Genomic DNA, 57,671 nt, shown 5'->3' with positions numbered 1-57,671 from the left:
AAATCGCTTTGCAAATCTTCTTAAAAACAAGTTTGGAATAAAAAAAGGCGATAGAGTCGTTATCTATATGCCTATGATCCCAGAAGCTGCTTTTGCGATGCTTGCATGCGCACGTATTGGTGCGATTCACTCAGTCGTTTTTGGCGGATTTAGTGCTGAAGCGCTTCGAGATAGAATTCAAGATGCCCAGGCAAAACTTGTCATCACCGCCGATGGAGCCTACAGACGAGGCAAGCCATATCTCCTTAAACCCGTTGTAGATGTGGCATTGGCAAAAAATTGCGAAAGCGTAGAAGCAGTTTTGGTTGTTCGAAGAAACAACGAAGAGATCACATGGCATGAAGGCAGAGACTACGACTACAATGAGCTTATCAAAGAGATGCCGGCACGCTGCGAACCTGAAATTATGGATAGTGAAGATCCGCTCTTTTTACTCTACACTTCAGGAAGTACCGGTAAACCAAAAGGAGTACAACACTCTCAAGCTGGCTATATCCTCTGGGCACAACTCACGATGGAGTGGGTATTTGATATAAAAGATACAGATACCTACTGGTGTACTGCTGACGTTGGCTGGATCACAGGTCACACCTACATCGTCTATGGACCTCTTGCAGCTGGGGCAACGACTATGATGTATGAGGGGGTTCCCGTCTATCCTGATGCTGGCAGATGGTGGAGAATGATCGAAGAGTATAAAGTCAATCAGTTCTACACCGCTCCAACTGCTATTCGGCTTTTACATAAACTTGGACCTGATGAACCAGATAAATATGACTTAAGCAGCCTCTACATTTTAGGAACCGTTGGTGAGCCGATCAATCCGGATGCTTGGATGTGGTATTTTGAAAAAGTGGGACGAGGGCAGTGTCCAATCGTCGATACCTGGTGGCAAACAGAAACCGGGGGTCACATGATTAGTCCACTTCCTGGAGCAACGCCGATCAAACCAGGATCTGCCACATTCCCGCTTCCTGGAATCTTTGCTGAAATCATCGATAAAGATGGCAACAAAATGCCTCCAAACGAAAAAGGGTACTTGTGTATCACGAAACCTTGGCCTAGTATGATCAGAACTATCTGGGGAGATAGCGAACGATTTGTTAAAAGCTACTTTGGCACATGTAAAAAGAACGGCAAACCAGTATACTTCAGCGGTGATGGGGCAATCTACGATGAAGAAGGGTATATCTGGATCACGGGACGTATGGATGATGTGATAAATGTGAGTGGTCACCGTTTGGGAACTGCTGAAATTGAAGCGGCTATCGGGCATCATCCAAGAGTTGCTGAGTGTGCGGTTGTCGGAAAACCGCATGAAGTCAAAGGTGAAAGTGTTTTTGCTTTTGTCGTCCTCAAAGATGATGAAGGCATTGCTGACGAAATGGAACTTATCAAAGAGATCAATGAAGTAATCACCAAGGATATCGGACCTTTGGCAAAATGTGACGAGATAGCGTTCGTTCCGGGACTTCCGAAAACAAGAAGCGGCAAGATCATGCGAAGAATCCTCAGAAGCATTGCCAAAGGCGAAGAGATCAAGCAAGATACCTCAACACTTGAAGATCCAAGCATAGTCGAAAAAATTATCCAAATAGTCAACGGATAAACGATGGGCAGTCCTTTGACTGCCTTTTCCTTTTCGTTATAATATCTTCTATAAAATCCATTTTTTCCCATAGGATTGTTATGCTTAAACGAATGCTGTTTGCATTTATCTTCCCATCTTTTTTGTTTTCATCAGACACACAAACAATTGAACAAGATTTTCTTGCAACTTTGAATGAAGCAAGCGAAATTGCATCTGCGACAAAACTCAATATCGACAAAACACCATCGACCGTTACCGTTTTGAGAAAAGATTTCATCAAAAATACTGGTGCGAAAACTCTGTTTGATTTGATGTGCTATATCCCCGGTATTGAAACTTCTATCACTTCCAGCGGGAAAAAGCAGATTATTGTCCGTGGAGTTAAAAACAGCTATCGTGATAAAATCAAATTTTTAATCAACGGTGTAGAAGTCACCAACAACATCTATACCAACCAGTTCTACTACTACAACTTTCCGGCAGATCTTATTAAACGTATCGAGTTTACCAAAACTCCCGATTCCGTGCGGTATGGGGATAATGCCTTTTTAGGAGTGATCAATATCATCACTCTTGATGAGAGTGATGAAGATTTGATTTCAACATATTACAGCAACAAAAACAGATACGCAATCAGTGCATTCAAATCTATAATCACCCAACACGGAACATTGCTACTCGATTTGCATAAACTCTATTCCAAACCGGATCTTCTTGCACCCGTAACACTCAAAATCGACACAAACGACAATTCTTCAACAATATTTCGCCAACCTGTACCGGCCCATACACTTGAAAAAAATGATGGCTTAGGACTCACCTACAAATATAACAACTGGACCCTGCAATACAGGCTGCAATACTACAAAAAAGGAAACTTTTTCGGAATTTCCCGTGTTCCCCCGTTCAAACGTGATCAATTCGTTCATTTGCAGCATCAATTCATCGATATAGGATATCAGCAGTATCTCACCAATGATTGGAAAATCGAAACGAATGCAGGATATAAATACTATATCTGGAATGGGGCTTTTCGAGTCTATCCCTTTGATCTCGATCCAACGAGCGAACCGGACAAAGATTTGATTGTTGGTGGAAACTTTGCAGAAAAAGAGTTCTATGCCAAAGCCAATATCAAATATCTTTCACAAAAACATAATATTCAATTTCATCTTGAAACCAGTTATGCCAAACCAAGCAGAGCATACTATTTGCAATATGTTCCTGCTTTGGGAAACTATGCACATCTCCCGGGACCGATCAAAACCGATATACACAGATCCATTTTTGCTTTGGGCATTGAAGATCTATACTTTGTCAACGACAATTTTACGTTGACGGGAGGAATACGGTTCGACCACTATAATGAATTTGACTGGAAACTCTCTGCAAAAGCGGGCCTTGTGTACAATTTTGACCCGAATAATACAATGAAATGTATTTACAATTCAGCCTTTCGAGCACCTTCTTGGGTTGAGCTGTATGCAAATACTGCTGCAGAATTCAACGGAAACGAATCGTTACGACCCGAATATATCAATCTGTTGGAGCTGCAATATATCAAAAAATTTGCATCCTCCGACGTTTTAAAAACAAACTTTTATTATGGAAAGACCAAAGATACCATTGATAGATTTCTCTCAGACTCCGGCCTTCGGATATACGAAAATCTCGGAGACTATTTAATACGGGGCGTAGAAGTAAGCTATACCAAGCTTTTTGAAAACGTAAAACTCATTCTTCGATATGCACGCAGTTTTAACAAACGAGAATATCAACGAAGTCCAAATGATCAACAAGAGTATCTCGGTATTCGAAAAGATATTTTCTCCACCTCATTGGATTATGACTGGAACCATTTGCATTCCCATACCATGTTCAAATTGAGCTCCACAATCGATACACCCAAGCCCTATCCGGATATTCCATCTTGCCTCTCGCTGAATCAGATTTTCACGTACTCTTTGGAAAATCTTGATATCCAGTTTGGAGTAAAAAATCTTACAAATCATAAAAACTATGCATATGTAACACCATCCGAACTTATTCAAAACAGATATCGGTTCAGCCCGCAGGAATTGGCAGTACCACTGAGTGGCAGAGAGTGGTTTTTTCGAATAAGGAAAAGCTTTTGATACGGATCTTTTTTCTAGCACTTATCAATTTTTATACTCTCTGTGCCAGTTCGATCAATCCGGCACTTCTTGAAATCGAAGCAAAATTGTTCCCAAAGATCATAATGCTCGATGAACAAATTGATCAAAAACTTGTCAATGGCAAACTTTACATCAATATCATTTTTCAAAACAGATATCGCAAAGAAGCACAATTGATGAAAAAACTTCTGGACAAAAAAGTTGTATACGGCAAACGTATAAAAGTTGTCCTGACAAAAGAGAGGGCACTCAAAAACCCTTCAGCCTATATCCTTTTTACCGATTCCCAAAAAGCAAAAAAACTCTTTACTGCTCTTGCTAAAAAGAATCGTCTCATATTAAGCGCACTTCCTAGCGCAATAGATGGAGCTATGGTTTCTATCGCAGTTAATTCAAAGGTACACCCACTTCTCAATCCATCAGCCATTAAACAATCAAAAATAAAACTCAATCCCATAATATTCAAGGTATCCAAGTATTATGAAAACAAGTAGATATTCGCTTACCTTCATTATACGCGTAACAATTCTTATAGCAATTATTGTTCTTCTTGCTTTTCAATCGCTTATGTATTTTCAAATACAAACAACACTCAAAAACATCGAAAAACAAAATATCCAATTCATCATCCAAGAAAATCTGCGCACCATTGCCCCACTTGCCTATTTTCAATTTGACGATGAACTTCAAAAAACACTTCAAAATATTCAAACCAATGTCAGTTCCATCAAAAAACTCAACATTGTCAAAAATCCAATACACCTACAAGAGAACCAATTGCTCTATCCTATACGTTACAAAAACAGAATAATAGGATATCTTTTTGTGCAATACGACTACGATATCATGAAACAGTTTTTTCAAAAATTCGATTTGTATTTTATTCTTTTTACTTTCCTTCTGATCGCCTTTGGTCTCATTTTCGCGCAATTTATCAATAAAAAGATAGATGCGTTGTACACATTCACTTCACAACTCTCAGACATCGACATCCGAACAACAAAACAGCTAAAACCAACAGACAACTATCTCGAACTCATTGCAATTACACAAGCCATTAATACAATGCTACATGCAATACATCTTTATATTCAAAAAATAAAACAAAGCGAAAAACATCTTATAGAAGCGCAAAAAATTGCCAACATGAGCAGCTGGGAATATATAAAAGATGCCAATATGTTTTTTTGTAGCGACCAGCTTTACAGAATTTTGGGACTCAATATGAAAGAGCGTTTAGATTGGGAACGATTTATTGCAATGATCGATCCTCAAGAAAAGATTCGTTTTCTTACAGAAATAGAAAAGGCTTATGAAAAGGGACTAAGATTTGAAACAGTCCTCAAATTTCATACTCCAAAAGGTGAAAAATATCTCAAAAACGTCATCAAGGTTCGAAAAAAACATAATAAAACCATCACATTCATCGGTATTGCTATAGACGTTACTGAAGAGTATCAAGCAAAGAAACAGGTTGAATATCTCGCTTTCCATGATCCCCTCACATCTTTACCTAATAGAGCCTCCTTTCAAGATATGCTGGAAAATCTGTCCAAAATTGCCAAAAGATCCAAAGAGCGGTTTGCCCTCATCTATCTTGATATCGACAATTTTAAATTCGTCAACGATACCTATGGCCATGAGATAGGAGACAGACTGCTCGTCGATATTGCCAACAACCTCAAAAATACACTTCGTGATTCCGATCTGATTTTTCGAATAGGCGGAGATGAATTCGTCGTTTTAATACCAAAAGTACAAACAAAAAAATCACTCGATATCGTTTTAGAAAAAATCAAGCATTCCATTGTAAAAGAGTATTATTACGGAAATATCAACTTTTCTGTCTCTTGTAGTTTAGGGGTCGCTTTCTTCCCCGATGACTCAGATGATATCGATACCTTGATACGATATGCAGATATTGCCATGTATGAAGCAAAAAAAAGTGGAAAAAATAGATACGTCTTCTTTGAAAAAGAGATGCAAAAATTTTTAGACTATCTTCAACAAACAACGCAGGACCTTCGAAAGGCACTGAAAAAAGATGATGAACTGCTTCTATACTTTCAACCGAAAATGAATATCCAAAACAACAAAATTTATGGTGCGGAGGCTTTGATACGGTGGAATCATCCCCAAAAAGGTCTGCTTGCTCCTAACATGTTCATCCCTGTCGCGGAACGAAGCGACCTCATCGAAAAGATCGATGAGTATGTAATCAAAAAGAGTTTTCAACATCTTCAGGAGTGGAGCAAAGATGAAGAGTTGAAGGATATTGTTCTTTCTTTAAATGTTTCGGCTCGACAATTTAGAAATCCGAAATTTCTCAATTTTCTTGAAAACAATCTCAAACGTTTCGACATCGATCCATCAAAACTTGAGCTTGAGATAACGGAAACGCTCTCAATGGAAAACATCTCTCATACAGTCAATATGCTCGAAGCTATAAAACAGATAGGCTTTCGAGTCGCTTTGGATGATTTTGGGACAGGATACTCTTCACTCAATTACCTCAAACGATTACCTTTTGATACGATAAAAATCGATAAAAGTTTTATACAAGATATTGATCAAGATCCAGAAGACTATCAAATCACGAAGATTATTATAGATCTTGCCTATACGTTTAAAAAAGAGATTGTCGCAGAAGGTGTAGAAACAAAACAGCAAGAGCGTATCTTAAAAGATCTCAAATGCTTCCTGGCGCAAGGCTTCTTATATGCAAAACCTCTGCCACTCAATGACTTCAAAAAATTAATCACATTCCACAACCGCTAGAAGGGATATGAAACTCCTCTTCATATCCGCACTTTTGACAGATAAAAATCACACTATTCGTCCCGCTGCAACCGCCACTTTTGTTTCTTTTTATCTCGATTGCAGATTCTCTGCACACAGGGCATATACCCCGATCTATCAATGTCAACCGTTTCGATTTTTGACGCAGGAAAAGATAATAGACAAATATCGCCGCAACGAGCGAAAAAACAGTCACAATAAACGTATACATCTACTCCCTTGCAAAAACACTTGAGGTAGCGCAGATAATTTGCAGCATATATTTGGCATCAAGACTTCCTCGTCTATTTGCCTTTTTCCACCACTCTACTGCCGCTTTCTCATCCTTTTCAACTCCCCATCCTTCATAATACATCATACCAAGATAGTACATCGCTTCAGCATTGCCATCTTTTGCCAGTTGTTTAAAAATCGGCAGTGCTTCTTCATATCTATCTTTTTCAAACATATCCACCGCTTTTTGTATCATCTTCCCTCCTTATTTTCGATCTCTGTAAAATGAAGCTTCAATCCTTCATCGCTCATCACAAATCCATTGATCAACAATTTTCCCTCATGGACCATTTTGTGATGCTTCGCGCAAAGCGGAATGAGATTGAATTTGTGATTTGCTTTGAAATGGTCGATAAAACCACCCTTTGCTTTCGCTTTCGGACTGATATGATGCACCTCTTCTACAACTTCGTTGCATATCGCACATTTTGTAAGATACACTCCTTTATTATATCTACTTCGCCTTTTTTGTTTGAGAAGTTCGACCTCACTGTATTCATTTGTCAATTTTTTTCTCAGGTTATAAGCGTACTCTAAAAATATTTTATCCATATGAAGAGCTTTTGCAAACTCAAGACCATACAGTGTACTTCCTGAGCCAATTTGAAGCTTTCTATCGTAGATCAACCGATCATTTACTTCATCATACGTGACACCAAGATGTAAAAAGACAAGACGCTCTAAAGATTGAATAGGTTCAATACTGCTCAATTGATGCAAATGGGTTGCAAAAATGAACTTACTGCCTATCTCATAGAGTCTTTGTATCGCTGCACCAACAATCGATAGCGCAGAATAGGTTTCCGTCCCATGACTGATCTCATCTCCAAGCACCAGTGAGCGATGTGTCGCACGGTTAAAAATATTTTTGAGCTCCAACATCTCAACTGCAAAAGTGGAAAGCCCTTTGTAAAGATTATCTTTTGAGACGATTCTTGTAAAAATCTTGTCAACTAGTCCAAATCGCATCGATGCAGCTGGTACAAACATTCCAGCTTGTGCCATGATCACTGCAATTCCGACACTTTTCATCAAAGAGCTTTTCCCGCTTGAATTGATACCATAAAGCAAGATACCTTGTACCGGTTTATTGTCACTTGCCTCTAATGTCACATGATCGCATTGTGGATCGATAGGCTCTCCAAGATAGATATCATTGGGAATGTAGATACCATTCTCTTCTCGTGATTCTATGATAGGATGGCGAAGAGCGACAAACTCCAAAATCGCTTCGTCCACAATTTCGGGTTTTGCGTAGTTAAACTCCTTGGCACACTTCGCACCGCTAATGGAAAAGTCAATTTCTCCAATGAATGTAATAAGCTTTTCCATTAAAGCACTATATCGAAGCTCAATATCCATCAATACGTCTGTATAACTCTTTTTAACTAAGGATACAAGTCTTGCTTGCAGTGCGGTGTACTCTTTTGAGAGATCTTCGATAATTTCATGAGTCAGTTTTACACTGTTTTTGAGCTTTTTAATCTGAAAATCTTTTAAAAAGTAGTGTTCATTGTCGATGGTGACAAAACTTTGCAAAAGCTCTTTTTCGATCTGCATAAATCTATTTTTCGTCAAAGCAATATGAAATCCCTCACTCTCCAACCATCCAAGTTGAACGCTTTCTTGCTTGTCGCAAAAAGAGGCGATATGCCTTTGAATAGTATGTAACTTTTCAAGTGTTTGCGCAATTTGTGTTTCGATTTGATCAATAAAAAGATTGACCCCTGGCTTGAAAATATTCGCATCAATCTGCTCTTTGCGATATTTCGCACTCTGTTCCAGATCAAAAACTGCTTCGATCGATTTTCTAAATGCATATACCTCTTCCATACTGAAACTTTCTACACCCATATCAAGGGTTTCTAAAACTTGTGCCAGTTTTTCGATATAGTACAAAGAGGTATGAAGATAGTTGATCTCAAAAGGGTGTGCTTTTTTTAGTTTGATACGCCGTAAAATTCGTTCAATGTCATACACCTGCTTGAGCAGAACCTCCACAACTTTGAAATGGGGCAGCAACTTCTCTATCATCGCATAACGACGTCTCAACTCCTTTTTATCTTGAATAGGATTAAGCAGCCGCTCTTTAAGAACCCTTTTCCCTATAGGTGTGGAAGTTTTATCCAAAAGTTTCAATAAAGTCATCTCATCTGGATCACGAGAAATGATATTGAGCTGCTCTAAAGCATTGTTTCCAAGATAGACAAAATGGCTGCTACCTATGAATGATGGTTTTTGGAGTTTTTCCACAATAGCCGGATCATGGTCAATGATAAAATCAAGCAGAATTCCAAGACTCTCACTTGCATAGGGATAGCGTTCAAGATCAAGATATTCGATAGGCGAAAGAATGGAATTGATAGCAAAAACTCTTGCAAAAAGTTCATTTTGATAAGCGATTTTTAAACGACTTTTATTTTCATGGTATGTGAAATGTGAAGGAATTTCAAGATAGTTGTAAACAAACTCTTTATCCACATTTCCTTCAAAACTCAAAATCAGCTCAGCCGTATTGTATGTTTGTAAAAGCGTAAATACCTCATCAAGGGCAAATGTCTTATCCTCTCTTGTTGAATACATCTCATTGACAAACGATTTTCCCGTCGTCACATCGACCGCTGCATAGCCGGCGTAATAGATTCCCCTGTTTTCTCCAATGATGATGGATGCTATGAAATTTTCTGTAGGATCTATCTGATAATCAAAATTTGTTCCAGGCGAGATAATATTGGCAAGATAGCGCTTCACATGGGGCGGCTCACCCTTTTGTTTGATCAAAACGACCGTATATTTTTTGCTCTGTATAAGCCTATTGAGGTAGCGTTCCAATGCAAAATTTGGCACCCCTGCCATCAAAGGATTGGAAACACTGATCTCAAGAATCGATTTATTTTTACGGGTCAGCTGAATATTGAGAAATTCTGCGATCTCTTTTGCTTTACCTATCTTTTCTTGAGGAGTATTGAGCTCGTATACTTCAAAAAAAGAGCCCACTTCCATGAGTACTACCGTATTTTCACCATACAGCTGTTCAAAGTATTTTTGAAGATCAAAATAGATTTGGGTAAGAAGCTTTTTCTTATCGTTCAAAAGATTGGAAAGATACTCTTTGTCGAACAAACCGGCCCTTAACTCTTTTTTTGATATTATATCACTAAAAAAGGGGTTTCATGCAGCTTTGCGTGGCACTAGATCTACCCAGTAAACAAGAAAATATCGCTCTTGCACAATCACTGAAAAATTATGATATTTGGCTCAAAGTGGGTCTTCGAAGCTATATACGAGATGGAAAAGAGTTTTTGGAAGAGATCAAACAGATCAATCCCAATTTTCATATTTTTCTTGATTTGAAACTCTATGATATTCCAAATACGATGGCAGATGCCGCTGAGGAGATCGCAAAACTTGGCGTTGAGATGTTCAACATCCACGCCAGTGCAGGCAAAGAAGCAATGCAAAGTGTTATGCAAAGAGTAAAGCAGTTTCCAAATCCTCCTCTGGTTTTGGCAGTCACCGTCCTTACCTCGTTCAATGAGGAACAGTTTCGATCTATTTATAATGATTCGATCGAAAACAAAGCAAAACAGTTTGCCAAAGAGGCCTATGAAGCAGGTTTGGATGGAGTTGTATGCAGTGTCTATGAGAGCGATCTTGTCAAAGATATCACAAGCAAGAATTTTATCACATTGACTCCGGGTATACGACCTTTTGGAGAAAATGCAGGTGACCAAAAACGTGTGGCAGATATTAATCTGGCAAAAGCAAAGCAAGTGGATTTCATCGTCATAGGAAGACCTATCTATCAGGCAAAAAATCCTGCCGAAGTTGTGGAAAGAATATTGACAAACCTCTGAAAATTCTTTATAATTTCATCCACTTCAAGGACAGGTGGGTGAGCTGGCTGAAACCACCTCCCTGCTAAGGAGGCGTACCCATTGCGGGTACCGAGGGTTCGAATCCCTCCCTGTCCGCCACGACTTCATAATTTTCTCATGTTTTTTATATGCTACTTGTTTCGCAATAAGCTTACAGCGTTATCAACAAGATATCGTTTCAAAAAACAACAACATTTTTTTAAAAAATCTTCTTCATCTATCCTTTCATGGTATAGTTTGTTGTATAGTTGTATATAGGAACGTACCAAAAAGCATATTTCATCTTGTGTTATATCTGCTATGCTCTGAGTGATATTGTGTGCCATGATACGTGCCAATTTGTTTGGATCTGCTGTCACTGTAGGACCTCATATATTTTTCTTATTGCCTCTTTGCCTCCCAATGCAAGACCGACGGTAGCCCCCTCTTCTTCTCTTGGATTGATACGAATTAAAGGGACATTATAATTTTGTGATATTCGTTCACCTAAAAGACGAATGGTAGGTACTGCAGTACCGGCTCCAATCTCCACAATCACCAATGATTTTTGAGCTTCTTGCATAAAATGTTCAAAACGTCGATTTTGCGCCTCTTCGCGCCTAGAAATCCAATTCCAATCCCCAAACATCAAGATATTAGGCCTGGCAATTGCACCACAATAGGGACATTTTGGCAGAGGATCTTTTGCCAAAAAAAGATCTTCATTTATATGAATTTCGATTCCTTCGGCACTCCATATACGTTCACAGCAAGGTTTTGTACATTGCAAATAGTGAATGCTTCCGTGAACTTCATCGATTTTCATTTCATCGAAACCGGCCTTTTGAAACTGTCCATCCACATTTGATGTCACCACAAAATAGTCCTTTTTTTGTTGAGCAATCTCCAAAAGCAATCGAAAACCTATATGTGGATCTGTTTTTCGGTAAAGATGCAAACGATGGCCATAAAATGCCCATGCAAGTTTTGGATTTTCCTCAAACCATCTAGGATTTGCCAACTCTTCAAACCGAAGGCCAAGTCTCTTCGCCGCCGGATAGGCTCTCCAAAATCCATGAACTCCTCTAAAGTCGGGAAGGCCACTGTCAACACCCATACCAGCCCCGACCGTAATGAGAAGATATTGGGAACATTTTATCAAATCTGCGGCTACTTCAATCATAATAAACCTTTTTGTATAATCATACAGCAAGAAAAATCAAAAATTATTTTAATGAAAATCTATTATAGAGCGACAGATTGAGATGAAAAATACTTGATTGGACTAAAAGGCAAGGAAGCTAAATTAAGAAGAGTTGGTAGCTGGGGGGAGACTTGAACTCCCGACCTCCGGCTTATGAGACCAGCGCTCTCACCAGCTGAGCTACCCAGCCAAAGCGAGTGAAATTATACTTCAAAATCTGTATCATGTCAACAATAAAAAGAAAGGTAAAAATGAAAAGAGTCTGTCTACTTTTTCTTTTTTTCCATACTCTCTTTGCACAAACAATTTTGCTTGATGAAAACCATATAAAAAATATCACTCCTTTCACCAAATACTATCTTGACAAAAACTCCTCTTTGCACCCAGATTATCTTTTGCATCACAAGCAGTTATGGAAGCCAACAAAATCCAAGGCATTACTGCTTGGCTACCAGTATGACGCCACACTTTGGCTTCTTTTTCGACTCAAAAACCCTTTTGATAAAACTATCACAAAAGTTTTGGAATATGATTATCCCATACAGGAAAAAATTTGGTTATATGACATCAACAACTCAAAGATGTACAAAAGTGGATACCGATTAAAACCGCTGCCCGCATTTCATATTACGCATCCGTTTTTCTTGCATTTCAAACCCCATGAAGAAAAGCTTTTTTTACTCAAAGCGCAAAATAACAATGTAGGTTTCATCGCCAAACTCAATATACTGGATCCATCCTATTATGAAATTAAAAATGAAAATGACAAACTCATCACCATTCTTTTTTTAGGTGCGATGTCAGCACTCATCGCATACAATATTTTCCTACTGTTTATGACAGAAGATGCAAGTTATCTCTACTATGTCCTTATGGTCAGTTCATTTCTTTTATTGGAGCTTTTTGAATCCGGTTTTTTCCCTCTCTTTTTTGAAAACTTTACTATGAGTACAACCGCTATCTATACACTCTTGCTTATTATGGCACTTTCGATTATTATGTTTACGGTAGAGTTTTTACAAACGAAAAAAAACTTTCCAAAAATTCATGCATTCCTACAAAGTCTGATTGTTTCCACACTCATTTTATATCTGCTTAACATTACAGAAATTGTCAGTACAACACCTCAACGCATTATCTATATGGTTATGTTTCTTATCATGATCGTCATCGGTCTATACGCCTATTTCAAAGGATATAAACATACCATTTATTATATCATCGGATGGATTTTGCTCTTTGTGGTAGCAGTCTTACTCGGTCTGAGACAAGCCGGATTTATCTCCTGGATAGACAATTTCCCGCATTTGGGTAAACTCTTTATTTTTTTAGAGGCAATTCTTTTTTCCATGGCTTTATCTGCAAGAATCAATGCATACAAAGCAGAAAAAGAGCGTGCCACGAAACTGCTTTTAGAAAAGAAAGAGATAGAAAAAGCAAAACTTGAAGCTTATGCCGAACAAAAGACACAGGAACTCACAAAAGCGCTCGAAGAGAAAAATGTTTTGCTTAAAGAGCTTCATCATCGAGTAAAAAACAATCTTCAAATCATTATCTCTCTTTTACGATTGCAATCTGACAAGCTGAGCGATCAAAAAATGCAATCAATCCTAACAGAAGCAGAAAGTCGTATCAGAGCATTGAGTAGTGTCCATGAAATGCTCTATAAAAGTGACAATATAGCCTATATCAATGCACAAGATTATATTCAGATGCTCGCGAATGAACTGCAGCATCTTTTTTCAACAAAAAATATTGATATTCATGTGCACAGTAATGTAAACTTTACCATGGATAAAGCGATATACACAGGTCTCATCATCAATGAACTCCTCACAAATGCATTTAAGCATGCTTTCCCCGACAACAAAGGAGCAATTTTTATTACGTTAGGACAAAAAGAAGATTTATATATTTTAACAATCCGAGATACGGGAAAGGGACTTAACAACTCAAACATATCTAAAGAGAGCCTTGGTTTGAAGCTTGTTGATATTTTGGTACATCATCAGCTCAAGGGAAAGATCGATATCGATACTTCCCTTGGCACAAAATATACAATCACGTTTTAAAAAAGATTTACGAGTCAAAGTGAATCTGTTCTCGAATCGTCAATCTTTGCAATTTTTTCTCATCTTTCTGTTTGGTTTCTTGGAACCAGTATGGATTTACCCACTCTTTTTGATCTTTAGAGATCACATTGGCATTGAGTCTTTCTTTGCTATCCTCTTGAAACCAGTATGGGTTGATCGTATCGGCAGACAAAAATGCAACTATAAACAAGATTCCGAATATCACTCTCATGATTCTCTCCTTCTTCGTTTGATGTCGAAGGAATTATAGATAAAAAACGTTCCAAAAACGTTCTAAAATGTCACTTTTTTGTCACATTATTGAAGCATGCATCCAATACCAGGAACGCTTTTGAGACAATCTTTTGAGAGTTTTGAGCGAAGTCTATGTATGAGCGTTCTACGTGTCGTTTCACTTACGGGTTTCTGGGGCCACAGTTCATATTCGATTCTTTCAAAGGAAACAAGTTTTCCTCTGTTTTGAAGAAGCAGATGAAGCAACTCTCTCTCTTTTTTTGTCAACGCTATTTCTTGATCCTCTTTTTTCAGCACCGATCTGTTTTTATCATACTGTACGCCTTTACACAACTCCAATATAGTATTATCAAAACGATTTTTACCTAAAGCAAGATTGATAGCTGCATAGAGTTCGGGTCTTCGAAAAGGTTTGATCAAATATCCGTCAGGTTGACAATCAAGTGCTTCGCGAAGCGTTGTTTGATCCGAATAGGCTGTTAGAAAAATTATAGGTATATCAAACTCTTTCTTTAACATCCTGCATGCATCGATACCATTCGTACCATTTGCAAGATAGATATCCATAATAATCACATCCGGCCTGCTTTTTCGCACAGCCTCAATAGCATCATTCGCATCGTCTGTTATCGCTGTACAATCAAAACCGACCTGTTCTAGCGCACTTTGGATTTCAAAAGCAACGAGGCTTTCATCTTCCACTATCAAAATTCGTTTTTTCATAAGCTGCTTTTACATGTATAATTTTTTTGTATTCAATAGTACATATAGATAGATTATAAAAAAATTAAATTAAAATAAATTTAGCAAACTTTTCGCACCTATAGGAATTTTATTTTTCAATCTCTTTTCCAATTTCTGTTTTACTTGTTCTTTCAATAGCGCTTTTGCATCAATGGAAACTTTAGGTGATTTGAGCTTGCCTTTGATTGTAACAAAAACAGGTTTTTTCTTGATTTCTACTCTCAATTTAGCATCAACAAACTCTTTTTCCAAATCCACAAGAGCGTTTTTTGAACTGATATGTGTCAATCGACTCTGCATATCAAGATTTGAAATAATTCTTTTTTTGTTGATGTCACTCTTTATCGTTGTCACTTTATACACTTCCCTTGTAATATCAAATTTTGCTATTTGCTGGAGCAAAAATGTCATTTGGTTTGGCAAAATTCTCCCATCATACGCTTGGGCTAAAAGTTTTCCTTTTTGTGCAGCAATGTCATAGTGCACATCTGCTTCCATTACAGAATCGAACACTTTCGGATAATAAAGCATATATGTTAAAGCCGTTACTTGGATATTTTTGAGTTTTACATCCAATTTCGTATTCTTCAAAACGGCATCCACCCTGCCTCCAAGTGTTTTTGAATGAGCTGTCACAATGAAATCTTTTGCTTTTTGTACTTTACCGGTTACTTTAATTTTCCCGCGCATTTTTTGATTTGTTACAAAATAGAGTTTAGAGAGATTTGGGATATTGACAATATATGGGATAGTAAGTGAATCTTCTTTTACGTTATATATAATTGAATCCATTTTTGCTGTTGCTATATTGGAATCAAATAGGATGTCCGAGACAATTGTCTGCCCTTGCAATACACTTTTTTGATCAATACTATAAACAATTTTTGCATTTTTGATACCAAACTCTTTTTCGATCGCTTGTTCATTGACTCTTCCTTGCGATATATGTGAAACTATGACACCCTTAAGATTATCTGATTCGAGGCTCTCAAGCTTTATATCGCTTGTCAGTTTCCCATAAGTACGTACAGGCTGATATACCATGTATTGCAACTTTGCCAAATCGGCATGTTGTATAACGGCTTGAAGAGCTTTAGGTTCTAACTCTTTTATGGTTATTTGATAATTCGTTGCACTTTTCGCTATATCGCTTTTTCCTTTGATCATAAAATTGTCTATATTTCCCTGAACTGTTCCAGAAGTATTCAATGCTCCCCGTATCTTTTGATGATGCAATGGCTGCAAAGCTGCCAAATCAACGATTTTTATCTTATATTTGATATCGAAGCTTCTTTGGAAAGGATTGACATTTCCTTTTGCTATGATTGAAGATTTTCCTATTTGTACTACTATATCCATCGGAGCAATTTGAAATTTCTGCAAAACAACTTGTACCGGAAGCTTTTGATTGAGGTAATTTTCTACTTTCGGTTGCAAAAACCGGTTTCCGCTTTTCGTAAAAAGCAACCAATAGATGCCCCCTCCAACTACAACTAAAAGAACTAATAAAACCAGTACTACCTTTTTCATCTCCGTCTCCTTCGTAATAGCTATACATTATATCGTAAATCAAAACCTGTTTTTTTATATTACAATTATAAAAAATTTTAGTCATATTGATATAGATTTAATGATATCAATAGCTTAGTTTAAGCTATATTTAAGTATTTTATATGTAAAATTTTGGCACTAAAAAATAGTAAGTGATAAAAACTTAATAAAGGAGGCCGCAATGAATTTCCAACCACTTGGAAACAGAGTTTTAGTAGAGAGAGTAGATGAGCCTGAAAAGACACCATCTGGAATCATTATTCCTGATAATGCAAAAGAAAAGCCACTTGAGGGAAATGTTTTGGCAATAGGTCCTGAAGTTGAAGAAGAGGGACACATCAAAGTTAGTGATAGAGTTGTTTTTGCGAAATACAGCGGAACAGAAATCACGCTTGAAGGCAAAGAGTATCTGATTTTACAAACAGATGATATTTTAGGAATTTTGAAATAAGAAGGGGGTGAAAAATGGCAGCAAAAGAGATTCATTTTAGTGATATTGCAAGAGGAGAACTTTTCGAAGGTGTTAAAAAACTGGCAGACGCTGTAAAAGTTACTATGGGCCCACGTGGTCGAAATGTTTTGATTCAAAAATCTTTTGGTAGCCCAAGCATCACTAAAGACGGTGTAAGTGTTGCAAAAGAGATAGAACTACCAAACACTGTTGAAAATATGGGTGCACAGCTTGTAAAAGAGGTTGCAAGCAAAACTGCCGATGAAGCGGGTGATGGAACAACTACCGCAACAGTACTTGCATACAATATTTTCAAAGAAGGTTTAAGAAACATTACAGCCGGTGCAAACCCAATCGAAGTAAAACGCGGTATGGACAAAGCTGCTGAAGCGATTGTTACTGAACTCAAAAAAATCGCAAAAGAAGTAAAAGATAAAAAAGAGATTGCACAGGTGGCAACAATCTCTGCAAACAACGATCCAAAAATCGGTGAGTTAATCGCAGAAGCGATGGAAAAAGTTGGAAAAGATGGTGTAATTACAGTTGAAGAAGGCAAATCGCTTCAAGATGAGCTTGAAGTCGTTGAGGGTATGCAATTTGATAGAGGATACCTCAGCCCATACTTTGTAACTGATACTGAAAAGATGGAAGCAGTACTTGAAAATGCATATATCTTGCTTTACGATAAAAAAATCAGCAATATGAAAGATTTGCTTCCAGTACTTGAAAAAGTTGTTCAAACTGGCAACAAACCACTTCTCATTATCGCTGAAGATATCGAAGGCGAAGCACTTGCGACACTTGTTGTAAACAAACTACGAGGTACACTCAATGTATGTGCTGTTAAAGCGCCAGGATTTGGTGACAGAAGAAAAGCGATGCTTCAAGATATTGCGATCTTGACTGGTGGTCAAGTGATCAGCGAAGAAGTTGGTAGAACTCTTGAGAGCGCAACACTAGAAGATCTTGGACAAGCTGATAGAATCGTAGTAGACAAAGAAAACACTACAATCGTTGGCGGAAAAGGCGACAAAGCAGCAGTTGAAGCAAGAATCAAAGAGATTAAAGCACAAATCGAGCAAACAACAAGCGAATATGACAAAGAAAAACTTCAAGAGCGACTTGCAAAACTTGCTGGCGGGGTAGCAGTTATCAAAGTTGGTGCTGCGACTGAGACTGAAATGAAAGAGAAAAAAGACCGAGTAGATGACGCATTGGCAGCTACTAAAGCAGCTGTTGAAGAAGGTATCGTTATCGGTGGTGGTACTGCACTTGTTCGAGCAGCGAACAAAGTAAATCTTGATCTATGCGGCGATGAGAAAATCGGTGCTGAAATTATTCTTAGAGCTATCAAAGCACCTCTCAAACAAATTGCTGAAAACGCTGGATTTGATCCAGGTGTTGTAGCAAACAATGTTGAAAATGCTGAAAATGAAAACACTGGATTCAACGCTGCAACTGGTGAATATGTAGATATGTTTGAAGCTGGAATTGTAGATCCAGCAAAAGTTGAGCGAGTAGCATTGCAAAATGCAGTATCAGTTGCTAGCCTGCTTCTAACCACAGAAGCGACTGTCAGCGAAATCAAAGAGGAAAAACCTGCAGCTCCTGCTCCTGATATGGGCGGAATGGGTGGAATGGGCGGAATGGGATTCTAATCCCTTCCCGCATCCATCTTTTCTCTTAACTCCAAAGCCATACTTGGAAAATCCGTGGCTACAACATCCACACCTTTTTCAATACACTCCATCATCAAAGACTCTTCATTGACCGTCCAAGCAACCACTTTCAATCCCAGTGCATGGGCAAATCGATTTGCTTTTTGTGTCGCTATCTTGTAGTGAGGCAAGACAAAATCGGCTCCAATCGCTTTTGCTTCTTTGATTTTTCCAGGTGGCTTACTGTAAACAAGACCAGCGGTAATCTGAGGATCCATCACTTTGGTTTTTTCAATCACCTCTTCATAAAAACTGATGATCGCAACCCACTCCTTTACTCCCTGTTGCAAAACCATCTTGATAACCTGTTCAGTAATTTCAGGTTCTTTGACCTCTAAAAAGAGCCCGCATCTACCGCCAACTGTGTGTAAAGCATCATTGAGTGTAGCAATTGGCTCTTTTCCAAAGACTTTATACTTTTGCAACTCATCAAAATCCACATCGTGCACTTCTTGCATGATGCCTGCAATACGAGTTAAATCCGGATCGTGTAGCAAAATGAGTCTGCCATCTTTAGTACTTCGAATATCCACTTCGATAATATCGGCTCCTATGGAAAGCGCATACTCAATTCCTGCAACTGTATTTTCGACACTCTCTCCTCCTCCGCCACGATGCGCCACGATACCAAAAGGCTTCATCGATAATTTTTCTTTAATGAGACTCATTGATAAGCTCCTCTAAAATATGTAAGGCCCTCTCTTGCTCTTGTTGTGACAATTTCCCATGCTCGATATATCGAACCCTTCCATTTTGATCAAAAATTATCACCACTTGATCGTTATCCGGCAGGTGCCATGCATGAACCAAAACTTTTTTGTTGTCCTTGACATATATGGTATATGGATACTTTTTCTGTTTTGTTTTCAATATGGCATTCAATAAAAAATTAGGAATCCAGGTCGCAGCCATATTTATGATAGCAATGGAGACATACCTGTTCCTATCGAAGTTTTTTGCTTTTACCTTTTCAAAAAAGGGTTCATTCAGATTCCTCTTATCAGGATCCGAATATATAATCAAGTAGACTTTCCCTTTTATCGAAGCCGTATCAAAAACACTTCCATCAATTTTACCGCCTTTATCTTTTTCCAGTATAACACGTTTAGGAATCGTTCCTATCTCCAATGCCATCAAAAAACATACAATTGTAGAAAGCATAAAAACCTTTTTCACCATAACCTCCTAAAACCAAAACCGAATGCCTACAACAAATCGATCTTTCACTTGGCCCTCTTCTCTTTTCAAACCACCAAAATTTCTGGTAATAGAATATCCAATATAGGGAGCAAACTCTCTTTGTATTTCATAACGCAATCGAAAACCAACGGTTATGTCATTGAGTCCTTGAAAAATGCCAGCTTTTTCAATGTCTTTGCTAAAGATTCTACTCTCAACTCTTGAATTTAAAATGAGCCTTTGTGTAAAGAGCGTTTCATATTCAAAATCAAAATCAATTCCCACACCTCCTTCGCCAAAAAGCAGTTTTGTTCTCGTCTCAATAAAGTAAGGAGCCAGCCCCATAAGGGTAATTTCACCAAAAGTGGCTCCTTTGTCTTTCGTATCGTGTTCCATTCCAATTTGTAGATCGAAAAATGGAGTAATAGTATGGGAAAAGACGATCTCGTTTTCCTGCTCTTGGCTATCTCCCTCGCTATACAGATAGATTTTATTCGCATCATACCCCATAAAAAAACTGGCATCCCAAGAAGGTTTGCCTTGTGATGAGGCTTCAAACTGATCGACTAACATCTGATACCGAAAGATATCTCCGCCTCCAGCAAACATGAATGTAACCACCAACAATAATACAACAAACTTTTTCATGACAGCACCTTTACTTCTCGAAACATCCCACCCATGTGATACAGAAGATGGCAGTGAAAAACCCATCGTCCTGTGGCATCCACATTGACTCGCATACTCAGTTTACTGCCCGGCTGCACATTGACGGTATGTTTTCGCAAAATTTTTCCATCTGCTATTTCGATATCACTCCACATACCATGAAGATGCATCGGATGATTCATCATAGTATCATTGATAAACGTTATTCGCAGTCTTTCGCCGTAACGAAACTGCAAAGGTTTTGATTCGTAGTAAGGAATCCCGTTTATTGCCCAAATATAGCGCTCCATATTGCCCGTTAAGTGCAATTCGATCTCACGATCAGGAAATCTGTTTTCGAGATTTGGCGTATGAAGATCAGCATACGTTAAAACTTTTCTTTGAACGCTTCTCAGTCCAACTCCCGGATCATCAAGTCTATACATAGCGCCCTTTGCTTCCATCGTCCAAGCAATTCCCTTTTTCATAGGCAAAGGGGTCTTTGGAATCTTTGTTTCATGAGCCATTTTTTTCTTCATACGATTCATTTTCATCCCATCCATAGCCATACCCATATCCACCATAGAGAGAGGTTCATAGGGATAGAACTTCGGTATAGGAGCTCTTTTTTGAGGTGAAGTGCTCAATATTCCATACACATACCCATACCGATCAATACTTTGAGCAAATATGGTATAGGCTTCTTGCGTTGGACAAACCAGTACATCATAACTTTCAGCCACCGCGATGCGAAGATCATCCACCTCAACCGGTTCAACAGGCACGCCATCTGCAGCAACGACCTTCATTTTCAATCCGGGAATTCTCACATCAAAATAGGTCATTGCCGATTGGTTGATCAGTCTCAAACGAACCTTTTCACCAGGTTTAAAGAAAAAATAGGCTGGATTTTTGTTTGTATGTTCGTTGATGCAGTAGGTATACGTATAGGCAGTCACATCAGCAAGATCTCTATCATCCATACGCATCTTATTCCACATTGCTCGTCTTTGCAAAGCTTTTGCAAATCCAAACTGCTGTACCTCTTTTGCAAAATCGAAAACGGTTCTTTTTTGAAAATTGTAGTATCCGCTTTGAAGTTTTAACTTTCTATATATGGAATCTGGATCTTCGTCACTCCAGTCGTGAAAACCGACCACATAGTCTCTATCGGCATCTATATCGTCATCAATCACGATTGCCCCGTGTAAACCAGTCTGTTCTTGAAAACCGCTGTGAGAGTGATACCAGTAGGTACCGTTTTGCTCTACCTTGAACCGATACGTAAAGCGCTCTCCTGGCATAATACCAGGGTAACTCACACCCGGTACTCCATCCATCGTATAGGGCAAGATGATACCGTGCCAATGCAAAGAGGTGGGCTCATCAAGATGGTTAGTCACGTGAATCGTAACGATATCACCCTTTTTCCATTTTAGCGTAGGAGCCGGCAACATGTCGTTCACAGTGGTTGCTATAACAGGCTTGTCGCCAAAATGTACCCATGTCTTTTTAATATGTAAATCAAATTCGTCTCCTTCAAGAACTTGTGTCGGCTGATGATCTGCGATATCCTTTTTGGCAAGAGCAGGAGTAACAGCGATAAGACTAAAGAGTGCGCTACTTCGCAAAAAATCTCTGCGTTGCATTGTTCATCCTTTTATGGTATCTTCAAACATTATAATAAAGAAAGTATGGAAAATGCGTGTAAAAACCATATTGCTGCTCTTTTTTTTCTCTTTGTCACTTTTCTCGGCACCCATACACAGAGAGCAGGTAGCCATGGGCACTTTTGCATTTATCACTCTTGATCAAAAATACTCTTTTGCAACATCTATCTTTTTCCAAACACTCAAACAAGTAGAAGCTTCCCTCTCCTCTTTCCCAAATGGACTTGTATACAGACTCAACCATCACCGCTGTATCCAAACAGATCCAATAGTGCAAGATGCCATAGAAAAAAGTTTGTACTACTACAAACGAAGCGATGGTTACTTTGATATTACAATCGGATCGCTAACAAAACAACTTTTTGGCTTTGGCACTTCTCAAGAGAAAATCCCAACAATTAAAGATCTCAAACAGGCAACTCTTGGCGTTGATGGCATTCATATGGATCAAAATAGCATTTGCCTGGATAAAGCCATCATGATAGATCTCGGTGGTATGGGAAAGGGATACGCTATCGATCTTGCAGCAGCGAGACTTAAGAAAATGGGTGTTCAACAAGCAGTTTTTGGTCTTAGTGGCGATATTCGCTGTCTCGGAGAGTGTCAAGTTAAAGTACAAAACCCTTTTGTATCTGAAACTGTAGCCATCATTCAATCAGACTCAAAAGATTTTGCAGTATCGACCAGCGGAACATATAGGCGCTATATCAAGGATACCCGTTACAATCACCTCATAGATCCTAAAAGTAGAAGATCACAAAAATTGATCGCCTCGGTTACATTGGCAGGGAGTCGACAAAACGCATTTTTAGATGCAATGGCCACAGCAATCGGTGTTATGCCTTTAAAGAAAGCATGGATGTTTGCACATTCTCTTAAAAACATCGATTATCTTATTATCTTGGAAAACGGTACGATGATAAAACATGGCAACAGAATTTCTATTACCAAACCAACCGGTTTTATCCTTTTTCCTTCAACCGTATCAGCATATATACGCTTACTGCAGCAAACTGCAGAGTGAATAGAAAAGAAAATAGAAGATGTATACTTGTTTGATTGAGTAGTAAAGCCATCTGATCAATAAAAGCAAACCCAAAAAGAAGCATACTCCATCGCAAAAATGTCTCGCTATTTTTCATGAAAAGAAAAAAATGGAGTATCACAAACACCATCACAGACATAGAAAAAAGATGGGGCGTAACAATCTGTAAGGAGTGTCCAAAAGTGTGTGATTGCCAAATTCCGTTCATAAAAAAAAGAGTTACTCCAGACAGTACTATGGCAATTGTAAATACTCCAATCCAAAAGATAATTGCCTTGTAACCAGATTCGATATATTTCATGAAAAATTGAGCCCCCATACCGTTTTAGCAGCCATATAAAAAGCCACTAAATGCCAAAATACTTCGCATATTGCCCACGCAAATACTCCACCAAGTCCCCATAAAGGAATCGCTAAAAAGAACATTTGAGAAAAGAGTGCCGTTATAAAAAGAAGATGTATATATTTATTTCTCTTTTCATAGAGGCGTATAAAACTTGCAGCAATAATACTAAGTACAATAACAATAAAAAAGAGATTGGTATGCACCTGTAAAAGAATCTCTTCAAAAGGCAAAGGCTCAATAAAAAGTTCCTCATTTCCCATAATCGTTGCTAATACACTTTCAGGATTCCACCCATACTTCCACCCATACAGTAACAGATGTGAAACGAGTGAAAGCATCATCAAACTCAGTAAAAATGTGAGCAAATATCGCATAGACGCGTGTTTTCGGATATCTTTTATCACAAAAAAACGCATTACTTCCCTTTTATGGCAATTTCATATATTGCCAATGCGATTCTTGCCCCATCTACAACGCTTCTAGCAGACATCGTCGCTCCTGTGATTTTTGGAATATCCCTTCCAACCCTCAAAGGATCTTGCAAACTCTTTCCTTCTACCAGTTGAATCCAGCTCTTTTTTGGTTCATATTCAGGGGGTTCGGCAAAGGCAAGAATCTCAATCTGTTTTAAAGTTCCATGTTCATCTATAATATATAAAATAGCCGCTTTTTTGGTTCGAACCTTCTGAGAAAGCACTATAGCTGTACAGACACGTTTCTTTCCATTCATAGCTTGATAGTATCGAACAACTTTGGATTTGATTCTTTTTTTTGCCAACTTTTGTACGGCAAGAAACTGCTGTTTATCCAGTAAAAGTGTCTTTTTCTCTACTTTTTTCGCATCTGGACAAGAGAGCAAAAGGATCGAAGCTATATCGATTCCTTTTGCATACATAGTATGAACAGATAAAACGAAAAATAGTAGCATTTTAGAAAATGAAACCAAGCCCGAGGGAAACCGTATCGACTTTGTCACTGCCATCATTATTGTCCTTTATCTGATAATCTGCTTTCAAAACCACTTGCTCATGTGGATAAAAATTGAAACCAAACGTCCAGTTTTCAATATCATTCATCTCGTTTTGCCCATTGGCTGTCTCTTTGACGGGATTGTAGTTTTCATATTGTATGAAAACAGGAAGACGAAAAGAAGAACCCACCAAGCTCAAAACATCATATTCCGCATTAAGATAGTACCCTTGCGCTTTTTTAGGTGCAGAAGGTGCTATATTTTTGGCATTATCCAAAAAGGCTTGCGTAAAAAGTCCTCGAAACATAAAAGCATCTTTTTGATACATCGCGTGTAGATCATAAATAAACAAAGAAGTATCAGGTACATTTGTTTTTGCGTTTGAACCGCTGCCATAGTAAAAGGACCCTCCTACCGTCAATCCTTCTACGCCACTATAGTCCAGTCGTCCGGTAAGAGCAAGTTTTTGCATCGTCGCTTTATTTGCTGAGCCCCATCGACCATTCCGTATCCATTTTTTTCCTGAAGCAGCGGCATCTGCATTGTTCGCATTTAAAGCATTGATGATACCGATATGGTAGTCAAAATCGCTCTTGCCAATTTTTCCATACGCTATGACACCGGTTTCACTCCAAGTACTTGGAATGATATATGTTTCTGTTTCTGGGCGCAAAACAGTAGGAAAGAGCGTTGGTTCATGCTTTTGGTTTACAAGTCCGACAGGAACAAGCTGGTTTCCTACTCGCACATTAAGATTTTCACTCAATAAAAAATCAAGATACAAAAACTCTATTGCAACTTCCTCGCCACCATGCTCAAACTCAAGCTCACTGTTCAAAACGATCCAATCATTAAATTTATAACCGATATAGGGAACAAAACGATACACATCTGTAATTGCCTTTTTCCCACTACTGTCGGCCCAGTACAACTCTCCATACCCACCAATTGACAGAGGATTTTGCGTATAGTAGACTTTTGATGCAGCAGAACCAAGTCCACTGTGACTTTTTGATATATCTACCGTCTGAAACCACCCTTCACTTTGAATCGTTCCAAGCTCTTCGAGCATCGTTTGGGAACGTTCTTCCTGCTTTTGCTGTTTCATCTCAAGTTCCAAAATTCGCTCTTGCATCTTTTTCATTTGAGCTTTGAGCTCCTCCAGTTCTGAAGAAAATGCAGGTAGACTCATGGCAGCTACCAATGATAAAGGAACAATTTTTTGTAAATATGACATCTCATTCTCCTTATTTGAAATTGATTATCATAATTGTACTTATTATTTCTTATATTTTTTTGAATTTTTATTAACACTCCATTAACCTCATATCCTTATAATTTTCGAAAATCGTGACAAAGGAGCAAATATGTTGATCGATGAGATCGTTTTTAACGACAAAGAAATGGGGTTTATTCCAAGTATCGGTGTATCGTTTCAAATTAATGAAACCGGAAAAAAAATTATTGAAAAATTCAAAGAGGGAAAAAGTAAAAAAGCTATAGCGCAAGAACTTTCTCAAGAATATGATGTACCTTGGCAGGAAATTTATATCGATGTGGAAGACTTTTTGCAAAAAACAAAAATTTATGGATTAATCCAATGAAGATAGCCATCAGTGGTTTGAATAATTCCGACAATCCAGCACCAGGAATTGGAGTTGCCAAGAGTCTTTTACAATATCCTCTCATAGGACTAAGCTATGATCCTACAGAACCGGGTATCTACCAAGATATCTTTGAACATGTCTACTTGATGCCCTATCCTTCGCTAGGTTTTGAAGCACTGAAAGAGAGACTTGAATATATCAAAGAAAAAAGTGAGATCGATATACTCCTTCCCACTCTCGATGCGGAACTTCCACAAATTATCAAATATCAAAATGTTTTACAAAACTTGGGTATTTCTACATGCGTTCCAACCACTGAACAGTTTGAATTGAGAGAAAAGAAAAACCTTCAAAAATTGTGTCAACAAATCGATATCAAACATCCTTTCACGATCGAAATCGCCTCTTTGGATGATCTGATCAATGCAACAAAAACTATCGGCTTTCCTATCTTTATTAAAGGAAACTACTACAAAGCCTACAGAGCTAACAGCTTGGATGAGGCGATCGAATACTTTTATAAAATATCAAATGAATGGGGTTTTCCTCTGCTTGTACAAAGCATCGTCAATGGTGAAGAGATCAATTACGTAGGCGTTGCCAAATATGGTCAACTCCTAGGGGGCGTAGGCATTAAAAAATTGACTACGACGGATCTTGGAAAAGTATGGAGTGCAGTAAGCATCAACAATAAAACACTTCTTGAGAGTGTACAAAAATTTGTTCAAGAGACAAACTGGCACGGTCCGTTTGAGTTCGAGGCTATTTATAGTACAAACGAGATCTATCTGATAGAGATCAATCCCCGTTTCCCAGCATGGACCTATTTCGCAACCCAGCTTGGCATCAATTTGCCTCAGATGGTTATCGATATTATTTCCAACCATCCAATAGAGCCAAAACTCACCTATCCCGAACAAAAAATGTATATGCGGTATGTAGAAGAGAAAGTGTGCGACTTCTCTCTTTTTAGCAAACTCATTCAAAACAGCGAACTGTAAGGAGTAAACAATGTATCAAAAACCGACCATAATCAAAATCGACTATACAAATACACAAAAATCGGGCGCTTTTGGAAATCCACTAAAAACACAAAAAGTGCGTAGCGAAATCGATGGTGTTTTGATAGAAGAGTTAATTGAACGATATGGCTCTCCTCTTTTTGTTTTTTCTCAAAACAGTATAGAAGAGAAATATCAAGAGTTCAAACAAGCCTTTACATCCAGATACCCGGAAGTGGAGTTTTGGTGGAGCTATAAAACCAATTATCTCGATGCTATTTGCCAGATTTATCATAATCTTGGATCAAAAGCAGAAGTTGTCAGTGCTTTTGAATACGATAAAGCAAGAAGATTGGGTATACCGGGTAAAGATATCATATTCAATGGTCCATATAAGCCAAAAGAGGCGCTGAAAAAGGCGGTACAGGAAGGAGCCAAAATTCATATCGATCACTGGTATGAGATAAACGATCTAGAAGCAATTGCTGATGAACTAGGCATTGAGATTCCCGTTGCAATTCGCTGTAATATGAATACAGGTATCTATCCACAATGGAGCCGGTTTGGTTTCAATATAGACAATGGGGAAGCATATGATGCAATAGAGCGTATATATGAAGGGAAAAAACTCTACATTACAGGGCTACATGCTCATATCGGTACATTTATGCTTTCTGCACATGCATATGCGGAAGAGACGAAAAAACTAATAGAGTTAAAAAATAGAATTTCTACAGATTTTGGATATGAAGTAGAATATATAGACATTGGCGGAGGATTCGCAAGCAAAAATAGGCTCAAAGGCATCTATCAACCACCTGAAGTTGTCGTTCCAACACCTGATGAATATGCAGAAGCTGTAACTGGAGCGATTTTTGAATATAACGAAGGTAATCTTCCGAAACTCTTTTTAGAAACAGGGAGAGCCTTGATAGATGAAGCTGGCTATCTTTTAACATCCGTTTTTGCTGCCAAAAGGTTACCTGATGGGAAAAAATCGTATATTGTCGATGCCGGTGTCAATCTCTTGTACACTGCATTTTGGTACAATTTCGACATCGTTTTGGATAAACGCTATGAAGGTTTAAATGAACCATCACAAATCAATGGACCTTTATGTATGAATATCGACACAATTGCTGAAAATATCATGCTTCCTCCATTGCCTCGTGGCTCTATTCTCTCTATTTGGCCCGTAGGTGCATACAATATCACCCAATCAATGCAATTTATACAATACCGTCCACGAGTTGTCTTGATCGATAAAGAGGGCTCAACACATCTCATCAGGGAAGCAGATGATTTAGAATATGTTCGAGAAAAAGAGATTCCTCTCAAGTAAAAGTATGAAACAGATTATTCGTCTTTTCCCAAAATCCTATATATCGATTCTGTTCTTACGGGAAGTAAAAGCAGGAGCTATTTTAATGCTCCTCTCTTTTTTACTTCCAAGTGTCGGTTTTTTGGGCTTGGTCGCTATCATTGCTACTATCTTGTTTGCGGAACTAACTGGATTGAGAGAACACTATCTCAAATATGGTTTTTATCTCTATAACTCTTTACTCGTCGGTATGGGGATAGGATTTTATTATGAAATATCTATACTATCAATATTTCTTACTTCTTTGCTAGCAATTTTGACATTCTTGCTATCCTTTGGCCTCAATCGTATATTCATCCATTACGCTTTACCGATCCTATCCTTACCGTTTGCCCTTGTAAGTCTTCTTTTCTATTTGGCTTCACTCAAATATACAACTTTGCTATCCAATGTGTTGCATCGCTCACCACTTTTCGATATCCAACTCCCATTTGCTCCTTTTTTTCAATCACTAGGCACGATTTTCTTTTTGCCATATACCATCGCTGGTGCTATCATCGCCTTCATCATACTTTACTATTCACGAATTCTATTCTTTTTAGCTGTTAGTGGATACCTTTTCGGTATAGCAGTCCACTCTCTTTTTGTTCCCATCTCAAGCGCTATACACTCTTTATACAATTTTAACTATATCCTTATAGCAATGGCCGTTGGAGGCATCTTTTTGGTTCCCCATATCAGAAGTTATCTTATAGCTTTTACAGCTGTCGCTGCATCAGTGGTTATGATTGATGCTATGGAAGTCTTTTTCAATCTCTACTCTTTACCTGTATATACACTCCCTTTTAATATTATCACTCTACTGATCATTCTTCTCACCTTTGGTGGTGGATATATCTATTTCAATCATGATATTAAGGGAACACCTGAACGATCACTGGAGCATTTTCTTTCTACACTGTACCGATTTGGAGGCAAGTCAAGAAAAATCTATCTTCCTTTTTCTGGAACATGGAGCGTATACCAAGCTTTCGATGATGAGTGGACCCATAAAGGAAAATGGAAATATGCATACGATTTTGTCATCAAAAAAAATGGAAAGACTTATCGAAATGATGGACATTTTCTAGAAGATTACTACGCTTATGGAGCATCCGTTCTTTCACCAGTAAATGGATATGTGGTCGATATACAAAATGATTTGCCAGATAATCCTATCGGCACTGTAGACAGACTAAACAATTGGGGAAACTATATTATTATTCGAAGTCTTGAAGGTTTTTATGTAGAAATATCCCATCTTATGCAACACTCCATTCAGGTACAAATAGGTGCATATGTAGAAGCAGGTGAAGTGATAGCAAAATGCGGTAATAGCGGCTATTCTCCTGAACCTCATATCCATATACAAGTTCAAGAATACCAAACTATAGGAAGTGGAACTGTTCCTTTTGTATTTCATGAGTATATCGTCAATAGCAAACTCGTCTTTTATAGTCTCCCGCGTAAAGGTGAAGAGATTCTTGCATTGCCAACTGATATAAGTATGAAACAACGTTTAACATTTATTCTAGATGAACAATATCGCTATACAGTGGAAAAAAATGGAGAAAAAATTGATTCATTTACAATTACTGTCAAAATGAATGATAAAGGGGAGTTTTATTTTGAAGATGAACAGTTGAACCGACTCTACTTCTATCAGACCCAAAGACTCTTTTATTTTTATAATTATGAAGGAAAAAAAAGTTATCTCCAGCTTTTTTTTCTGCTTGCTCCCAAAATTCCTCTCATAAGAGATGACATATGCTATAACGATACTTTGCCACTCTATTTACGATATTCTCCTATGAAAAAAATGTTTATAGAGTTTTTAATCCCTTTCTCTTATAAACTTTTTTTTAATAAAGTTGAATACTGCCACAAGCAACTCCACATTCATTCCACATTTGGTATGGTACAGTTTTCGTACTATGAAAAGGGATTTGCACTTCTGCAAAGCAGATCTATAACTATCAAAAAGGAATCAATTGAAGTGTAGAAAATGTATACTCTTACTTTTGCCGTTATTACTTTTTGCCCAAAGTTTTGATCAAATTAAAATTAAAAACCTCTATTATCAATCATACAATTATGAAAAAACGGGCAATTATAAAGATGCAATTCGTGTCCTTATCCCTTTATATAAAAAATTTCCCAAAGGATATACTATCAATCTTAGGCTTGGATGGCTCTTTTCCCTCAATAAAGAGTACTCCAATGCTATAAAACATTATGAACAAGCTTCTTTGATACTCCCTTCTGCACTAGAACCAAAACTCGGATTGATGCGTACCTATCTTTCTATAGGAAATTATAAAAAGTGTCTGGAAATGGGTGAAGGAATTGTACGAATAGATTATTACAACTATTATGCAAACTATTATGAAGCAGTAGCATTACGATATCTGAAAGATTTCAAAACGGCACTATCAATTACCCACAAAATGTTACGTCTATATCCAACAGATACAAGGTTTTTAACAGAATTAGCATTTATAGATGTCGCTTTAGGAAAAAAGAGTGATGCAAAAAAGATTTTTGAAGATATATTGATTTTAGATCCAAACAATATCACGGCAAAAGAGTTTTTAGAATGATAAATGTTGCAGTACTAGGTTTGCAACAGCCTCTTCAAAAAGAGTTTTATTATTATCATGATGAGGATCTTTTTTTAGAAGACTGGACAAAAAAAAGATTTGATATCGTCATTTTTCATCTAAGCTATTTGCAAACAATAGTAGATTTACAAAAAGTGTATGATTTTTACCGCATTGCAGTATATGAACATTTAGACTACTATATATATAAAAAAGTTTTGCAATATGCAGATTTTGTGTATGATTTTTATGAACTATGGAAAATACCTTTACGAGTACAGAAACTCAATACACAAATTACGAAATTAAAAAGCAACATCTTTCAATATAATGATCTTCTATTTAATGCAGAAACTGAGCAACTTTATAAAGATAAAAAACCGATTAAATTATCTCCCGGTGAAAAGGAACTTCTTAAACTCCTTATTAAAAATAGAGATAGAGTACTCTCCAAAGTAGAAATTGTGGAAGAATCTGAGACAATTTCTAGTCTGGAGAGCATTAAAGTGTTTGTATCACGCCTTCGCTCTCTTGGTTTTGAGATACAAAACCATAAAAATCAGGGTTATCAACTAAAGGAGACAACATGAAAAAGAGTATTTTAGCTCTATCGGCTGTATGCAGTTTTGCGCTCGCACAAGGAAGTTCTCTTGTACCGTACTTTTCATATATCGACTACGATAAAGCGACAAGGGACAATGCCAGTATTATGGGATTGTATGCAAGTCACGGTAATACCCAATACAAGATTGAAACAGATGTTGAATATTTCACTTTGGACTATAACGACAATACCCCTACGTATAGACAATGGGACTGGACAATAGTAGGTAACTACTATTATGGATCAAATGTTGCACTTCGTGCAGGTATTCACAATATTTTCATTGATCAAACCAATAATAACAACGATTATGACAAAGTGCTTTTTGCTGGTGTAACGTACTATGTACTCAACCAATATAGCATGGGAATTGATTACTATTTTAGTGATTATGACAATTTTGAAGTTCACCAATTTACACCAAAAGCTACCTATACGCTGAACTCTTTATCACAGGAGTATGGTGTCATCACATTGGAAGGAAAAGTGAATTTCATTAAAATTTCCAATTCCGGTTATACTACGAAAGACAATTACACAAATGCCGATTTTGATTTCTACGATACAAAAGGACCATGGACGACACATATCGGTTTCAATATAGGTAAAAATAGTTATAAAGTAGCCAAAGACGGCTATGTCGTTTATAACCTTGGAGCTGAATACAAATACGGTATGGGGATCGATTTAACTTACGCTTTTTCTCATAAGGACTATTTGAAAATTGGTTATAACAGAAGTAAATTTGATGAAGGAAGCGATAAAGGGGCCTATTCGAATATCTTTTTACTCTCATATAGTAAATCGTTTTAAGAGGCTCAAAGAGCCTCTTCGTCTGTTTCGCCTGTACGTATACGAACAGCTTTTTCGATATCACTGACAAAAATTTTACCATCACCTATTTTTCCGGTTCGTGCAGAATTCATGATCGCATCTATACAAGATTCTACGTTCTCGTCACTGACTAACAGTTCTATTTTAATCTTTGGAAGAAAATCGACTGCATACTCAGCCCCTCTATAAAGCTCGCTATGACCTTGTTGACGGCCATAGCCTTTCACTTCTGTTACGGTCATTCCTATTATTCCAATCTCTGTCAATGCCTCTTTTACATCTTCTAGTTTAAACGGCTTGATCACTGCTTCAATTTTTTTCATTTTCTACCCCTTATAGATTAAATCCGCGTTCACCATGGACAGCTTCATCAAGACCCATCGTCTGGGTATCTTCATCAACTTTTCCTCCACCTGTAATCAATGATGAAATAAAATAAACAATAGCTGTCATCACTGCGGTAAATACCATTGTTACGACAACCGATTCAACCTGAACCCACATCTGAGCCATTCTATCACCATGATCTTTCAAAGGACTTCCATCCCACGCAAGATTTTGTAATGCAAACAACCCTGTTGCCAAAGCACCCCAAAGTCCAGCTGTGAAATGCACGCCAAAGGCATCCAAACTATCATCGATTTTGAATTTTCTTTTGATGAGCATAATTCCAAAATAGCCTGCTATACTTCCGCCAGCACCGATAATCAGCGCTCCAAGCACTTCCGCAAATCCTGCTGCTGGAGTAATAGCTACAAGTCCAGCCACCGCACCGGTTGCCGCACCAAGGAGTGTTGGCTTCTTATAAACTATCCATTCGATTATCACCCAAGTTAGCGCCCCCACTGCCGCCGCAAAATTTGTCATAAGTAATGCACTTCCTGCTACGCCATCAGCCGCAAACTCACTTCCAGCATTAAATCCAAACCATCCAAACCATAGAAGTACCGCACCTAGGGCGGTTAGAATAATTGAAGATGGTTTCATAGGCTCTTTCGGAAATCCTTTTCTCTTTCCTAACATCAAGGCTAAAACAAGTCCAGCCAAACCGCCATTCATGTGAACTACTGTCCCACCTGCGAAATCAAGCGCACCTTCGTTATATAAAAATCCGCCACCCCATACCATATGAGTAATCGGAACATATACAAACGTTACCCAAAGAACTGAAAATATCGTCCATGTTGAAAACTTCATCCGCTCAATTACCGAGCCACTGGCAATCGCAACTGTAATAGCCGCAAAGGTCCCTTGAAAGGCAATAAAGACAAACTCAGGATAGGTTCCACTAAGACTATCACTTGTAACACCTTTTAAAAAGATTTTACTCAAATCTCCAATAACCGCTCCATCACCACTAAAGGCTAAAGAGTATCCCCAAAGTACCCAAACGATTGATCCGATTACATAGGCAATGAAAACCATCATATAGGTATTGAGTACATTTTTGGCCCGTGTCATACCACCATAAAAGAGTGCTAGCCCTGCTGGAGTCATAAGCATTACAAATGCAGTTGCAACAATCATCCATGCGGTATCCCCGCTGTTTAGTTTATCTTCTGCCAGTAAAAATGAGGGCAAAAGAAAAATGAACCACTTGAACCTATTCATATTTTCTCCTTTCAATTTTTGGTCGAAAAAATTATAACTTCTTCTTAGCCAAAAAATTGATCATTTTTTATACAATCATTTAAAAAGTCAAGCTCTCTTCCTAATATTTCTTCAAATCCACTTCTTTTATGTAGATAATTACATTAAAAATAGATTTACATGATTGTTTATTTTTTATACAAAATTAATGGTTATTTATTGATACAATTTTCTTGTTAGTTAAAAGGAGGCTTTATGAGACTGGATGAACTCAAAACTGCTGGTCATTTTCCGACACTGATTGCAGCTTTTTTATATTTCGATTTTAGCTTCATGGTGTGGACGATGCTAGGTCCACTTGCAACGGAGATCGCTTCTTCTTTAGCCAAACATGGTTATATAGTTGATGCCAACCAAAAGGCAACGATGCTTGCTATCCCGATACTTGGCGGAGCGATACTGAGAATTGTACTTGGATTTTTGGTTGATAACATTGGAGCCAAAAAGACAGCGATTATCGCTCAGCTCATCGTCATCGCTTCACTTTTTTATGCATTTTTCCGGGGCGAATCGATCACCTATACTGAGCTTTTGATGGTGGCTGTAGGACTTGGATTTGCAGGAGCCAGCTTTGCGGTGGCACTTCCTCAGGCCGGACAGTGGTATCCACCACGTCTGCAAGGCGTTGTTTTGGGACTAGCGGGGGCTGGAAATATAGGCGTGGTGATTGACTATATCTTTGCACCAAAGATCGCTGAGATTTGGGGATGGCCTGCGGTCTTTTTGGTTGGCGGCATTTTATCCACAATTATCCTTGTTACCTATATCATTATGGCAAAGGATGCACCGCCCGAGGTGTATACACCAAGAAAGAAAAAGCTTAGTGACTACATCAAACTTTTGCAAGACAAGGACACTTGGTGGTTTAGCCTCTTTTATGCAGTAAGCTTTGGTGGATTTGTAGGGTTTGCCAACTATATGAAAGTCTATTTGATGGATGTCTATAAAAATGAGATGGCACAAATTGGATTGCAGCTTTTGAATGAGCCAAATGTGCAGGTGATTGCAGGCTATTTCGGGGCTCTTTGTATCTTTTCCGGAGCAATGCTGAGACCTGTTGGTGGGGCAATTGCAGATAAGATGGGTGGCGTGAAATCACTCTATATTTTTTATGGAGCAGTCGCTCTTTTGGCACTTTTGAATGCAACCGTTGTGCACAATTTTTATATGGCTATTGTTGTTCTTTTTCTCATTATGGCAAGTCTTGGCATGGCAAACGGTGCCGTTTTTCAGCTTGTGCCACAAAGGTTCGGTAAAGATATGGGTATAATGACCGGAATTGTTGGGTGTGCCGGAGGACTTGGCGGAACGGCGCTTGTGAAAACGCTTGGATGGAGTAAAGCGGCTTTTAACAGTTACAGCACAGGCTTTTTTATCTTTGCTGGAATCGCCGCTATGGCTATAATTGGGCTTAGTATGGTAAAAACGAGATGGAGAACGACCTGGGGAGTCCATGCAGGAGGAAGAATATAGATGAGTTATAGACTCAGCGCCTTTGGTCTTGCCAAAGGCAAAGAGCTTCAAAGCGATGATGCTTACGGCGTAAAAAGATGTGATGATATTGTCATAGGGGTGCTTTGCGATGGAGTGGGTAGCGCCCTTGGAGGCAGGGATGCCGCACAAAGAGTGGTCAGCTACATGCTCAACAATTTCAAGCAGCGACCAAGAAGCTGGAGCATTGAAAAATCGCTGGAGATTTTTATCAAAAATATCAATACTATCTTATACCAAGAGTCTTTGGCCCAGTTTGAGCGTCCAGAGCTTTTAACCACGCTTAGTATTGTCATTATTCAGGGCAATCGTCTCTATGGAGCCAATGTAGGAGATAGCCCTATTTTTTTGCTTCGAGATGGCATGTTGCAAAAACTCTCTTTTGATCACGTTGAAGAGAACTCCAATATTCTTTTGCAGGCTCTTGGAATGGAAAAAGAGGTAGAACCATACTTTTTTGAAAATTTTATTCATCCAAAAGATAGGATATTGCTTTGCAGTGATGGAGTTACGGCAGTTTTAGATGAAAATGAATTGCAAACAAGAAGTAGATTTGATGCTGCGTCTATTATTAAGTATGCTAGCAAAAAGGTAGACGATAATCTCCCTGATGATACAAGTGTAGTTGTCATTGAGATCAATGAGCTGGATAAAAAAAGCACTCTAAAGCAATTGAATCTCCCTATTCCAAAAAGCCTTCAAAAAGATCAAATCATTGATGGATATAGACTTTTAAAGCCTTTGAATGGGATAACATGGCTTGTTGAAAACAAAGGAAAAAAATATGTAATGAAATTTGCTGCAGCAACTGATGATCAAGAACAGCTCGATCTATTCATACAAGAAGCATGGAATGCCACGAGACTCGAGGCCGGTTTTTTCCCAAAAGCCGTTATTCCAAAAAAAAGAAGCTATCGATACTATATTATGGAATATATAGAGGGTGAGACACTGACCAAACGGATCAAAAAACGCCCTTTACATGTAGATGAAGCGATCGATCTTGGCAAATTTTTGCTCAAAAGCGCCCAGTATCTTCTCAAATACAACCTCGTTCATGGAGATATCAAGCCTGAAAATATCATTATTGCGCTCAAAAACGAAAAACCGATCTTTAAACTGATCGATTTTGGCTCAATTGTTGAGATCTTTTCCATAGCTAACAAAGCCGGCACTCCAAGCTTTTTGGCTCCCGAACGTTTCAGGGGTGAAGCGATCAGTGAATCAAGTGAAATTTTTGCAATAGGAGTAACGCTTTATCTAGCTCTAACTAAGCACTATCCATACGGTGAGATAGAACCATTTCAAAAACCAACTTTCAAAAAGCCAAAACCAGTAACCCATTTTAATAAAAAAGTACCTCTTTGGTTGGAGTCCATTATTTTAAGAGCAATTGAGCGGGATAAAAAGAGACGCTACAAGCACTACAGCGAAATGATGTATGAGCTTGAAAATCCCCAAAAGGTCAAACCCTATTTTGATCCATCTGCGTCACTGATAGAGAGAGAACCAGTAAAAGTTTACAAAGCTGCATTCATTATCTCTTTTTTCATCAACTGCATTCTTCTATTTGCATTGCTCAAATAATATACAACTTTTTTGAATATTTTTTCATAAAATAGCTTAAAGCAAATGAAGGAGCACGGATGAGTGCAGTTGAGAGTTTTATCAACTATAAAGCCACTACCGGTATGCAGTGTGGGAGCTACTCCATCGATCTGCCGCCACTCAAAGAGAATGAGCAGTATCGTTTCCATTTTGATGCAACCAAATGTATCGGATGCCACTGCTGTGAAGTGGCGTGCAATGAGCAAAACAACAATCCAGCCGAAGTTAAATGGAGAAGAGTCGGAGAGGTTGAAGGTGGAGAATTTCCAAATGTTTTGCAGATGTTTTTATCGATGAGCTGCAACCACTGCATCGATCCGGCATGTCTCAAAGGCTGTCCTACAAACAGCTACATAAAAATAGACAACGGTATCGTTATACACGATGATGAAGCCTGCATCGGATGCCAATACTGCACCTGGAACTGTCCCTATGATGTCCCCGTTTTTGATACGAAGCGCCATATCGTCACAAAGTGCCATATGTGCTATGAGCGTATTGAAGTCAACCAGACACCGGCCTGCGTGCAAGCCTGCCCTGAAGGAGCCATCGAGATAGAGGTTGTCAATATCGATGAATGGTTGGACGGAAAAATCGATCAAGAAGCAAATGCACCGGGGCTTATTGATGCAAGAGTAACCGGATCTACCACAAGATTTACTCTTCCTGAAAATTTGCCTGAAAAGCTTGAGCCTATGGACAAAGATCTCATCAAACCAGCCCACAAAGAGTGGCCGCTTGTCTTTATGACGGTCTTTACCCAAATCAGTCTCATTGGATTCGGAGCCATTTTTTTAGGTGATCTTGCAAGTAAATTCACCACTTTGCCAAGCCCAAGTTTTACAATGGCTTTTGTTATTTTTATGCTTAGTGCCATAGGTCTACCTCTATCGGCTCTGCATCTTGGGCGCCCTTTCAAGGCATTAAGTGCAATGAAAAATATCAAAACCTCATGGCTTAGCAAAGAAGCCGCAGCCCTTGGCGTTTTTACAGGAGGTATGGGTATTGTTGCGCTGCTTTATTACTTTCATATCGATGGATTTTTTCGCCTTTTTCTTGAAGCACTCATCCTTGGTATAGGAATCTATGGGATATATGCCCAATCGATGATCTATAGGATTCCGGCCAAACCAACCTGGAATACTGTTTTGACAACCTATACCTTTTTTACAACAGGCTACATTGCAACAACTCTTTTAGCTCTTGTGGCAATTATTCAAGGATGGAGTGAAGTAGCCAATATTTTGCTTGTCTTTACAATTTTGCTTGGAGCCATGCACCTATATCTCTTCTTGGAATCACAAAAATTGTATGAAAAAAACAACTACCAGATCCAAAAAGCAAAAAAGCTTCTACAAAGCAGTTTTGCAAATCTGTACAGATTTAGAAAATCCTCTTTGCCAATAGCTGCGCTCCTTTTGCCACTTCTATCCATAATTGCACTCAATGCAGGTTCAATCGGTTTTGCCTTTTTGTTTGTATTATCGGCAGTGCTTTTGGGATTTGCAAGCGAAATAGTGGGGAGACTCCTTTTTTATACAACGGCCATCAAAACAGGAATGCCGGGCAACTTTTTTGCTGGTGCTCAGAGACCATAAGGAGAGGAAATGATACAAAAAATAAAAGACTTTTTAGGATTTGATGTAAAACAAGCTGAAAATGCAATGGCAGATGATCCCATATTTGGAAAAGTACCAAAAGCGAAAAAGCCCGATTTTTGGGTGAGATCGACCTGCGGATATTGTGGGGTTGGATGCGGACTTTATATTGGTGTGAAAGATAAAAAAGCCGTCTTTACCAAAGGAGATCCTACCCATCCAGTCAATATCGGCACTCTTTGTCCAAAGGGGCTGAGCGAGAATCAGATGCTCTATGCACAAAATAGAGTCCTTTATCCAAAGATAAAAAAAGGTGGACGCCTCGAAAATGTTGGCTGGAATGAAGCTTTCAGTGAAGCGGCAAAGCGTATCAAAACAATACAGTCAACCTATGGTAAAAACAGTTTTGCAGTCATTTCAACCGGACAGCTTTTAACTGAAGAGTTTTACGCTCTTGGAAAATTTGTGCAATTGGGATTAGATACCAGAAACTATGATGGCAATACGACACTTTGCATGGCAAGTGCGGTAAGCGGATACAAGCAAAGCTTTGGAAGCGATGGACCGGTTGCAAGTTACGCAGATATTGCAAAAGCAGAAGTTGTTTTTGTCGTTGGAGCAAATTTGGCGGACAATCACCCAATCATCGTCCATCATTTGATGAAAAACAGAAACAATAAAACAGTTGTGGTCATTGATCCAAGACGCAGCAAAACAAGCCAGCTTGCTGATATTTATCTGCCAATCAAACCAAGAACAGATCTGGCACTTTTTAATGGCTTAGCCTACATCATCTGGGAGCAGGGATGGTTTGATGAGAAGTTTATCACATCAAGAACTAATGGCTGGAGCGAATTTGTCAAACATATCCAATCATACAAGCCGGCTGAAGTTGCTCACCTTACAGGTATTGATACAAAGACGCTGTATCGATTGGCACAGCTTTTTGCAAACAATAAAAGCCTCATTTGCTGGACGATGGGTATCAACCAATCAGCACAAGGCACCGATACAGTCAGTGCGATCAATAATTTAGCTCTTATGACAGGCAATATCGGCAAAGAGGGAACGGGAGCTTTTAGCATAACCGGTCAGTGCAACGCCATGGGAACAAGAGAGTTTGGATTTACCTCATCGATTCCTGGATATAGAAAGTTTGAAAGTCATCAAGATAGAAAAGAGTTTGCAAAACTCATCGATGTACCAGTTGAGTGGATACCGGACTCCAGAGGCTACAAATATGCCGAAATTATTGAAGCGATAGAAAAAGAGGAGATCAAAGGACTTTGGGTTATATGCACCAATCCGCTTGTAAGTTTTCCAAATCAAAAGCGGCTTAGAAAAGCTTTACAAAAACTAAATTTCTTGCTTGTGCAAGATGCATTTATGAGTGATACCGCACAAATCGCAGATATTGTATTTGCAGCAGCTACATGGGGCGAAAAGGAAGGATGCTATACCAACAGTGAGCGACGCTGTAACAAAGCCAACAAAGCAGTTGAGCCTCCCGCTATGAGTAAGAGTGACTTTGATATCGTTTTGGAGTTTAGCAAATATTTTCAAAGGCATGAAAGACTCTTTGGAGGATGGAAAGAGCCAAAAGATGCCTTTGAAGAGATAAGAAAGATTAGTAGAGGCAGACTTTGTGATTATAGTGGCATGAACTATGAAAAGATCGAATCCCTTGGAGGAATCCAGTGGCCTTGCAATGAACAGTATCCCAATGGCTGTAAAAGGCTTTATGGTGAAGATATGAAGTTTATGCACAAAGATGGCAAGGCGCGATTTATCTGTGCCGAGTTTAAGCCACTGGAAGAGGCGCCAAACAAAGAGTTTCCATTTATTCTCAATACCGGTCGAACTGTGGAGCATTTTCATACCAGAACCAAAACAGGCCAAATCAAAATATTAAACGATTTGGCACCCCAGGCCTGGATCGATATCAATCCAAAAGATGCAAAAAAGCTTGGAGTCAAAAACTACGATAGAGTCTGGCTCACAAGTCCTAGAGGCAAAGTAGAAAATCTCATTGTTCGAGTAACCCAGCTTGTCGCCCCTGGAACGGTATTTGTGCCATTTCACTATAACACGCAGCTTATCAATACGCTGACTCAATCCCTTTTTGATCCGATCAGCGGTGAGCCAAACTACAAACAAACCGCCGTACAGATTCACTCAAAGAAGTGTCCAGGAGGTATTACGCCAACTGTAAAAATAGCAGGAGAACTTGCGCTTGATAGAAAAGAAACCAAGCAAAAAGTAACTGTAAAAGAGGAGCAGCGATGATAGAAAAGCTACAAAAAATATATGAGCAACGAAGCAAAAAAATAAACAAAGTAGAAAAAGTCAAAGCCTCGATGTCACCAAAAGAGGCTTATGAGAGACTTTTGGAAGCAAGTCGAAAGGGATATGATTCGCTTACAAAAGAGGAGAAGTCAGTCTTTTTAAAATATTTCGGACTCTTTGACAAAAACGAATTCACTCCAAAGCAGTTTATGCTAAGAGTGCGCATTCCTGGCGGAAGACTTACTCCAAACCAAGCAAAAGTTTTAGGTGAAGTGGCAAAAGAGTTTGGCAAAGACTATATCGATCTTACAACCAGGATGCAAGTAGAGCTTCGCCATATTGACATTGAAGATGTACCGGCAATTTTTGCAAAGCTCGAAAGCGTTGGTATCACAACCTATCAAACAGGTATCGATAATCTTAGAAATATTGTAACCGATCCTTTGGATGGCTTAGCCTTTGATAACTTTTTTGAAAGTTTTCCTATATTAGAGCAGATGCAAGAGCTCTTTTTGAAAAAAGAGAGCTGGATCGGCTCGCTTCCAAGAAAGTTCAACACCTCCATCACCTCTTCCATCACGAATCGATGTAACGCATACGGACACGATGCCTGTTTTGTACTGGCCATAAAAGATGGCATCTATGGATATAATGTTTATTTAGGTGGAAAAGTCGGCAAAATCGCCAAAAATGCCAATATTTTTTTACAAGCCGATGAGGTAGTTCCCTTTTATGAAAACCTCATTAAGCTTTATCAAACCTATGGCTTTCGGGACAACAGAAACAAAAACAGGCTCTACTTTTTGATAGAGGCTATTGGAATGGATGCTTTTCGAGCAGCTTTAGAGGAGTTTAGTCAAAAGGAGCTTACAACAGCTGGAGAGACACTGTGTAAGATGGAGCATTTTGATAACAACCAGGGAAGCGTACAGCTCAAAAATGGCTCTTTTGCTCTGCATGCAATTGTTCCTGGTGGTATATTCAGTGGAACTGATATGATGGAAGCCGCTACCATAGCACAAGAAAATGGTGGAGAGATTCGACTCAGTGTTGAACAAAATCTCTACATTACCAATATCACCGACCGATCATTCATGCTTTCAAAGCCATTTTTTCAAAAATATAAAAATATCCACTCACCCTATTTCAACAATCTTGTAGCCTGTGCAGGAAAAAATGAGTGTAGCTTTGGCGTTATTCCAAATAAACCGGATGCTATTGCGATGGCAGATTTTTTAACAAAAGAGGTTCCCTTGCAAAACTCTAAAATACGCATGTATTGGAGTGGATGCGTAAAGGGTTGCGGACTACACGAGTGGGGTGATATCGGCTTTGTCGGAGCAAAAGCAAAAGAGAACGGTGCAATTGTTCATGGAGTGGATATTTTACTTGGAGGCAGTCTCGCTAAAGGCGAAGGTGCACAAACTATCCTAAAAGCAATTCCCCTTGGCTATGCAAAAAATTTGATCAAACAGCTTATGATAGAATACAAAAACCACAAAAAGCCCGGTGAACATTTTGAAAAGTACTTTGAAAGAGCACTACAACCATTTTCAAAAGGAGCTATCGGCTTTTTGATGCTGTTTAACGCTTTGCTTGAAAAAGAGGGCTTATCCTATCGATTTAGCCTGGCCAACCATAAGCCAATCGGTAAATTTGAGCCATTGGAAATTTTTGATTTTGGAAACGAAATCTATCGAAATATCACCACTGAAAAAGCCTATCTTGAAATATACAATTTTCAGCCGGTTGGATCAGCCAAGCCAATCCATCCAAAAAAAATAAAACCAGAACTTCCGGAAACTATAGCAGACATCGTTTATACCATGGTTCACCCAAATCCAAATGAGCGGTATCAGGTATTTAGTGAAATTTTTACCGACATTACTCTTTAATGTATAATATACTCATGGCTGATATTTACAAACACGTAATTGAACATAGTCTCAACCCCTTTTTTATATTTAACAGTGAAGGCGATCTGATTGATTTTAATAATGAAGGTGAATATCTCTTATCCTTTTTAGACAAAGAAGAGATTTTTCAGGTTGCTATCGAAAATGCGACCCACTTTCCAGGATTTAAAAATACATATATAGACCTCTCTCTTCCTCAGATGAGTTTTTGCGCCATTAGTGTCGGATATATCGATGATGAAAATATCTGCATACAATTTCAAAAGCATGTCTGCAAAAAATATTTTACCATCAACGATAAACTGCAATCAGCAAATATTTTCACTCTTATCGATGTAGCACTCAATGCAAATATGATAGATGAGACCAAGCTGGTTCGCGAATATGATATATCCATACCGGAATTCAAACTCGATATCGATCACTTTTTGAAAATGCTCAATAAAATTTTAAAAAGTTGCAAGGAGAGTCAAAAAATCCTCATCAAAGTGATGTACGCTACCGGCAGACATATAAAAATTGAAAATAAAAAATTCTCTGTCGTTGCTATTGATATTGTCGCAAAAGATACGGATTTGACAAAAGTGGATGTACAGTCAGAAGAGTTTTTGATCGATCGAATAAAAAACGGCATCCATATAGAGCTACCCCTTATCCTGTAACTGGTTTTCGTATCTTTTCAGTTTTTTTGTCAGTGTCGCTCTGTTGAGTCCAAGAGCTTTTGAAATAGCCAAAGCGCTTTTAAATTTTCTTTTTGCAGCTTTCAGTAAAGGAATTTCAAACATATAAAGTAGTTCTTTATAATCCATAGGCAATTTCTTCTCTATGAATCGTTCCATAAAAAGAAGCATCTCCTCTTCACTCAACGTTTGTAGTATAGCTTCTTTGAATATCTCTCGTTTGAGTTCAATTGCATTATACTGTCTTGGTATATTTTTTGGTTCAAAATTTTCAAGTCCGAGTTCTTTTTGGACCTGCTTGGTATAAAAAGAAGCAAGTTCTTCGAAATCTTCGGGTCGTTCACTCAGCGGAGGAAGCTGCAAAATAACGGGAAAAAACTCTTCATACTCACTTTTGGAAACTTCGCTCAAAGCTATAATGGTATGCTCTTTCAACCGTTCCATAATTTGACGAATGTCCGTAGCATTGTGCAAATCTGCGATACCAAATTTTTCGGGCAACTCTTTGTAATCTTTGATTTCATCTATGTTATGAAAAGCAAGATCGGGGAAAACCTCTCTTACCAAGGTCATCTTACCGCTCCCTTCTTCTCCTACCACCAAAATATTTATAGGCAACCGTGAAGAGATACGAAGAGTATTGAGCAGCTTTTTACTGACCGGTGATCTTGCTATGAAACGTTGCATATATTTCCTTTATAGTTTAAACTCCTCTTCGATATTTTTTGCCAGAACCATACCTTTTACCGTCAAACCAGCAGCATTGATCAGATCTTCCTCTTTAAGTTCTTTTAAAAGTTTTTTTCCCTCTTTTCGAGTGAAAAGATGAGAACCTTCTAACATAGTGATTACATCCAAAAGCGCTTCCTGCGGCTCTTTCTTGTAAATAGCCAACAACAGTACTTTTTTATTTATATCCATTATGTAGGCCTTCGAAATTTTATTGACATATATTTTAACTATAGTGTCAGTCTAAAAAAGATATAATATCCAAAAAATTTTTTTAGAGGAAACGATGGCAGATCTATTTGAAAAGAACCAAGACATCCAAGAGATCGATATAGAAGAGTCCGTTAAAAGTAGTTACCTTGACTACTCGATGAGTGTTATTATCGGTCGGGCTTTACCTGATGCTAGAGATGGACTCAAACCTGTACATAGACGAATCCTCTATGCGATGAATGAACTGGGACTCACAAGTCGAGCCGCATATAAAAAGAGTGCGAGGATTGTAGGAGATGTTATCGGTAAGTATCACCCGCATGGAGATAGCGCCGTCTACGAAGCACTTGTAAGAATGGCACAAGATTTCAGCATGCGTATCCCTCTTGTAGATGGACAAGGGAACTTTGGTTCCATCGACGGTGACAATGCTGCAGCGATGCGATACACAGAAGCTCGTATGACTCCACTGGCTGAAGAACTCCTCAGAGATATCGACAAAGACACCGTCGATTTCATTCCAAACTATGATGATACCCTGAGTGAGCCAGATGTTTTACCAAGCCGCGTCCCAAACCTCTTGCTGAACGGCTCAAGTGGGATTGCTGTTGGGATGGCAACCAATATCCCTCCCCATAGACTCGATGAACTTATCGATGCTCTCGTTTTGCTCATCGACAATCCACAAGCAGAATTGAATGAAGTGATGCAATTCGTTCAAGGACCAGATTTTCCAACAGGCGGTATCATCTTTGGAAAGCAGGGAATCTTAAATGCTTATAAAACAGGACGAGGAAGGATAAAAGTCCGGGCTAAAACCCATATCGAAAAAGTCAAAAACAAAGAAATTATCGTTATCGATGAAATCCCGTACCAAGTCAACAAAGCCAGGCTCATTGAACAGATCGCCCAGATGGTAAGAGAAAAGCAGCTTGAAGGAATCAGTGAAATCCGAGATGAAAGTGATAGAGAAGGCATTCGGGTTGTGATTGAACTCAAAAAAGATGTGATGAGCGATATTATCCTCAACAATCTTTACAAATCGACGCAAATGGAAGTGACATTTGGCATCATTTTGCTTGCCATCGTCAATAAAGAGCCAAAAGTTTTTACGCTTTTGGAACTGCTCCATCTTTTCCTCAACCACAGACGAACTATAGTCATTCGACGAACTATTTATGAGCTTGAAAAAGCAAAAGCAAGAGCACATATCTTAGAGGGACTTTTAAAAGCCCTTGATAATATCGATGAAGTGATAGCCACTATCAAAGCAAGTGAAGATACACCTACTGCTCGCATCAATTTAATGGAAAAATTTGAACTTACCGAAATCCAGGCCAATGCCATCTTAGATATGAAACTGCAGCGCCTCACAGGACTTGAGAGAGAAAAACTAGAAAACGAGTATAAAGCGCTTATGGAAGAGATAGAAAGACTCAGTGCCATTTTAAAAAGTGAAGCAAAGCTCAATGAGATCATCAAAGAGGAGCTTCTTGAAATTAAAGAGAAATTTACCACTCCACGCCTCACGGAAATCGTAGAAAGCTACGAAGAGATCGATATAGAAGATCTTATCCCGAATGAACCGATGGTAGTAACCATCACGCATAGAGGTTATATTAAACGGGTTCCACTAAAACAGTATGAAAAACAAAAAAGAGGCGGCAAAGGAAAAACAGCTATCACCACGTATGAAGACGATTTTATTGAGGACTTCTTCATCTCCAATACCCACGATACTTTGATGTTTGTGACAGACAGAGGGCAACTCTATTGGCTCAAAGTCTATAAAATCCCGGAAGCCGGTCGAACTGCCAAAGGAAAAGCTGTTGTTAATCTCTTGCAACTTCAACCAGATGAGAAGATCAAAGCTGTTATTCCCACAACCGATTTCAGTGAAGATAAATCCTTGGCATTCTTTACCAAAAACGGAATTGTCAAAAGAACAAATCTGGCTGAATTTAGCAATATCAGAAATATCGGTATTCGAGCCATTACACTGGATGAGGATGATGAACTGGTTCAAGCCAAAATCGTTAAACCTGAGACAAAATGGCTCTTTATTATCACCAAAAAAGGGATGTGTATCCGCTTTCCTGTGAACGATGTACGTGAAATGGGCAGAAGTGCTCGAGGAGTTACAGGCATCCGCTTCAAACATGAAGGTGATTTCGTTGTAGGAGCTGAAACGATTGCAAGTGAAGAGCAAGAGCTTCTCACTGTCAGTGAAAAAGGGATAGGAAAACGAACAGAAGCAAAAGAGTATCGTGAACAGTCCCGAGGGGGCAAAGGTGTTATCGCTATGAAGCTCACTCACAGAACAGGGGATATTGTCGGAGTTGTTACGGTTGAAAACAACAAAGACCTTATGGTGCTCACATCCAGTGGAAAAATGATACGAGTGGATATGGAAAGTATCCGAAAAGCTGGACGAAATACGAGTGGTGTCATGATTGTTCGATTAGAAAGCGGCGATAAAGTAGTCAGCATTGCCAAGTGTCCAAAAGAAGAAGAGGAGGAAATCAATGAGGAAAGTTAATGTGGCAGTAGTCGGTGCTACAGGAGCCGTCGGCGAAGAGATGCTTCGCGTTATGGAGGAGGTCGATTTTCCTGTAGCAAAACTTGTTCCACTGGCAAGCGCAAGAAGTGCCGGAAGTGAAGTAGAATATAAAGGCGAATCCGTCGTTGTCAAAGAGTTGACCGAAACAGTATTTGAAGAAGAAGAGATTGAGATAGCCCTTTTTAGTGCAGGAGGAAGCGTATCGGCTCATTATGCACCCTTTGCAGCAGAAGCGGGAGCAGTGGTGATCGACAATACAAGCCACTTTCGAATGGATCCGGAAGTTCCACTGGTCGTTCCAGAAGTTAACCCTGAAGATATCGCTGCTTGGAAGAATAAAGGGATCATTGCCAATCCAAACTGTTCAACGATCCAGATGGTACAGGCTTTGAAGCCGCTTGATGATGTATTTGGAATCAAACGGGTTGATGTAGCCACATATCAGGCAACAAGCGGAGCCGGCAAAAGCGCAATGGAAGAGCTTGTTATGCAGATGAAAGATTTTTTTGCTTTTAAACTGGATGAGAGTGAACACAAAAAGTTTCCTCACCAAATAGCACTCAATGTTATTCCGCAAATCGATAAGTTTATGGATAATGGCTATACAAAAGAAGAGATGAAGATGGTCAATGAGACCAAAAAAATCATGCACAAAAATATCGAAGTAAGTGCTACATGTGTACGCGTACCAGTTCTTAGGGGACACAGTGAAGCAGTTACTGTGTGGTTTGAAAAAGACATCGATGCAGATGCAGCAAGAGAAGCACTCTACAATGGCAAAAATATCGTAGTCGTAGACAATCCACAAAACAATGAATATCCTATGCCTATCATGGTAGTGGATAAAGATGAAACCTATGTAGGTAGAATCAGAAAAGATGTGTACAGAGACAATGTCTTGCATATGTGGGTTGTAGCAGACAACCTAAGAGTTGGTGCGGCAACGAATGCTGTACGAATTGCACTCAAATGGCTGGAGATGGAAGAAGCATGAAATGGCTTGAACAAATCTTTGAAAATGGCCTATGGCAGAGTAGACTTTTTATCATATTAGCCGTCATTTTTGGGATGATTGGAGCAATCGTTTTATTTATTGTTGCAAGTATCGACATCTACAATGTAGCGGCCTATTCCATCAATGTCCTCCTTGCTCATGCTCATCCGCACAATTTTCATGAAAGAATCGTAGGCGATATTATAGGGGCGGTAGATTTGTATCTCATTGCCGTTGTTATGCTGCTTTTTAGTTTTGGACTCTATGAACTTTTTATCTCCAAAATTGATGCAGCAGAAAATAGTGAGAGCTCCAAAATACTGCAGATTCACAGCCTTGATCAACTCAAAGACAAGCTAGCAAAAGTGATCGTAATGGTCCTCATCGTCAGCTTTTTTAAACGTGTGCTGCATACGGAATTTCATGGTGCTTTGGAAATGCTCTATTTTGCAGGTTCCATCTTCGCACTGGCTATCGCTCTATATTTTTTGCATAAAGGCTCAGAACAACACTAAGGATATTTCATGGTATTTATCGATGCATGTTTTCGAAAAAAAACACCCTATACACCTATTTGGATGATGCGTCAGGCTGGACGCTATTTGCCTGAATATATGGAAGTACGAAACAAGGCGGGAGATTTTTTAACGCTTTGTAAAAATCCTGAAATGGCTGCTGAAGTCACACTACAACCCGTAGAAATACTTGATGTCGATGCAGCTATTTTGTTTAGCGATATTTTGGTCATTCCACTTGAAATGGGAATGGATCTTCGCTTTGAAAAAGGCGAAGGTCCTGTATTTAGCAAACCTGTAAGAACATGGGAGGATTTGGAAAGTCTCTATGAATTTCCGGAAGAGCGTCTTGGATATGTCTATGAAACAATAAAGATAGTACGAAAAAAACTGCCAAAAAACAAAGCCCTTATAGGTTTTAGTGGAGCCCCATGGACACTGGCTACCTATATGGTTGAGGGAAGCGGATCAAAAACCTACGCAGCGATCAAAAAACTGATCTACACCGACCCGGAATTCATGCATGCACTCATGATCAAGATTACAGAAGCAGTGAAAGCGTACCTTGTAAAACAGATTGAATCTGGTGTCAATGCAGTGCAGATTTTTGACAGCTGGGCAAGCGCACTGGAAAAAGAGAAGTTTTTTGAGTTTAGCTGGGATTATATGGTTGATATCGCAGAATTTTTGAAAGAGCATTATCCTGAAATTCCTGTCATTCTTTTCCCAAAAGGAATTGCAGGATACTTGGATGATATCTATGGAAAATTTGACGTGTTTGGCGTTGACTGGGGAACACCGATAGACTTAGCGAAAGAAAAACTCGGCAATCGATATGTATTACAAGGAAACATGGAGCCAACGAGACTCTACTCCAAAGAGGCTATTAAAGAGGGGGTAGAAAAAATTATAGCAGTGATGGGAGCCAAAGAGGGGCATATTTTCAACCTTGGTCATGGAATGCTTCCAGATCTTCCAGTCGAAAACGCCAAATACCTTGTAGAGCTTGTCCACGATTTGACACGACGATGAGTATCATTTTCGGTCCAGTAAATTCCAGGAGGTTTGGTCTCTCTCTTGGGATTGATCTTTCTCCTGTACAAAAATCGTGCAATTTTGACTGCCTCTATTGTGAACTTGAACCCGCAAAGCAAGCTGATACAATTTCCAACCCTCCAACTGTTCAAGAAGTCATACAAGAGACCCAAAAAGCTTTAACAGAATTTAGCGATATCGATGTCATTACCGTTACTGCTAATGGAGAGCCAACATTGTACTCTTATCTTAACAAACTGGTTGAGAGACTCAACGAAATCAAAAAGAATAAAAAACTGCTCATCCTCTCCAATGCCAGTCGTATCAATGAGCCATCCATACAAGAAATACTCACAAAATTTGATATCGTCAAACTCTCTTTGGATAGCGCCAATCAAAGAACTTTCAGACGGCTTGATCGTCCTTTAAAGGGTATCGAAATCCAAGATATTATTAAAGGTATGATCGAGTTTCGAAAGATCTATAAAGGTTTTTTTGTTATAGAGATTTTAGTGGTACAAGGCATCAACGATAAACCTGAAGAATTTGAAGCACTCAATGCAATCCTGCAACACATAAAACCAGATCGCATCGACATAGGTACAGTGGACCGTCCCCCCGCCTATAAAGTGGAACCAGTAAGCTATGAAAAGCTCTTTGATCTCTCAAGAAAGATTCATAATCTCCCAGTTACTATCGTTTCTCGAAAAAAAGATCAATCCTTTGCACTACACCTTGATGAAAAAGAGATTGTGAATCTTATTTCTCATAGACCATTGACACTGGATGATGTTGAAACTTTATTTGACAAAACGACAAGAAAGTATTTTCAAAAATTACTGGATACCGGTAAACTGTCTCTACGAAAAGTAGGAAATATTTCATTTATAAAATTGCAATAGGAATTTGAAAAAACACGCTTCCAAACTCTTGACATTTGTTATTTTTTCATTTATAATTCTACTCAACAAAACGAGCCGAAAGCTCCAAAACTCCGATATTCCGGATTAGCTCAGCGGTAGAGCAACCGGCTGTTAACCGGTTGGTCGCAGGTTCGAATCCTGCATCCGGAGCCATTACAAAAAACTTCCATAGCCATAGAAATCCTTCATGCATGAGAAACCAAAATTATTTATAAATCTTTTACAATTTTTATTTATAATGTAAAAAAAAATGAAGGATACATGGTGAGCTCGTTATTAATACCTTTCGTCGCTCTATCTACTTTTGCAGCATCCTATAGTTTAACTCCACTCAAGATAACACCTCATGTCTACTGCTTCTTTGGAAAAAATGAAATACCCAATAAGCACAATAACGGCAACATCAGTAATAGCTGTTTTGTGATATTAAAAAATGGCGTTGCGGTATTTGATACAGGTCCAACCTATATGTATGCCAAAGAGGAAGTTACACAGATTCGAAAAATAACACCTAAGAAAATAAAATATGTTATTAACTCACACTATCACGATGATCATATCTTAGGAAACTCTTATTATGCTACGCTTGGCGTACGAATATACGGTACGAAAGAGATAGAACACAAGTATCAAAATACTACGAATACGAGAATGCAACAGCATATCACCAAAGAGTCATACAAAGATACACAACTCGTGTTACCAACACACTATGTGACTAAGTCCATCACTCTTGACAATGAACTCCAAGTCATACCAATTCCCCATCCAGCTCATACAAAATCGGATCTCATAGCTTTCTATCCAAAAGAACGGGTTGTGTTTGCAGGGGATATTATATTCAATGATAGGCTCCCTTCCATTCGCGATGGTGATATAGAAGGCTGGCTTAAAGCAATCGATTTCATTCTTTCTCTCAAACCAAAATACATTATTGGGGGACATGGTATGAAATATGACACTAAAGCATATATCTTTACAAAAGAGTATCTACAACAACTAAGAAAAGAGTTCAAGAAAGCGATAGAAGATGGCATTGAGCTTGACGAAGTTACTACAAAAATCACATTACCACAATATAAAAATATGAAACTTTATAAAGAATTACATAGAAAAAATGTATTCAAGGCGTATCAGATTTACGAATGGGAAGAGGAGTAGAATAAATCAATACACTCTGTAACGTGCACGACTCGGTATAAGCCATAAAGCAAACTTTTACTCAAACTTTTGTAACATAAGAAAAAAGTATGAGGAGGTTCGATGCAGATTGAAAATGAGGGGTTACTTACACAGCTTGGTTACCACCCTGATAGTGCTACATTGGCACAGCTTCAAGCAATCAAGGAAAAAACTCCAGGTTTTGAAAAGATTAAAAAACATATTGTTGCGCTTCATGACCATCTCAAAAATTATGGAGGATTTGTAGCACTTTCCAACTCCGTTCCTCATCTAAAAATTAAAATAACCGATCCATCTAAGCTGGAAATTGCTCTTGAAGAGCTCAACAAATGGGCGCAAAAATATAACGTCACGTTGCAAAAAGTGCAAGGTAAAGAGACCTACTATATCGTTTCTGTCTCTTGAGCATCCGCCAACGTCAAAGCAAAAAGGGGATTTGCCCCTTCTCTTTTTGCTGCACTGTACGCTTCTTGTAATGTCGTTCCCGTTGTAACAATATCATCAACCAAGATGATATCATCTTTTGGACCTTTATATTGAAAACCTCGTGGATGTTGCAATCGATACTGTAACGATTTTCCAGAATAACTCACATCATGTTTCGCTTGCAACGCTCCATAGCAAACTTGAATCATTGCACTCTTGAGAGCATGCGCCAAAATGGCAGTATGGGAATATCCACTCCTTTCGATTCGATCATCAATCGCTATAGCAGTAGCTTTTTGATCAAAATGTTGTGCAAAATGTACAAATGAATTTCTAGCCATGATTGTAAAAACTGAAGCGCCGATATAGTGGTGTTTTGTATGCAACAAAGGGGCTATTTCACTATACTCATAAAAACTGATCACTTCAAATTGATCAAAGATTTTTCTTCGTTTTATTGTGGGCTTTAGAAGAGTGGTTTGACAAGTTCTACAAATGATCTGCCAGGAAAAATCCTGGCATACAAGACAGCGCATCAGTCAATTTTTAAAACGCTCAAGAAGGCTTCTTGCGGCAGTTGTACCTTTCCGATAGCCTTCATACGCTTTTTCCCCTCTTTTTGTTTCTCAAGCAGCTTTCGTTTTCTTGTAATATCCCCGCCGTAACATTTGGCAGTAACATTTTTTCGCATCGCACTCACAGTCTCGCGAGCAATGATCTTGTTACCTATACTTGCTTGAATCGCTACTTCAAAAAGCTGTCTAGGGACCAGCTCTTTCATCTTTTTGACAAGTTCTCTTCCCTTATATTGGGCCTTCTCTTTTGGAACGATGATGGAAAGCGCATCCACCACTTCTCCCGCTACTCGGATATCAAGTTTAACAAGATCTCCCTCTTTATATCCACTTGGTTCATAATCAAAACTTGCATACCCTTTCGTGACAGTTTTGAGTTTGTCATAGAAATCCATCACGATCTCATTCATCGGGATCTCATACTCAAGCATCACTCGATCTTGCGTGATATAGTCCATCTTCAGCTGAACGCCTCTTTTTTCGCTTAAAAGATTGAGTACATTTCCCAAAAACTCAGTCGGCGTGATGATCGTCGCTTTCACATAGGGTTCATAAATCGTATCGATCTCTTGGGGAGGCGGCAGTTCGCTTGGATTTTGAATCTCGATAGTCTCACCATCGGTTTTTTTGACTTGATACGTCACTGTAGGGGCCGTAGCTATGAGATCAAGCCCAAACTCTCTCTCCAACCGCTCTTTGACAACCTCCATATGCAAAAGACCCAAAAACCCGACACGAAATCCAAATCCAAGAGCAGCCGAAGTCTCTGGTTCAAAAGCAATAGCGGCATCATTGAGTTTGAGTTTATTGAGGGCTTCTCGCAAATCTTCAAATTTGTCCGTATCGATGGGATACAACCCCGCAAATACAAAAGGTTTTGCCTCTTCAAAACCCTCTATCGGCTCTGGTGTTGGATTTTTTGCATCCGTAATCGTATCCCCCACCTGTACATCACCAATGTTTTTCAACCCCATTACAACGATGCCGATTTCACCCGTTTTTATCGCATCAGTTTTTTGAGGGTTGATGGGATGCGGATACATGAGATCGATTACTTCATGGGTTTTTCCTGTTCCCATGACAAGGACTTCTTGTCCTTTTTTGATCTCTCCTTCAAATACTCGAACCAATGCAAGGGCCCCCAGATAGCTATCGAACCAGCTATCATAGATAAGCGCTTTTGTAGGAGCCGATGGATCGCCTGAAGGGGCCGGAATTCGCTCAATGATGGCATCAAGGAGCTCTTTGATCCCCTGCCCTGTTTTGGCACTTACTTCAATTGCATCGGTACAGTCAAGTCCGATGGTATTTTCAATATCGGCTTTCACTCTTTCTGGATCAGCTGCAGGCAAATCGATTTTATTGATGACAGGAATGAGTTCAAGATCATTTTCCAGTGCAATATAGACATTGGCAATCGTCTGTGCTTCGACACCTTGGCTTGCATCTACCACCAGCAGAGCCCCCTCACTGGAAGCTAAAGATCTGCTCACTTCGTAGCTAAAATCCACGTGTCCCGGTGTATCGATGAGATTGAGGATATACTCTTTGCCATCTTTTTTGTAGGTGAGTCGCACGCTTTGCGCTTTGATGGTGATGCCGCGCTCTTTTTCTATATCCATCGTATCCATCACCTGATCGCTCATCTTTCTGTCTTCAATAGCCCCACACTCTTGGATCAGGCGATCGGCAAGGGTACTTTTGCCGTGATCGATGTGTGCGATGATGGAGAAGTTTCGTATATTTTCCATAGGTACCTTTTTACCGAAAGAGGCTGTTGACACTTTCATTGTAGTACACTCTTCGGATCACTTCCCCAAAGAGATTTGCCACAGAAAGCACTTTGATTTTTTCACTCTCTTTTTTGAGAGGGAGGGTATTGGTGACTACAAGCTCATCCAATTCACCGTTTTCTATTCGCTCATACGCCGGTCCGCTCAGCACCGGGTGGGTACAGCAAGCCATAACGGAATTTGCCCCTTTTGCTTTGAGAGCAGCAGCCGCTTTGACGATGGTTCCAGCAGTATCGATCATATCATCGACGATGATGATATCTTTTCCTTCTACGTTACCGATGATGTTCATCACTTCCGATTCATTCGCTTTTTCTCTTCGCTTATCCACGATAACCATATCGTATCCCAGTTTTTGGGCAAAATATCTGGCCCTTGCAACGCCACCGATATCAGGGCTTGCCACAACGGGATTTGGCAAATTTTTACTTTTGACATACTCTTTGAAAATGATAGAACCGTAGAGGTTGTCCACGGGAATATCGAAAAACCCCTGAATCTGCCCTGCATGCAGATCCATCGTAATCACTCTTGTGATACCGGCTTTTTCAAGCATATTTGCCACCAGTTTCGCAGTGATTGGAACTCTTGGAGCCGCCTTTCTATCTTGTCTTGCATATCCAAAATAGGGCATCACAGCAGTAATGGAAGCAGCCGATGATCGACGAAGCGCATCAGTCATGATAAGAAGCTCCATCAAGTTGTCGTTTGCAGGAGCTCCTGTTGGCTGGACGATAAAAACATCTCGCCCACGGACTGATTCTTGAATTTGAACATTGATCTCTCCATCGCTAAACCGACTCACAGTCGCCTGTGACATTGGAACACCAAGATACTGAACCATCTCAGCTGCAAAATCGGGATGTGCGGTACCACTGAAAACTTTATAGCCTCTCATCTGCTCTCCTAAAAAGTTTTTGCAATTATATCTAAACTATCCAGCCACCGCCCAATACTTTCTCTTCATCATAAAAGACACCCGCTTGTCCTTTTGCCACACCATAAACGGGCTCTTTAAGGGTCACACTTGCAACGGAACCGTCAATTTTCACATGACACGGTACTTTATGGGTTCGATAGCGTATCTTGATATAGCAGTCAAACTCCTTTTGATCCAAAAACATATTGAGTCCACGAAGAATAATCTGCCTCTTTTCCAACTGCTCTTTCGTACCAACAACAATTCTGTTTTTATGGGGAATGATATCAAGAACATAGTGTGGCTGGTGCGCTTTAAAAAGACGGAAACCTTTTCTCTTGCCAATGGTATAATGCATGTATCCCTTATGCTCTCCTATCACTTTGCCATGTGTGTCGACCACTTCTCCCGGCATTTCCACTTCGGTATGCTCTTTAAGCACATCGATATAGTTGGTCTCTACAAAACAGATCTCACTACTCTCTTTTTGCTCCGCGATGCTTTTGAGCAAAGGGATTTTCATCGCTTCCTTTTTTACATCTTCTTTGTGCCAATCACCCAAAGGAAAAATGATTCTTGGCAAAAACTCTTTTTTTAAATTAAACAAAAAATAGCTTTGATCTTTGCTTTTGTCTGTGGCTTCATAGATAAATTTCCCGTCCGTTTTTGCGTAATGGCCCGTGGCAACCTTTTCTACGCCAAGTCTATCTGCAAATTCTATCAATTCGGTAAATTTCATCACTCGATTACACATTGCGCAAGGGTTTGGTGTGAGTCCGGCCACATACCCATCAACGAAAGGTTGGTACACACGCTCTTGAAACTCTTTGGTGCGATCGAGCAGATGGTATTCAATGCCCAAATGTTTCGCGACTTTTTCAATATTTGCAATGTTTTTTTGATGATACTCTTCTCTTGGGTGAAATTTCATATAAACGCCGATCACCTCGTACCCTTTAGTTTGCAATAAATGAGCGGTAAAACTGCTATCCACTCCTCCACTCATTGCCACGACTATTTTTTTACTCATGCTGCACCTCTAAAATTTTTGTAACAATCTTTTGAAAAAAACTGCAATATTCGTATTTTCTTTGATTTTCGTTCCATCCTTTGCAACCGAATCTGTCAATCTTTTGGCAATTTCCCCCATCTGAATAGCAGGTAGTGACGTTATAAACTCTTTTGCCACAAGCTTTCTTGTTTTTGTGGCTTCCTCAACTATACTGCTTTTTTGTATAAATCCAAGAAGTTTGAGATCGATGCTCTTTTCCAAATGTTTTGTTGCAACACTGTCCAGTTTGTTAAAAAGAATAAGTGCTTCTTTTTTGCTTTTGACCTGATTTAAAACAATACTGACACTCTTTTTGACTCTTGAGCAATATTTTATCATAGAATAAGCATCCATTATAGCTGAAGGATCCGGAATAGTGATGATAACGGTATCCGTTGAGGCTCTCACAAAGCTCTGGACACTCTCACCAATTCCGGCACCGGTATCGATGATAAGAAAATCCAAATCTTTAAACTGTTCCAATCCTTTATAAAACTCTTCTAAAAGCGCTTCGTTATCAAAGGATAAAATCTCTTCCCCGCTCTCTCCAGGAATCAAAAAAAGATTGTCATTGATAGGTACGATCGCATCAGAAAAACGAACCTTGCCTTTCAACACATCCAAAATAGTATGTTGCGGTTTTACATTGAGAATGATGTCTTGATTGGCCAACCCTATATCTGCATCAAAAATGGCGACTTTATAGCCATATTTGGATAAAAGATAAGCAATATTTGCAGCTATGGTACTTTTACCAACTCCACCCTTGCCACTGGTAATCGTTACAAACCGCATAGCCCCTCCAGCAGATATTGTAGGGGCAATTGTACCGAATCTCTCTCGCTCCAGTGCGGATGGGGAATAGTGAGATCTTTTTGATCCACTCGCTTTTTTCCATAAAACAAAATATCGATATCGAGTGTTCTCGGAGCGTTTTTGAAACTTCTTTTCCTTCTGAAACGTTTTTCTGTTTGAAGACAAAAATGCAAAAG

Annotated in this window: 55 protein-coding genes and 3 tRNA genes (2 of these 58 cut by a window edge); 31 read left to right on the top strand and 27 right to left on the bottom strand. The window is 38.9% G+C overall.

Features of this window, described 5'->3' with window-relative positions; translation table 11 throughout:
- The 4 genes from acs to JG735_RS02895 form a co-directional block, all read left to right on the top strand.
- Nucleotides 1-1,609, top strand: the 3' portion of a protein-coding gene (acs, locus tag JG735_RS02910) for an acetate--CoA ligase (RefSeq protein WP_201335339.1). 344 nt of this gene lie to the left of the window's left edge; the window shows 1,609 of its 1,953 coding nt (coding positions 345-1,953); the start codon falls outside the window, past its left edge; it ends in the stop codon at nucleotides 1,607-1,609.
- Nucleotides 1,610-1,689: 80 nt separating this feature from the next.
- On the top strand, nucleotides 1,690-3,726 hold the full coding sequence (locus JG735_RS02905; RefSeq protein ID WP_201335338.1) for a TonB-dependent siderophore receptor: 2,037 nt from the start codon (nucleotides 1,690-1,692) through the stop codon (nucleotides 3,724-3,726).
- Nucleotides 3,723-4,241, top strand: a complete 519-nt coding sequence (locus tag JG735_RS02900) for a hypothetical protein (protein ID WP_201335337.1) — start codon at nucleotides 3,723-3,725, stop codon at nucleotides 4,239-4,241. Before JG735_RS02905 ends, JG735_RS02900 begins: the two co-directional genes overlap by 4 nt.
- The gene (locus JG735_RS02895) at nucleotides 4,228-6,525 is read left to right on the top strand and encodes a bifunctional diguanylate cyclase/phosphodiesterase (RefSeq protein WP_201335336.1); all 2,298 of its coding nucleotides are present in this window, start codon (nucleotides 4,228-4,230) and stop codon (nucleotides 6,523-6,525) included. Before JG735_RS02900 ends, JG735_RS02895 begins: the two co-directional genes overlap by 14 nt.
- Here the strand turns inward: JG735_RS02895 and JG735_RS02890 are convergent.
- The 3 genes from JG735_RS02890 to JG735_RS02880 are packed head-to-tail and all read right to left on the bottom strand — an operon-like array spanning nucleotide 6,506 to nucleotide 9,942.
- Nucleotides 6,506-6,757, bottom strand: a complete 252-nt coding sequence (locus tag JG735_RS02890) for a hypothetical protein (RefSeq protein WP_201335335.1) — start codon at nucleotides 6,755-6,757, stop codon at nucleotides 6,506-6,508. The genes JG735_RS02895 and JG735_RS02890 overlap by 20 nt on opposite strands.
- Nucleotides 6,758-7,015 carry a tetratricopeptide repeat protein gene (locus tag JG735_RS02885; protein WP_201335334.1) on the bottom strand — a complete coding sequence of 86 codons (258 nt, stop codon included), beginning with the start codon at nucleotides 7,013-7,015 and terminating at the stop codon, nucleotides 6,758-6,760. It lies immediately after the preceding gene.
- Nucleotides 7,012-9,942 (bottom strand): DNA mismatch repair protein, encoded by a 2,931-nt coding sequence (locus tag JG735_RS02880; protein ID WP_201335333.1) that lies wholly within the window; start codon nucleotides 9,940-9,942, stop codon nucleotides 7,012-7,014. The genes JG735_RS02885 and JG735_RS02880 overlap by 4 nt, the downstream gene beginning before the upstream one ends.
- A 50-nt stretch (nucleotides 9,943-9,992) precedes the next feature.
- Between JG735_RS02880 and pyrF the strand changes: the two genes are divergently transcribed.
- Together pyrF and JG735_RS02870 are read left to right on the top strand one after the other, a co-directional pair.
- The gene (pyrF, locus tag JG735_RS02875) at nucleotides 9,993-10,676 is read left to right on the top strand and encodes an orotidine-5'-phosphate decarboxylase (RefSeq protein WP_201335332.1); all 684 of its coding nucleotides are present in this window, start codon (nucleotides 9,993-9,995) and stop codon (nucleotides 10,674-10,676) included.
- Between the two features lie 28 nt (nucleotides 10,677-10,704).
- Nucleotides 10,705-10,796, top strand: a tRNA-Ser gene (locus tag JG735_RS02870).
- Between the two features lie 32 nt (nucleotides 10,797-10,828).
- Here the strand turns inward: JG735_RS02870 and JG735_RS02865 are convergent.
- The 3 genes from JG735_RS02865 to JG735_RS02855 all read right to left on the bottom strand — a co-directional run bounded on the left by JG735_RS02865 (nucleotide 10,829) and on the right by JG735_RS02855 (nucleotide 12,070).
- Nucleotides 10,829-11,056, bottom strand: a complete 228-nt coding sequence (locus tag JG735_RS02865) for a hypothetical protein (protein WP_201335331.1) — start codon at nucleotides 11,054-11,056, stop codon at nucleotides 10,829-10,831.
- A complete protein-coding gene (locus JG735_RS02860; RefSeq protein WP_201335330.1) occupies nucleotides 11,053-11,859 on the bottom strand; it encodes a Sir2 family NAD-dependent protein deacetylase in 807 nt (268 codons plus the stop codon). The genes JG735_RS02865 and JG735_RS02860 overlap by 4 nt, the downstream gene beginning before the upstream one ends.
- Nucleotides 11,860-11,993: 134 nt before the next feature.
- Nucleotides 11,994-12,070: transfer RNA gene (locus JG735_RS02855), tRNA-Met, on the bottom strand.
- A 61-nt stretch (nucleotides 12,071-12,131) separates the two neighbouring features.
- Here JG735_RS02855 and JG735_RS02850 point away from each other — a divergent pair.
- A complete protein-coding gene (locus tag JG735_RS02850) occupies nucleotides 12,132-13,952 on the top strand; it encodes a 7TM diverse intracellular signaling domain-containing protein (RefSeq protein ID WP_201335329.1) in 1,821 nt (606 codons plus the stop codon).
- 7 nt (nucleotides 13,953-13,959) lie between these two features.
- Here JG735_RS02850 and JG735_RS02845 read toward each other — a convergent pair whose 3' ends face one another.
- The 3 genes from JG735_RS02845 to JG735_RS02835 all read right to left on the bottom strand — a co-directional run bounded on the left by JG735_RS02845 (nucleotide 13,960) and on the right by JG735_RS02835 (nucleotide 16,481).
- Complete coding sequence (locus JG735_RS02845; protein WP_201335328.1) at nucleotides 13,960-14,184, bottom strand: hypothetical protein; 225 nt, start codon at nucleotides 14,182-14,184, stop codon at nucleotides 13,960-13,962.
- A gap of 86 nt (nucleotides 14,185-14,270) precedes the next feature.
- The gene (locus JG735_RS02840) at nucleotides 14,271-14,930 is read right to left on the bottom strand and encodes a response regulator (protein ID WP_201335327.1); all 660 of its coding nucleotides are present in this window, start codon (nucleotides 14,928-14,930) and stop codon (nucleotides 14,271-14,273) included.
- A gap of 69 nt (nucleotides 14,931-14,999) precedes the next feature.
- Nucleotides 15,000-16,481 carry a hypothetical protein gene (locus JG735_RS02835; protein WP_201335326.1) on the bottom strand — a complete coding sequence of 494 codons (1,482 nt, stop codon included), beginning with the start codon at nucleotides 16,479-16,481 and terminating at the stop codon, nucleotides 15,000-15,002.
- 202 nt (nucleotides 16,482-16,683) lie between these two features.
- Between JG735_RS02835 and groES the strand changes: the two genes are divergently transcribed.
- Both groES and groL read left to right on the top strand, forming a co-directional pair.
- Nucleotides 16,684-16,953 (top strand): co-chaperone GroES, encoded by a 270-nt coding sequence (gene groES / locus JG735_RS02830; RefSeq protein ID WP_201335325.1) that lies wholly within the window; start codon nucleotides 16,684-16,686, stop codon nucleotides 16,951-16,953.
- 14 nt (nucleotides 16,954-16,967) lie between these two features.
- The gene (groL, locus tag JG735_RS02825; RefSeq protein WP_201335324.1) at nucleotides 16,968-18,611 is read left to right on the top strand and encodes a chaperonin GroEL; all 1,644 of its coding nucleotides are present in this window, start codon (nucleotides 16,968-16,970) and stop codon (nucleotides 18,609-18,611) included.
- Here the strand turns inward: groL and JG735_RS02820 are convergent.
- From JG735_RS02820 to JG735_RS02805, 4 genes are read right to left on the bottom strand one after another with little or no spacing between them, the layout of a single operon-like run.
- Entirely contained in the window at nucleotides 18,608-19,339 is a 732-nt protein-coding gene (locus JG735_RS02820) for a glycerophosphodiester phosphodiesterase (RefSeq protein ID WP_201335323.1), read from the bottom strand. The two genes, groL and JG735_RS02820, sit on opposite strands and share 4 nt — an antisense overlap.
- Nucleotides 19,326-19,847, bottom strand: coding sequence for a YtfJ family protein (locus JG735_RS02815; protein ID WP_201335322.1), 522 nt, complete (start codon nucleotides 19,845-19,847; stop codon nucleotides 19,326-19,328). Before JG735_RS02815 ends, JG735_RS02820 begins: the two co-directional genes overlap by 14 nt.
- 9 nt (nucleotides 19,848-19,856) lie before the next feature.
- Nucleotides 19,857-20,498, bottom strand: a complete 642-nt coding sequence (locus tag JG735_RS02810; protein WP_201335321.1) for a copper resistance protein B — start codon at nucleotides 20,496-20,498, stop codon at nucleotides 19,857-19,859.
- Entirely contained in the window at nucleotides 20,495-22,147 is a 1,653-nt protein-coding gene (locus JG735_RS02805) for a copper resistance system multicopper oxidase (RefSeq protein ID WP_201335320.1), read from the bottom strand. Before JG735_RS02805 ends, JG735_RS02810 begins: the two co-directional genes overlap by 4 nt.
- A 52-nt stretch (nucleotides 22,148-22,199) precedes the next feature.
- Here JG735_RS02805 and JG735_RS02800 point away from each other — a divergent pair, with 52 nt between their 5' ends.
- The gene (locus tag JG735_RS02800; protein ID WP_201335319.1) at nucleotides 22,200-23,192 is read left to right on the top strand and encodes an FAD:protein FMN transferase; all 993 of its coding nucleotides are present in this window, start codon (nucleotides 22,200-22,202) and stop codon (nucleotides 23,190-23,192) included.
- Here JG735_RS02800 and JG735_RS02795 read toward each other — a convergent pair.
- The 4 genes from JG735_RS02795 to JG735_RS02780 are packed head-to-tail and all read right to left on the bottom strand — an operon-like array spanning nucleotide 23,131 to nucleotide 25,766.
- Nucleotides 23,131-23,514 (bottom strand): hypothetical protein, encoded by a 384-nt coding sequence (locus tag JG735_RS02795; protein WP_201335318.1) that lies wholly within the window; start codon nucleotides 23,512-23,514, stop codon nucleotides 23,131-23,133. The two genes, JG735_RS02800 and JG735_RS02795, sit on opposite strands and share 62 nt — an antisense overlap.
- Nucleotides 23,511-23,975, bottom strand: coding sequence for a hypothetical protein (locus tag JG735_RS02790; RefSeq protein ID WP_201335317.1), 465 nt, complete (start codon nucleotides 23,973-23,975; stop codon nucleotides 23,511-23,513). Before JG735_RS02790 ends, JG735_RS02795 begins: the two co-directional genes overlap by 4 nt.
- A complete protein-coding gene (locus JG735_RS02785) occupies nucleotides 23,975-24,544 on the bottom strand; it encodes an FMN-binding protein (protein WP_201335316.1) in 570 nt (189 codons plus the stop codon). Before JG735_RS02785 ends, JG735_RS02790 begins: the two co-directional genes overlap by 1 nt.
- The gene (locus JG735_RS02780; RefSeq protein ID WP_201335315.1) at nucleotides 24,489-25,766 is read right to left on the bottom strand and encodes an outer membrane beta-barrel protein; all 1,278 of its coding nucleotides are present in this window, start codon (nucleotides 25,764-25,766) and stop codon (nucleotides 24,489-24,491) included. The genes JG735_RS02785 and JG735_RS02780 overlap by 56 nt, the downstream gene beginning before the upstream one ends.
- Before the next feature lie 130 nt (nucleotides 25,767-25,896).
- Between JG735_RS02780 and JG735_RS02775 the strand changes: the two genes are divergently transcribed.
- Genes JG735_RS02775 through JG735_RS02745 form a run of 7 tightly spaced genes read left to right on the top strand, consistent with a single transcriptional unit; the run spans nucleotide 25,897 to nucleotide 32,514 of the window.
- Nucleotides 25,897-26,133: a PqqD family protein gene (locus tag JG735_RS02775; RefSeq protein ID WP_201335314.1), complete on the top strand. Its 237-nt coding sequence runs from the start codon at nucleotides 25,897-25,899 to the stop codon at nucleotides 26,131-26,133.
- Complete coding sequence (locus JG735_RS02770; protein ID WP_201335313.1) at nucleotides 26,130-27,137, top strand: ATP-grasp domain-containing protein; 1,008 nt, start codon at nucleotides 26,130-26,132, stop codon at nucleotides 27,135-27,137. Before JG735_RS02775 ends, JG735_RS02770 begins: the two co-directional genes overlap by 4 nt.
- A 10-nt stretch (nucleotides 27,138-27,147) precedes the next feature.
- On the top strand, nucleotides 27,148-28,479 hold the full coding sequence (locus tag JG735_RS02765; protein WP_201335312.1) for an alanine racemase: 1,332 nt from the start codon (nucleotides 27,148-27,150) through the stop codon (nucleotides 28,477-28,479).
- A 4-nt stretch (nucleotides 28,480-28,483) separates the two neighbouring features.
- Complete coding sequence (locus tag JG735_RS02760) at nucleotides 28,484-30,499, top strand: urea transporter (protein ID WP_236584204.1); 2,016 nt, start codon at nucleotides 28,484-28,486, stop codon at nucleotides 30,497-30,499.
- Nucleotides 30,489-31,097, top strand: a complete 609-nt coding sequence (locus tag JG735_RS02755) for a lipopolysaccharide assembly protein LapB (RefSeq protein ID WP_201335310.1) — start codon at nucleotides 30,489-30,491, stop codon at nucleotides 31,095-31,097. Before JG735_RS02760 ends, JG735_RS02755 begins: the two co-directional genes overlap by 11 nt.
- On the top strand, nucleotides 31,094-31,687 hold the full coding sequence (locus JG735_RS02750) for a winged helix-turn-helix domain-containing protein (RefSeq protein ID WP_201335309.1): 594 nt from the start codon (nucleotides 31,094-31,096) through the stop codon (nucleotides 31,685-31,687). The genes JG735_RS02755 and JG735_RS02750 overlap by 4 nt, the downstream gene beginning before the upstream one ends.
- On the top strand, nucleotides 31,684-32,514 hold the full coding sequence (locus JG735_RS02745) for a hypothetical protein (RefSeq protein ID WP_201335308.1): 831 nt from the start codon (nucleotides 31,684-31,686) through the stop codon (nucleotides 32,512-32,514). Before JG735_RS02750 ends, JG735_RS02745 begins: the two co-directional genes overlap by 4 nt.
- A 5-nt stretch (nucleotides 32,515-32,519) precedes the next feature.
- Here JG735_RS02745 and JG735_RS02740 read toward each other — a convergent pair whose 3' ends face one another.
- Nucleotides 32,520-32,858, bottom strand: a complete 339-nt coding sequence (locus JG735_RS02740; RefSeq protein WP_201335307.1) for a P-II family nitrogen regulator — start codon at nucleotides 32,856-32,858, stop codon at nucleotides 32,520-32,522.
- A 10-nt stretch (nucleotides 32,859-32,868) separates the two neighbouring features.
- A complete protein-coding gene (locus tag JG735_RS02735) occupies nucleotides 32,869-34,146 on the bottom strand; it encodes an ammonium transporter (RefSeq protein WP_201335306.1) in 1,278 nt (425 codons plus the stop codon).
- A gap of 234 nt (nucleotides 34,147-34,380) precedes the next feature.
- Here JG735_RS02735 and JG735_RS02730 point away from each other — a divergent pair, with 234 nt between their 5' ends.
- The 6 genes from JG735_RS02730 to JG735_RS02705 are packed head-to-tail and all read left to right on the top strand — an operon-like array spanning nucleotide 34,381 to nucleotide 43,746.
- Nucleotides 34,381-35,658 carry a nitrate/nitrite transporter gene (locus JG735_RS02730; protein WP_201335305.1) on the top strand — a complete coding sequence of 426 codons (1,278 nt, stop codon included), beginning with the start codon at nucleotides 34,381-34,383 and terminating at the stop codon, nucleotides 35,656-35,658.
- Nucleotides 35,659-37,263 carry a bifunctional protein-serine/threonine kinase/phosphatase gene (locus tag JG735_RS02725; RefSeq protein ID WP_201335304.1) on the top strand — a complete coding sequence of 535 codons (1,605 nt, stop codon included), beginning with the start codon at nucleotides 35,659-35,661 and terminating at the stop codon, nucleotides 37,261-37,263.
- Between the two features lie 59 nt (nucleotides 37,264-37,322).
- Nucleotides 37,323-38,882 (top strand): DmsC/YnfH family molybdoenzyme membrane anchor subunit, encoded by a 1,560-nt coding sequence (locus JG735_RS02720; protein WP_201335303.1) that lies wholly within the window; start codon nucleotides 37,323-37,325, stop codon nucleotides 38,880-38,882.
- 9 nt (nucleotides 38,883-38,891) lie between these two features.
- Nucleotides 38,892-41,168, top strand: coding sequence for a molybdopterin oxidoreductase family protein (locus tag JG735_RS02715; RefSeq protein WP_201335302.1), 2,277 nt, complete (start codon nucleotides 38,892-38,894; stop codon nucleotides 41,166-41,168).
- Entirely contained in the window at nucleotides 41,165-43,063 is a 1,899-nt protein-coding gene (locus tag JG735_RS02710; RefSeq protein ID WP_201335301.1) for a nitrite/sulfite reductase, read from the top strand. The genes JG735_RS02715 and JG735_RS02710 overlap by 4 nt, the downstream gene beginning before the upstream one ends.
- 14 nt (nucleotides 43,064-43,077) lie before the next feature.
- Entirely contained in the window at nucleotides 43,078-43,746 is a 669-nt protein-coding gene (locus JG735_RS02705; RefSeq protein ID WP_201335300.1) for a hypothetical protein, read from the top strand.
- Here JG735_RS02705 and JG735_RS02700 read toward each other — a convergent pair.
- Together JG735_RS02700 and JG735_RS02695 are read right to left on the bottom strand one after the other, a co-directional pair.
- Nucleotides 43,729-44,451 (bottom strand): hypothetical protein, encoded by a 723-nt coding sequence (locus JG735_RS02700; protein ID WP_201335299.1) that lies wholly within the window; start codon nucleotides 44,449-44,451, stop codon nucleotides 43,729-43,731. The two genes, JG735_RS02705 and JG735_RS02700, sit on opposite strands and share 18 nt — an antisense overlap.
- 9 nt (nucleotides 44,452-44,460) lie before the next feature.
- Nucleotides 44,461-44,685, bottom strand: coding sequence for a hypothetical protein (locus JG735_RS02695; RefSeq protein ID WP_201335298.1), 225 nt, complete (start codon nucleotides 44,683-44,685; stop codon nucleotides 44,461-44,463).
- 94 nt (nucleotides 44,686-44,779) lie between these two features.
- Between JG735_RS02695 and gyrA the strand changes: the two genes are divergently transcribed.
- The 8 genes from gyrA to JG735_RS02655 all read left to right on the top strand — a co-directional run bounded on the left by gyrA (nucleotide 44,780) and on the right by JG735_RS02655 (nucleotide 52,320).
- Entirely contained in the window at nucleotides 44,780-47,245 is a 2,466-nt protein-coding gene (gyrA, locus tag JG735_RS02690; RefSeq protein WP_201335297.1) for a DNA gyrase subunit A, read from the top strand.
- On the top strand, nucleotides 47,232-48,260 hold the full coding sequence (locus JG735_RS02685) for an aspartate-semialdehyde dehydrogenase (RefSeq protein ID WP_201335296.1): 1,029 nt from the start codon (nucleotides 47,232-47,234) through the stop codon (nucleotides 48,258-48,260). Before gyrA ends, JG735_RS02685 begins: the two co-directional genes overlap by 14 nt.
- Entirely contained in the window at nucleotides 48,257-48,775 is a 519-nt protein-coding gene (locus JG735_RS02680; protein WP_201335295.1) for a YqhA family protein, read from the top strand. Before JG735_RS02685 ends, JG735_RS02680 begins: the two co-directional genes overlap by 4 nt.
- Before the next feature lie 9 nt (nucleotides 48,776-48,784).
- Nucleotides 48,785-49,807, top strand: a complete 1,023-nt coding sequence (gene hemE, locus JG735_RS02675) for a uroporphyrinogen decarboxylase (RefSeq protein ID WP_201335294.1) — start codon at nucleotides 48,785-48,787, stop codon at nucleotides 49,805-49,807.
- Entirely contained in the window at nucleotides 49,804-50,712 is a 909-nt protein-coding gene (locus tag JG735_RS02670; RefSeq protein ID WP_201335293.1) for a radical SAM protein, read from the top strand. Before hemE ends, JG735_RS02670 begins: the two co-directional genes overlap by 4 nt.
- 99 nt (nucleotides 50,713-50,811) lie before the next feature.
- Nucleotides 50,812-50,886 (top strand) — tRNA-Asn (locus JG735_RS02665).
- Nucleotides 50,887-50,997: 111 nt separating this feature from the next.
- Nucleotides 50,998-51,894, top strand: coding sequence for an MBL fold metallo-hydrolase (locus JG735_RS02660; protein WP_201335292.1), 897 nt, complete (start codon nucleotides 50,998-51,000; stop codon nucleotides 51,892-51,894).
- Nucleotides 51,895-51,996: 102 nt separating this feature from the next.
- Nucleotides 51,997-52,320, top strand: a complete 324-nt coding sequence (locus JG735_RS02655) for a hypothetical protein (RefSeq protein WP_201335291.1) — start codon at nucleotides 51,997-51,999, stop codon at nucleotides 52,318-52,320.
- Here the strand turns inward: JG735_RS02655 and JG735_RS02650 are convergent.
- The 6 genes in view from JG735_RS02650 to folK are tightly spaced (at most 31 nt apart) and all read right to left on the bottom strand, a layout consistent with a single transcriptional unit that may run on beyond the window.
- Nucleotides 52,299-52,877, bottom strand: a complete 579-nt coding sequence (locus tag JG735_RS02650; RefSeq protein WP_201335290.1) for a ComF family protein — start codon at nucleotides 52,875-52,877, stop codon at nucleotides 52,299-52,301. The two genes, JG735_RS02655 and JG735_RS02650, sit on opposite strands and share 22 nt — an antisense overlap.
- Nucleotides 52,877-54,667 (bottom strand): translation elongation factor 4, encoded by a 1,791-nt coding sequence (lepA, locus tag JG735_RS02645; protein ID WP_201335712.1) that lies wholly within the window; start codon nucleotides 54,665-54,667, stop codon nucleotides 52,877-52,879. Before lepA ends, JG735_RS02650 begins: the two co-directional genes overlap by 1 nt.
- Nucleotides 54,668-54,677: 10 nt before the next feature.
- Nucleotides 54,678-55,607, bottom strand: a complete 930-nt coding sequence (locus tag JG735_RS02640) for a ribose-phosphate pyrophosphokinase (protein ID WP_201335289.1) — start codon at nucleotides 55,605-55,607, stop codon at nucleotides 54,678-54,680.
- Between the two features lie 31 nt (nucleotides 55,608-55,638).
- Nucleotides 55,639-56,658 carry a tRNA 2-thiouridine(34) synthase MnmA gene (gene mnmA, locus JG735_RS02635; protein WP_201335288.1) on the bottom strand — a complete coding sequence of 340 codons (1,020 nt, stop codon included), beginning with the start codon at nucleotides 56,656-56,658 and terminating at the stop codon, nucleotides 55,639-55,641.
- 9 nt (nucleotides 56,659-56,667) lie between these two features.
- Nucleotides 56,668-57,474, bottom strand: a complete 807-nt coding sequence (locus JG735_RS02630) for a P-loop NTPase (protein ID WP_201335287.1) — start codon at nucleotides 57,472-57,474, stop codon at nucleotides 56,668-56,670.
- Nucleotides 57,462-57,671, bottom strand: the final stretch of a protein-coding gene (gene folK / locus JG735_RS02625; protein WP_201335286.1) for a 2-amino-4-hydroxy-6-hydroxymethyldihydropteridine diphosphokinase. Its footprint extends 285 nt past the window's final position; only the last 210 of its 495 coding nucleotides appear in the window; the start codon falls outside the window, past its right edge; the stop codon is at nucleotides 57,462-57,464. Before folK ends, JG735_RS02630 begins: the two co-directional genes overlap by 13 nt.

The organism is Nitratiruptor sp. YY08-10 (genome assembly GCF_016629565.1).
In the GTDB taxonomy this organism is placed as follows: domain Bacteria; phylum Campylobacterota; class Campylobacteria; order Campylobacterales; family Nitratiruptoraceae; genus Nitratiruptor.
The sequence above is the reverse complement of the archived record's forward strand: the minus strand, read 5'-3'. Positions and strand labels throughout refer to the sequence as shown.

Bases quoted from the DNA above. Each gene is read 5' to 3' on its own strand.
- JG735_RS02905 (WP_201335338.1), top strand. From the start codon at position 1,690: ATGCTTAAACGAATGCTGTTTGCATTTATCTTCCCATCTTTTTTGTTT.
- JG735_RS02895 (WP_201335336.1), top strand. From the start codon at position 4,228: ATGAAAACAAGTAGATATTCGCTTACCTTCATTATACGCGTAACAATT.
- JG735_RS02890 (WP_201335335.1), bottom strand. From the start codon at position 6,757: ATGTATACGTTTATTGTGACTGTTTTTTCGCTCGTTGCGGCGATATTT.
- JG735_RS02885 (WP_201335334.1), bottom strand. From the start codon at position 7,015: ATGATACAAAAAGCGGTGGATATGTTTGAAAAAGATAGATATGAAGAA.
- pyrF (WP_201335332.1), top strand. From the start codon at position 9,993: ATGCAGCTTTGCGTGGCACTAGATCTACCCAGTAAACAAGAAAATATC.
- JG735_RS02860 (WP_201335330.1), bottom strand. From the start codon at position 11,859: ATGATTGAAGTAGCCGCAGATTTGATAAAATGTTCCCAATATCTTCTC.
- JG735_RS02850 (WP_201335329.1), top strand. From the start codon at position 12,132: ATGAAAAGAGTCTGTCTACTTTTTCTTTTTTTCCATACTCTCTTTGCA.
- JG735_RS02845 (WP_201335328.1), bottom strand. From the start codon at position 14,184: ATGAGAGTGATATTCGGAATCTTGTTTATAGTTGCATTTTTGTCTGCC.
- JG735_RS02840 (WP_201335327.1), bottom strand. From the start codon at position 14,930: ATGAAAAAACGAATTTTGATAGTGGAAGATGAAAGCCTCGTTGCTTTT.
- JG735_RS02835 (WP_201335326.1), bottom strand. From the start codon at position 16,481: ATGAAAAAGGTAGTACTGGTTTTATTAGTTCTTTTAGTTGTAGTTGGA.
- groES (WP_201335325.1), top strand. From the start codon at position 16,684: ATGAATTTCCAACCACTTGGAAACAGAGTTTTAGTAGAGAGAGTAGAT.
- groL (WP_201335324.1), top strand. From the start codon at position 16,968: ATGGCAGCAAAAGAGATTCATTTTAGTGATATTGCAAGAGGAGAACTT.
- JG735_RS02820 (WP_201335323.1), bottom strand. From the start codon at position 19,339: ATGAGTCTCATTAAAGAAAAATTATCGATGAAGCCTTTTGGTATCGTG.
- JG735_RS02810 (WP_201335321.1), bottom strand. From the start codon at position 20,498: ATGAAAAAGTTTGTTGTATTATTGTTGGTGGTTACATTCATGTTTGCT.
- JG735_RS02805 (WP_201335320.1), bottom strand. From the start codon at position 22,147: ATGCAACGCAGAGATTTTTTGCGAAGTAGCGCACTCTTTAGTCTTATC.
- JG735_RS02800 (WP_201335319.1), top strand. From the start codon at position 22,200: ATGCGTGTAAAAACCATATTGCTGCTCTTTTTTTTCTCTTTGTCACTT.
- JG735_RS02795 (WP_201335318.1), bottom strand. From the start codon at position 23,514: ATGAAATATATCGAATCTGGTTACAAGGCAATTATCTTTTGGATTGGA.
- JG735_RS02790 (WP_201335317.1), bottom strand. From the start codon at position 23,975: ATGCGTTTTTTTGTGATAAAAGATATCCGAAAACACGCGTCTATGCGA.
- JG735_RS02785 (WP_201335316.1), bottom strand. From the start codon at position 24,544: ATGATGGCAGTGACAAAGTCGATACGGTTTCCCTCGGGCTTGGTTTCA.
- JG735_RS02780 (WP_201335315.1), bottom strand. From the start codon at position 25,766: ATGTCATATTTACAAAAAATTGTTCCTTTATCATTGGTAGCTGCCATG.
- JG735_RS02775 (WP_201335314.1), top strand. From the start codon at position 25,897: ATGTTGATCGATGAGATCGTTTTTAACGACAAAGAAATGGGGTTTATT.
- JG735_RS02770 (WP_201335313.1), top strand. From the start codon at position 26,130: ATGAAGATAGCCATCAGTGGTTTGAATAATTCCGACAATCCAGCACCA.
- JG735_RS02765 (WP_201335312.1), top strand. From the start codon at position 27,148: ATGTATCAAAAACCGACCATAATCAAAATCGACTATACAAATACACAA.
- JG735_RS02760 (WP_236584204.1), top strand. From the start codon at position 28,484: ATGAAACAGATTATTCGTCTTTTCCCAAAATCCTATATATCGATTCTG.
- JG735_RS02750 (WP_201335309.1), top strand. From the start codon at position 31,094: ATGATAAATGTTGCAGTACTAGGTTTGCAACAGCCTCTTCAAAAAGAG.
- JG735_RS02745 (WP_201335308.1), top strand. From the start codon at position 31,684: ATGAAAAAGAGTATTTTAGCTCTATCGGCTGTATGCAGTTTTGCGCTC.
- JG735_RS02740 (WP_201335307.1), bottom strand. From the start codon at position 32,858: ATGAAAAAAATTGAAGCAGTGATCAAGCCGTTTAAACTAGAAGATGTA.
- JG735_RS02735 (WP_201335306.1), bottom strand. From the start codon at position 34,146: ATGAATAGGTTCAAGTGGTTCATTTTTCTTTTGCCCTCATTTTTACTG.
- JG735_RS02730 (WP_201335305.1), top strand. From the start codon at position 34,381: ATGAGACTGGATGAACTCAAAACTGCTGGTCATTTTCCGACACTGATT.
- JG735_RS02725 (WP_201335304.1), top strand. From the start codon at position 35,659: ATGAGTTATAGACTCAGCGCCTTTGGTCTTGCCAAAGGCAAAGAGCTT.
- JG735_RS02720 (WP_201335303.1), top strand. From the start codon at position 37,323: ATGAGTGCAGTTGAGAGTTTTATCAACTATAAAGCCACTACCGGTATG.
- JG735_RS02715 (WP_201335302.1), top strand. From the start codon at position 38,892: ATGATACAAAAAATAAAAGACTTTTTAGGATTTGATGTAAAACAAGCT.
- JG735_RS02710 (WP_201335301.1), top strand. From the start codon at position 41,165: ATGATAGAAAAGCTACAAAAAATATATGAGCAACGAAGCAAAAAAATA.
- JG735_RS02705 (WP_201335300.1), top strand. From the start codon at position 43,078: ATGGCTGATATTTACAAACACGTAATTGAACATAGTCTCAACCCCTTT.
- JG735_RS02700 (WP_201335299.1), bottom strand. From the start codon at position 44,451: ATGCAACGTTTCATAGCAAGATCACCGGTCAGTAAAAAGCTGCTCAAT.
- JG735_RS02695 (WP_201335298.1), bottom strand. From the start codon at position 44,685: ATGGATATAAATAAAAAAGTACTGTTGTTGGCTATTTACAAGAAAGAG.
- gyrA (WP_201335297.1), top strand. From the start codon at position 44,780: ATGGCAGATCTATTTGAAAAGAACCAAGACATCCAAGAGATCGATATA.
- JG735_RS02685 (WP_201335296.1), top strand. From the start codon at position 47,232: ATGAGGAAAGTTAATGTGGCAGTAGTCGGTGCTACAGGAGCCGTCGGC.
- JG735_RS02680 (WP_201335295.1), top strand. From the start codon at position 48,257: ATGAAATGGCTTGAACAAATCTTTGAAAATGGCCTATGGCAGAGTAGA.
- hemE (WP_201335294.1), top strand. From the start codon at position 48,785: ATGGTATTTATCGATGCATGTTTTCGAAAAAAAACACCCTATACACCT.
- JG735_RS02670 (WP_201335293.1), top strand. From the start codon at position 49,804: ATGAGTATCATTTTCGGTCCAGTAAATTCCAGGAGGTTTGGTCTCTCT.
- JG735_RS02655 (WP_201335291.1), top strand. From the start codon at position 51,997: ATGCAGATTGAAAATGAGGGGTTACTTACACAGCTTGGTTACCACCCT.
- JG735_RS02650 (WP_201335290.1), bottom strand. From the start codon at position 52,877: ATGCGCTGTCTTGTATGCCAGGATTTTTCCTGGCAGATCATTTGTAGA.
- lepA (WP_201335712.1), bottom strand. From the start codon at position 54,667: ATGGAAAATATACGAAACTTCTCCATCATCGCACACATCGATCACGGC.
- JG735_RS02640 (WP_201335289.1), bottom strand. From the start codon at position 55,607: ATGAGAGGCTATAAAGTTTTCAGTGGTACCGCACATCCCGATTTTGCA.
- mnmA (WP_201335288.1), bottom strand. From the start codon at position 56,658: ATGAGTAAAAAAATAGTCGTGGCAATGAGTGGAGGAGTGGATAGCAGT.
- JG735_RS02630 (WP_201335287.1), bottom strand. From the start codon at position 57,474: ATGCGGTTTGTAACGATTACCAGTGGCAAGGGTGGAGTTGGTAAAAGT.